The organism is Methylobacterium sp. B4, assembly GCF_003201865.1.
Taxonomy (GTDB): Bacteria; Pseudomonadota; Alphaproteobacteria; order Rhizobiales; family Beijerinckiaceae; genus Methylobacterium.
This window is the reverse complement of sequence record NZ_QJJJ01000011.1, coordinates 57,672-113,505: the sequence shown is the minus strand read 5'-3', so window position 1 is coordinate 113,505 and position 55,834 is coordinate 57,672. Positions and strand designations below refer to the sequence as shown.

Genomic DNA, 55,834 nt, shown 5'->3' with positions numbered 1-55,834 from the left:
GGCCGATCGGACGCGGTCGGGCCCTTGGATCCTGCTGCCGGGTCAGCCCTCCCCACCATGGATATCCGCCGCCCCGTTATTGTCTTTGTCTGAAGACAATTCGGACCGGCCTGCTCCCGACAGGCGATCGGTGCTTATCCATCGAGATGGACGCAGATGAGGGTGATGCTCCCTCGATTCCTTCGACTGGTTTCGGTTTGCCAGCGGGTGGCGAGGCGATAGGCTCGGATGTGGACGCGGTGCGATTCTCTTCACCCGGTCCATCCTCGGTGGGATCGAAGATCAGATGCAGCGGCTTCGATCGCGTCGGTTCATGGTCCATGCCTGCCTGATGCTCGGCGCCGTTTGGGGTGGTCAGGGAAGCGCGTTCGGCCAGAGCCTCACTCGCGCGCAGGTCGAGGCGAAGCTGCCGGCCCTCGAAGCGCTGGCGCAACAAGCCATCGACGCGGGCGAAGTCCCGGGCCTCGCGATTGCGGTGGTCTACGGCGACGAGACGCTCTTCCTGAAAGGCTTCGGCCTCAGGGAGGTCGGGAAGCCCGACCGGGTCGGGCCGGAGACGGTCTTTCAGATCGCGTCCCTGTCCAAGCCCGTGACCTCGACCGTCGTGGCGGCTCTCGTGAGCGAGGGTGTCGTCGACTGGAATTCCCGCATCGCCGATCTCGATCCCACCTTTCAGCTTCACGAACCCTACTCGACCTCGCAGGTCACCGTGCGGGACTTTCTCAATCATCGCAGCGGCTTGCCGGGCCGGGCCGGAGATGACCTGGAGGATATCGGCTACGATCGCGACGAGATCCTTCGCAGGCTGCGCCTCGTGCGACCGTCCTCCAGCTTCCGGGCTGGCTACGCCTACAGCAATTTCGGCTTCACGGAGGGCGCCGGCGCCGCCGCCCGGCCGACCGGCCGGTCCTGGGACGCCGTGGCGCGCGAAAAGCTCTTCGGCCCTCTGGGCATGACATCCACGAGCACGACGCAGGACGGTTTCCTGAGTCGCGTCGATCGTGCGGCGCTTCATGTCAGGCTCGACGGCGCGTGGACCGCCAGGGTCAGGCGGAATCCCGACGCGCAGGCCCCGGCCGGCGGCGTCAGCTCCACCATCCGCGATCTCGCCCGCTGGATGCGGCTCGAAATCGGCAACGGCCGTTTCGAGCGCAGGCAACTCGTTTCCGAGGCGGCGCTCGCTCAGACGCATGTGCCGCTCACGGCACGCGGCTCCAATCCCGTGACCGGGGGCGCTTCGTTCTACGGCCTGGGCTGGAATGTCGAGTACGGCCGCCACGGTCTCGTCTGGGGCCACGCCGGCGCCTTCAGCGTCGGCGCGCAGACCCTCGTCTCGATCCATCCGGAGGCGAAGCTCGGCATCGTCTTGCTGACGAACGCTTTCCCCTCGGGCGTTCCGGAAGGCCTTGCCGACAGCTTCGCGGACCTCGTCTTCGATGGCCGGATCCGCAAGGATTGGCTGAAGGAATGGGGCAAGGCCTACACGAGCATGTTCGCGCCGAGCGTGGCGGCGAACCGTGCCGTCTACGAGCGGATTCCTGCAAATGCCTCGGCCGCGCTGTCCCTGTCGGCCTATGCGGGCCGTTACGCCAACGCGTATGTCGGCGACGCCGAGGTGGCGGAGGTCGATGGTCGCCTGACCCTGACGCTCGGGCCCGGCGGCGCGCGGACCTATCCGTTGCGGCACTTCGATCGCGATGTCTTCCTCTGCTTCCCGGATGCGGAGGCCCCCGACAATCCGTCCGCGATCCGCTTCGCCGTCGGAAGCGGCGGGAAGGCTGCCGCCGTGACGGTGGATGCACTGAACGCGAACGGTCTCGGCACGCTCGATCGGCCGAGCGAGTGAGCGCTTCTGCGCGAGGCCGAGCCGGGATCCTTCCTCGGGGCGGTCCCTCGGGAGGGGCTGCCGCGCGTCAGGCTTGCGCCGCTAGATCACCGCCGTCTCGCGCTTCGCCCGCCGCCCCGCCGTCTCCTGCAGCACCCGCGCCAGCTCCGCCGCCGAGTAGGGCTTGCGTAGCAATTCGAAGCCGTGGGCGTCGTCCTGGGCCAGAACGTGGCTGTAGCCGGAGGTGAGCACCACCGGCAGGGTCGGGTAGCGCTCGCGCAGGAGGCGGGCCAGGGCGATGCCGCCCATGCCGGGCATCACCACGTCGGAGAAGACGGCGTCGAAGGCGTCCTCGGCGCGCTCCAGTTCCTCCAGGGCGGCCTCGGCGTTCTCGGCCCAGACCGGGCGGTGGCCGAGTTCCTCCAGGATCTGCGTGCAGAAGCGCCCGACTTCGAGGTTGTCCTCGACCACGAGGATCGCGAGGCGCGCCGTCTCGCCCGTCTCCGGCCTCGGTTCGGTGAGGGCAGGGGCCTGCGCGGGCGCGGCGACCTGGGGCAGGAAGAGGGTGAAGCGCGTGCCCTCGCCCGCGCGGCTCCTCACGTCCACGTCCCCGCCCGACTGCTTGGCAAAACCGATCACCTGGGAGAGGCCGAGGCCTGTGCCCTTGCCCACTTCCTTGGTGGTGAAGAACGGCTCGAAGATGCGCCCGAGATCCGCCGCGGCGATGCCGCTGCCGGTATCGGAGACGGAGACCGCGACGAAGGGGCCTCTCGCCCCCGCATGGCCGCGGATGGGCGGCATCGGCGCGCCGCCGTCGAGATGCAGGGTGAGCCGGCCCTCGCCGTCCATGGCGTCGCGGGCGTTGACGGCCATGTTGACGAGCGCGGTCTCGAACTGGCTCGCATCGGCCCGGACGTAGCAGGGCTCGCCGGGCAGGTCGGTCACCACGCGGATGCGCGCGCCGGTCACGGAGTCGAGCATCTCGCAGATGCTGCGCAGCCGCTCGCACACGTCGAAGGTCTCGGGTTTGAGCGCCTGGCGCCGGGCGAAGGCGAGGAGCTGGCCGGTGAGCTTGGCCGCCCGGTCCACGGTGTCGGAGACCGCGTCGAGGTAGCGGCCCTTACGCTCCGGGGCGAGATCCGGCCGGCGCAGGAACTCCACCGAGGAGCGGATGATGGTGAGCAGGTTGTTGAAGTCGTGGGCCACGCCCCCGGTGAGCTGACCCACCGCCTCCAGCTTCTGCGACTGGCGCAGGGCATCCTCGGCCAGCCGCTGCTCGGTGATGTCGCGGCCGAAGCCGTAGAGCAGGCCGTCGGCGGGCACGAAGGTCCAGAGCACCCGGCGGGCGCCGCCCTCCTTGGGCAGGCAGCTCAGTTCGAGATCGGCCGAAGCGCCCGCCACGAGCCGCTCCAACGTGTGGCCTGCCGTCTCGCGCTCCTCGGGAGCGAAGAATTCGGAGACGAGCCGTCCGACCGTCTCCTCCGGCGACCAGCCCAGAGCCCGGCTCCACGAGGGGTTCACCGCCTCGATCCGTCCGTCGGGCAGGGCCACGACCTTGAGGACCGGCGAGAGCGTCCAGACCCGGTCGCGGTCGCGCCTCTGCGCCACCACCTCCGCCTCCAGGTCGGCGGTCTTGGAATGGAGCAGGTGTTCGACGCGGCGCCGGGCGGTGATGTCCTGGAACAGGACCGCCACCTGCCGCCGCTCGGGCGGCTCGATGCGGAAGGCGGCGAGTTCGAGGTAGCGGCCCGTGGCGACGAGCTCGCGCTGGAAGCGGATCGGCCGGCCGGTGCGCAGCACGCCGCCGTAGAGCTCGACCCAGCCGTCGGCCTCGTCGCCGACCATCGCGCGCAGGCGCTGCCCGACCACGTTCTCGATGCCGGCATGCTGCGCGTAGGCGCGGTTGGCCTCCACGTGGACGTAGTCGCTCAACGGCCCATGGGGACCATCGAGGAACTCGATGACGCAGTAACCCTCGTCCATCTGCTCGAACAGCGTGCGGTAGTGCTGCTCGCTCTCGGCCAGGGCCGTGCGCTGTGCGCGCTGCTCGGTCACGTCCCGCACCACGCCCGAGATCCGCACCGGCCGGCCGTCGGCGTCGCGCTCCACCTCGACGGTGCGGGCGAGCCAGCGGAACGCGCCGGTGGCGCGGTTGCGCACGCGGTAGATCACCTCCCGCGCCGCCGGCTCCTCGGGCGAGGGCAGGGCCGCGGCATCCTCCGACGCGATCCGTTGCGCGAAGACCGAGAAGGGATGGCTCTCGCACGCGTCCAGGCCGTGAAGGCGGCAGAAAGCGGGGCTCGGATGCAGCACGCCCGCGCGCAGATCGAGGGTGAACATGCCGATCCCGGCAGCGTCCTGCGCCCGGGCGAGATGGTCCTGCGCCGCGCGGAAAGCGTCACGAGCCGGGTCGGCAGAGGTTTCGCCCGCTCGCAGGCGCACCAACTCGGCTTCCAGCTCCTCGATGCGGCGATACGGGCTCTCGGTCATGCTCACAGTCGGGAGTGTAACACGCCACGGGACGGCGCAAGCGCGACCGTTTAACCGAACCGTCGCATTTCCGCTGCACCCGCCACCTTACGATGACGCACGATCGAGCTCCGGATAGTGCCGGAAGATGCCCTGCTCATCGAAGGGCAGGCGTCGGTCGCTGGCGCGGTAGGCCGCGATCCGCGGCAGCGCCCCGACACGGGCCGCGTGGGCGGCGACCCGCGGCGTCTGCTCCAGGGCGCGGCCGGCCGCGTTCGGAAAGGCGTAGCGCAGGCCCTCGACGAGGTGGAACAGGGAGGTATCGGCATAGCTCAGCGCGGCGCCGGCCAGATGCTCCGGACCCGCCGGGTTGCGGGCGAGCACCCGCTCGAACCAGCCCAGGAACTTCGGCATGCGGCCCTCGCAGAAATCGTCCGCGCGCCGCCGCGCCTCCGCCTGCTGCTCCTCGTAGGTGAGGCTCGCGGCGATCGGATGGTGGGTGTCGTCGGCTTCCGCCACCATGTCGGCGATCGTCAGCTGGATCTGGTGCGTCCAGATCCGGTCGGCCTCGCTCGCGCCGACGAGGCCGAGGCGGGGGCCGAGATAGAGCAGGATCGCCGCGGTCTGTCCGATAACGAGATCGCCGTCCCTGAGCAAGGGCGGCGCGAAGGGCGGGCGCAGCGGCTCGTCCTCCAAGCGGTCCATCATGGCCTCGATGCCGCCGCCCTCCGCCTCGGGCAGGCGGGCGACATCGACGTAATCCGCGCCGGCCTGTTCGAGGGCAAGCCGCACGAACTCGCCGCGCCCGGGGATCATCGGCCAATAGTGGAGTTCGTAAGCCATGGTGCCGTCCTGCCGCGACCGGCTCTACCAGCCGTCGCGTTCCGCGCGGTCCGGCGCGCGCCCCTGGGGTGTCAGGGCGTCGATCACGCCGGGCAGGGCCTGGGCGAGCTGGGCCAGCAGATCCTCGCGCTTCAAGCCGGTCTCGCGGCTGAGATCATCGACCGTGCCGGGGCCGAGGGCGTCGGCAAGGCGGTTCGGGGGGATCTCCCGGTTGGGACCTTGAGCGATCCAGGAGCCGATCACGTCGCCGAGCCCGCTCCGCTCGAAGCTCTGGATCAGGCCGTCGAGCCCGCCCGCGACGGGGCCGCCCCCGTCCTCCGGCTCCCGGTCGAGGCCGGCATAGGGGCCGTCCCCCGGCGAGCGGCTGCCGGACGCACCGCCGGGGCCGTCGAGCATGCCGGCGAGGTCGCCGAAATCACCCCCGGACAGGTCGTCCCGCGCCAACGGCTCGCCGCGCCGGCCCTGGCCGAACCCGCCAAGATCGCCGTCATCCGCTCCCGGGCCGGAGTGAGGATTCCCCTCGGGCTCGCCACGTCCGCGCCCGAGAATGTCGCCGAGCCCGCCGCTTGCACCCTTCGCCAGCAGCAGCATGAGCAGCGCCTTGACCACGGGCGAGGCCAGCGCCCCGCCGCGCCCGCCCCCCAGAACCTGTCCCACGACGCCGCCGATGACTTGATCCAGCAGACCCATGCCCGTTCTCCCGCAGCTCTCGCTCGATCGCCCGGCGGCGCGGGCCCGAGACGGCTTCCATGCGTTCCGTCTCCCGTGATCCGGGGATCACGGGATGCGCCGGGCGGTCGAGGCCCCGCGCGGTGATGCGGCCTAGTTCTCCAGGCTCGAGCGGAAGGACTTGGACAGGTGGTCGCTCGGATTGGTGAGGGTTGTCTTGCCGCTCATCCTCTTGCCGTCCGTCCTCTTGCCGTCCGCCACCACCGAGGTCGTGGACCGGATCGCGCTCGGCGGCGAGACGTTGGCGGTCGGACGCTCGGCGGCGCGGTCGTTGCCCCGCACGGTGTCCGTACCCGAGGGCAGGGTGCCGGCGGTGGGCTGATCGTTGGGATTGGCCACGCTCTGGGCGAGGGCGGGCGCCGCGCTCGCCGACAGGATCAGCCCGCCGAGAAGGGCGCCCGCGGCGGCGCGGCGGCGTGAGGACAGGACTCGCATGGCTTCGGCTCCGTCGGCTGCGCCGCCGCCGCGCGGGCGGAAGCGGGATCTGAGGAGCCAATCCCCGTCCAGCGGCCGAGGTTCCGCAATGGGCGGGTGGTCTTGCCCCCCGGTTCAGCCGCGCTTGCGCCCGCCACCGCCCTTGTAGCGGGGCTTCTGGCCGCCGAGCCCCTGCGTCGAGCGGGCCTTGGGCCGCTCCTGCCAGGGCACGGCGTCGGCCGGCAGCTCGCGATCGGTGCCCGGGCCCATGTTGTCGAGGGTGGGCTTCGAGATGCGGCTGCCCTTCTGCCCGTAACGCCCGGCCTCGCGCTCCACGTCGGCCTGACGGGCCATGGGGTCGTCGGAGACCATCAGCTCGGTCGCCTGGAGGCGCTTCAGCTCGTCGCGCAGCCGCGCGGCCTCCTCGAAGTCGAGATCGGCGGCCGCCGCACGCATCCGCTTCTCGAGGTCGGCCATGACGGCCTTGAGATTGTGCCCGACGGTGATCGCGTCCTTGGCCAGCCCCGTATCGACGCGGACGTGGTCGCGCTCGTAGACGCTCTCCAGAATGTCGGCGATGCCGCGCTTGACCGATTGCGGCGTGATGCCGTGCTCCTCGTTATAGGCGAGCTGCTTCTGGCGGCGCCGCTCGGTCTCGGCCATCGCCCGCTCCATCGAGCCGGTGATGTTGTCCGCGTAGAGGATGCAGCGGGCCTCCGCGTTGCGGGCCGCGCGGCCGATGGTCTGGATCAGCGAGGTCTCGGAGCGCAGGAAGCCTTCCTTGTCGGCATCCAGGATGGCGACGAGCGCGCATTCGGGGATGTCGAGGCCCTCCCGCAGCAGGTTGATGCCGATGAGGACATCGAATGCACCCAGCCTCAAGTCGCGAATGATCTCGATGCGCTCCAGGGTGTCGATGTCGGAGTGCATGTAGCGCACCCGCACCGAGTTCTCGTGCAGGTACTCGGTCAGGTCCTCGGCCATGCGCTTGGTCAGCGTGGTGACCAGCGTGCGGTAGCCGGCCTGGGCCACGGCGCGGACCTCGCCCAACAGGTCGTCCACCTGGGAGCGGGCCGGGCGGATCTCGATCACCGGATCGACGAGGCCGGTGGGGCGGATCACCTGCTCGGCGAAGACGCCGGCCGTGCGCTCCATCTCCCACTTGGCCGGGGTCGCCGAGACGTGGACCGATTGCGGGCGCATCGCGTCCCATTCCTCGAACCGCAGGGGGCGGTTGTCGAGACAGGAGGGCAGGCGGAAGCCGTACTCGGCCAGCGTCGCCTTGCGCCGGAAGTCGCCCTTGTACATGCCGCCGATCTGCGGAACCGTGACGTGGCTCTCGTCGGTGAAGACGAGGGCGTTGTCGGGCAGGTACTCGAACAGGGTCGGCGGCGGCTCGCCGGGCTTGCGGCCGGTGAGGTAGCGCGAATAGTTCTCGATGCCGTTGCAGGCACCCGTCGCCTCGATCATCTCGATGTCGAAGGTGCAGCGCTGCTCCAGCCGCTGCGCCTCGATCAGGCGGCCCATCCGGGTCAGCTCCTCGACGCGGAGCTTGAGCTCCGTCTTGATGCCCTTGATCGCCTGCTGGAGGGTCGGACGCGGCGTGACGTAGTGCGAGTTCGCGTAGACTTTGACGAACTTCAGCTCGTTGAGCTTCTTGCCGGTCAGGGGATCGAACTCGACGATGGATTCGATCTCGTCGCCGAACAGGCCGATGCGCCAGCCGCGATCCTCCAAGTGGGCCGGCCACAGCTCGATCACGTCGCCGCGTACCCGGAAGGTGCCGCGGGCGAAGTCCGACTGGATCCGCTTGTACTGGAGCGCCACGAGGTCGGCGATGAGCTGGCGCTGCTCGATCCGCTCGCCGAGCGACACGGTGAACGACATCGCCGTGTAGGTCTCGACCGAGCCGATACCGTAGATGCACGAGACCGAGGCGACGATGATGACGTCGTCCCGTTCCAAGAGGGCGCGGGTGGCCGAGTGGCGCATCCGGTCGATCTGCTCGTTGATCGAGGATTCCTTCTCGATGAAGGTGTCCGAGCGCGGGACGTAGGCCTCGGGCTGGTAATAATCGTAGTACGAGACGAAGTACTCGACCGCGTTGTCGGGAAAGAAGCTCTTGAACTCGCCGTAGAGCTGCGCGGCCAGCGTCTTGTTCGGCGCCAGGATCAGGGCGGGGCGCTGCGTCTCCTCGATGACCTTGGCCATCGTGAAGGTTTTTCCGGAGCCCGTAACGCCGAGCAGCACCTGATCGCGCTCTGCCGTCCTCACGCCCTCGACCAGGGCGGCGATGGCGGTGGGCTGGTCGCCGGCGGGCGTGAACTCGGATTTCAGCGTGAACTTCACGCCGCCCTCGGACTTGGCCGGCCGCTCCGGACGGTGCGGCACCCAGGCCTCGCCGTTCTTGAACAGCGGGTTGCCCTCGGTCAGGAGCCGTTCCAGCGCCTCGACGGTGGCGGAAACACCCTCGGTGGCGAGCGAGGGCGCGTCGTCCTGCGGCGCGGCTTCGGGTGCCGGTCCGTCGTCGGGCGGGATCAGGCCGAGCGCCTGGGCCAGCCGCGGATCGACATCGGCGGCGTCCCCGATGGCGAAGCCCGCCTGCGGCGCCTCGGCGAAGCCGTCCTGCGCGATTTTCTTGTAGGCCTTGGCCTCACCCTTCTGTCCGCGTCCCTTCCGGGGCGGCTCCGGCACGGGCTCGACCGCCTTCGGGCGGTTGCGGTTGAGGGCCGGGTTGAGCAGCGCGGCGAGATGTTCGTCGAGCGGCATCAGCTCGGGCCGGTCGGCCTTCGCCGCCGTCTTCGAAGTCGTTTTCGAAATCGTCTTCGGGGTCGCCTCGGCCGATGCTTTGGCCGGGCTCACGCGCGGTGTCTTGGGTGCGGGCATGGCGGCAATATGGGCTCGTCGGGCGGTCTCAGGAAGAGTTCGGAGAGCCCAAGATCGACGATGCTTGCGGCTGATTTAGGCCCAGGCCAGCGTCCGACCGTTCTCATAGCAGGGAGACCGTCATGAAAACGGTCAGCCTCCGCGAGGCCGAGGCGGATCTGTCGCGGCTGATCGAGGCGGCGTCGGGCGGTGAACCGTTCGTGATCGCCGAGAACGGACGGCCCGTGGTCCGGGTCGTGCCCGCAGACGTCGAGCCGCCGCGGAGGCCACGCCTCGATTTCCTCGCCGGGCAGGTCTCGGCGCCGAACGACAAGGCATCACGCTCCTGACCTCCGGCGCACTCGTCGGCCGCTATCCTGGCCCAATCCGGCGTGTCTGATCGCTCTTACCAGCGCAAAGCCGCCGGCAGATCCCGCTCCCAGGCGGGTTCGCCCGCGAACCGATGCGCCAGAAACTCCACGAAGGCGCGCGTCTTGGCCGGGCGCCGGCCCGGCGGCATCAGGGCGTGGATCGGCAGGACCGGGGAGGGGACGCCGAAATCGAGGAGGACGAGCGTTCCCGCCCGCAGGGCCTGCGCCACCAGAAAGGTCGGCTGGTAGATCAGCCCGAGGCCGGCCACGGCCGCGGCCGTCAGGGCGGCGCCGTTCGGCGCCCGCAGGTTCCCCGAGACCGGGTAGGCCTGCTCGCCGAAGCGCCAGCCACTGGAATCCGACAGGGTGTAGCCCAGGCAATTGTGGTTCTTCAGTTCCTCGGGCCGGCGCGGCATGCCGTGCCGCTCGAAATAAGCGGGCGCGCCGCAGACCACGAGGCGGCTGGATGTAAGACGCCGGGCGATCAGCCCTGAATCGGCGAGGGTCCCGATCCGCACGGCGAGATCCCACCCCTCCTCGATCAGGTCGACCCGCCGGTCGTTGAGCCCGAGTTCGATCGTCAGGGCCGGATGCGCGGCGGAGAACGCCGCGAGTGCCGGGGCGATCTCCCGCACGCCGAAGGAGAGCGGCACGTTGAGCCGCAGGGTGCCGTGGGCCTCGACCCCTTCGGCACCGACCGCCGCCTCCGCCTCGTCGATCTCGGCGAGGATGCGCTCGCAGGCCTCCAGATAGGTTCGGCCGGTTTCGGTGAGCGTCAGGCGGCGGGTCGTCCGATGCAGCAGCCGCGTACCGAGCCGCGCCTCCAGGGCCGCGACGTGCTTGGTCACCCCGGTCTGCGACAGGCCGAGCGCCCGCCCGGCGGCCGAGAAGCTGCCGAGTGCGGCGACGCGGCGGAAGACCTCCATTCCCGTCACGCGGTCGAGCACGACAACCTCACACTCTCAGAGTGAGGTGAATGGCAGCGAACGCGGATTATCGCAATCGCGCGAGAAGGGCATGGTCCGGTCACCGCAAAGGCCGCGACCGCGGCGCATCTTCGAGACGAGCATGACCGACACCCGCACTGCCCCCTACGCCGCCCTGCTGCTGCGGCTCACCCTCGGCGGCCTGTTTCTGGCCCATGCCGGGCTGAAGCTGTTCGTGTTCACGCCCGCGGGCACCGCCGCCTTCTTCGGCTCGCTCGGCCTGCCGCCCGCCTTCGGCTACGCGGTGATCGCTGCCGAAGCCGCCGGCGGCCTCGCCCTGATCCTCGGCCTCTATGCCCGCTTCGTCGCCCTGGCTCTGGTCCCGATCCTGATCGGCGCCATCGTCACCGTGCACGGCGCCAACGGCTTCTTCGCGCAGAATCCGGGCGGCGGCTGGGAGTTCGCCGGCTTCTGGGCGATCATGCTGCTGGTCCAGGCCGGGCTCGGCGACGGCGCCTACGCCCTGCGGCGGGCGTGAAACGGAACCCATCGGGAGAGGGACCATGAGCGAACCGATCCATCCCGGTACCCGCATCGGCCACGTTCACCTCAAGGTGGCCGATCTCGAACGGGCCCTGGACTTCTATTGCGGCGTGCTCGGCTTCGCTCTGATGCAGCGCTTCGGTGCCCAGGCCGCCTTCGTCTCGGCCGGCGGCTATCACCACCATATCGGCCTCAACACCTGGGAGAGCGCGGGCGGCACCCCGCCGCCGCCCGGCACGACCGGTCTCTACCACCTCGCGATCCTCTACCCGACCCGGGCGGCGCTGGCCGACGCGCTGCGCCGGGTCGAGGCGGCCGGCCTCCCCCTCGACGGGGCCAGCGACCACGGCGTGTCCGAGGCGCTGTACCTGCGCGATCCGGACGGAAACGGGGTCGAACTGTACCGCGACCGACCGGAGGCCGAGTGGCCGCGGGACGGGCGGGGCGATCTCGCCATGGTCACCCGCCGGCTCGACCTCGTGGGCCTGCGGGCGGACGCCTGACGCTTCCCAGCTTGACGGCTCTGCGGCCGCGTGTACTTTGCAATGCAAAGTTCGTCCGGCGCGGGAAGACCAGCTCCATGCGTGACACTCACGGCGACCTCGACCGGGCGCTCGCCGACATCGTGGCGATCCGGATGCAGATCGCCCGGGACACGGCCTTCCGCGGCCTCGGCGCGGCGACGTTGGCCGCGACCGGCATCCTCGCCCTCGTCGTCGCGGGGGGGCAGGCCCTGCTCTTCGACGACCCGACGGCCCGGCCGGTCGCCTTCTTCGGACTGTGGATCGCCGCCGCCGTCACCGCCTGCATCCTGATCGGCTTCGAGGCGGTGCGCCGCTCGCGCCAAGTCCATTCGGGCCTTGCCGACGCCATGGTGTTCAACGCCATCGAGAGCTTTCTGCCCGCGGGCGGGGCGGGACTGTGCCTCGGGCTCGTCTTCGCCCGCTTCGCGCCGGACCAGCTCTGGATGCTGCCCGGCCTCTGGCAGGTGCTGGTCGGGCTCGGCCTGTTCGCCTCCGCCCGCATCCTGCCCCGCACCGTTCCGCTGGCCGCCGCGTGGTACCTGCTCGCCGGGCTGGCGGTGCTAGCGCTCGCCAGCGAGACGCGCCACCTCTCGCCGTGGCTGATGGGCCTGCCCTTCGCGGTCGGCCAGGGGCTGCTCGCAATCCTCATCCACCGCCAGTCCGGTCACGGCGAGGGCTTGGCCGACGGGTGCACCGACGGAGACGCCGATGCCGACCTCTGAGCGGCCCGAGGCCCGCTTCTCCTACGAGGGGCTCGACCGGATCATCCACGAGCGGGCGCGGCTCTCGGTGCTGACCTCCCTGGTCTCGCATCCCCGCGGCCTCGCCTTCCCCGACCTCAAGCGCCTGTGCGGGCTCACCGACGGCAATCTCAGCCGCCACCTCGCGGTGCTACAGGAAGCCGACCTCGTCAGCCTGGAGAAGGGCTACGACCAGAACCGCCCGCAGACCCTCTGCCGCCTGACGCCCTCCGGGCGCACCCGCTTCCTCGATTATCTCGGGGTGCTGGAGCAGGTGGTGCGCGACGCCGCCAAGGCCGCAGGCCGACCGGAAAAGAGCGCGGGCTCGCAGACCCCGGCCGGCCGAAGCCAGCCGGCCGAGGGCGAACGTCCCACCGGCCACAACCGATCCGGACTCGCCGAACCCGCCTGACTCGGCGGGAGACCTTCGAACCCCGACCCGCCGACCTCCTCCACCATCCTCATCCCACCATCCTCAACCCACTGCCTTCCGCCGTCCGGAGACTTTACGATGCAAAGCCCTCTCGATCGCAGATCCGGTCTCCACGCGGCGATCATCATGGACGGCAACGGCCGCTGGGCCGGCAGCCGCGGCCTGCCCCGAAGCGCGGGTCACCGGGCCGGGGTCAAGACGATCCAGCGGGTGGCCGAGGCCGCACCGGATCTCGGCATCGGGACGCTCACCCTCTACGCCTTCTCCAGCGACAACTGGCGCCGCCCGGCCGAGGAAGTCGGCGGTCTGATGCGGCTGCTGCGGGCTTATCTGCGTAGCGAGACCGAGCGGCTCGCCCGCACCGGCACGCGACTCTCGGTGATCGGCCGCCGCGATCGGCTGCCCGCGGGCATCCCGGAGGCGATGGTCCGCGCCGAGGCCGCCACCGCCTCCGGCGACCGCCTGCACCTGCGCATCGCCGTCGACTACTCCTCGCGCGACGCCATCCTCGCGGCCGCCGCCCGTCTCGGCCCCGAGGGCCTCAGCCGCGAGGGCCTGACCTGTGCGCTGGGCGCGGATGGCGACGTCGACCTGCTGATCCGCACGGGCGGCGAGAAGCGCCTCTCCGACTTCCTGCTCTGGGAGGCGGCCTATGCGGAGCTGCACTTCACCGACCGGATGTGGCCGGATTTCAGCGCCGCCGACCTTGCCGCGGCGGTCGGCGACTTTGCCGCCCGCGACCGGCGCTTCGGGGGTTTGAATCGGCCCGGCCTGCCCGAAGCCGCCTGAGGCCAGCGCTGGACGAAGCCGCGGACGGCGCCACATGCTCGGGTTCGACCCCGCCACGAAGCCTCGAAGAGCACCATGCAGGCCGATCCGAACGCCGCACCGCCGGCTCTCGACGACGAGACCCTCGCCTTCGCCGCCCGCGTCTTCCAGTATGCCCGGATGGGCCATGCCGACGAGCTGGCCGAGCTGTTCGGCCAGGGCCTGCCGGCGAACCTGCGCAACGACAAGGGCGACAGCCTCTTGATGCTCGCCGCCTATAACGGCCAGGAGGCGGCCACCCGCGTCATCCTGGAGGCCGGGGGCGATCCCGAACTCGCCAACGACCGGGGCCAGACGCCGCTCGCCGGGGCGGCCTTCAAGGGCGACGCGTCCATCGTCCGGCTGCTGCTGGAGCGCGGCGCGCAGGTCGACGGGGCGGGCGACGGCAGCCGCACGGCGCTGATGGTGGCGGCGATGTTCGACCGCACCGAGATCGTCGAGCTGCTGCTCGCCCACGGCGCCGACCCGGGCAAGCGCGACGCCTCCGGGATGAGCGCGGCCGACATGGCCCGGCAGATGGGGGCGAACGACACCCCGAGCCAGTTGGAACGGGCGCAAGGGGGCTGACCGGTTCCGGCGGAGACCGCCTCGTGTAGGATCGAAGCGCGCGCCGGGCGCGGGTCCCGGGCGTGAAAAAGCCGGGAGGAACGCGATGCCGGAGGCGGTCGGGGCGATCGACCAGGGCACGACGAGCACGCGCTTCATCGTGTTCGACCGGCGCGGGACGATCCTCGCGCAGGCCCAGCGCGAGCACGAGCAGATCTTCCCCCGTCCCGGCTGGGTCGAGCACGATGCGCGGGAGATCTGGCGCAACACCCACGCGGTGATGCGCGAGGGGCTGGCCCTGGCCGGGCTCGCCCCGGCGGATCTGGCCGCCATCGGCATCACCAACCAGCGTGAGACCGCCGTGCTGTGGGACCGGCACACCGGCGAGCCGCTGCACAACGCCATCGTCTGGCAGGACACCCGCACCGACCGGCACGTGGCCGCGCTCGCCCGCGACGGCGGCCGCGACCGCTTCCGCGCCGTCACCGGCCTGCCGCTGGCGAGCTACTTTTCGGCCTCCAAGCTCGCGTGGCTGCTCGACCGTGTTCCGGGCGCGCGGGCCAGGGCCGAGGAGGGCAACGCCCTGTTCGGTACGATCGATTCCTGGCTGGCCTGGAACCTCACCGGCGGCCCGCAGGGCGGCCTGCACGTCACCGACGTGACGAATGCCAGCCGTACGCAGCTGATGTCGCTGGAAAGCCTCGACTGGGACGAGGCCATGCTCGGCGTGTTCCGCATTCCCCGGGCGGTGCTGCCGCGGATCGTCTCCTCCAGCGGCGTTCTGGGCGAGGCCCGCGAACCATTTCCCGGCGTGCCCGTCGCCGGCATCCTCGGCGACCAGCAGGCGGCCCTGTTCGGGCAGACCTGCTTTGCCGCGGGCGAGGCCAAGAACACCTACGGCACCGGCTGCTTCGCCCTGATGAACACCGGCCCAGAGCCCGTCGCCTCGACGGCCGGGCTCGTCACCACGGTCGCCTACCGGCTCGCGGACCAAGCGCCCGCCTACGCGCTGGAAGGCTCCATCGCCATCACCGGGGCCCTGGTGCAGTGGCTGCGCGACAATCTCGGGCTGATCGGCGCCTCGAACGAGATCGAGGGGCTGGCCCGCAGCGTCGAGGACAATGGCGGCGTCTACGTGGTGCCGGCCTTCTCCGGCCTCTACGCCCCGCACTGGCGCGACGACGCCCGCGGCCTGATCATCGGGCTCACCCGCTACGCCAACAAGGGCCACATCGCCCGCGCCTGCCTGGAAGCGACCGCCTACCAGACCCGCGAGGTGCTGGAGGCGATGGAGCGCGATTCCGGGATTCCCGTCGCGGAGCTGCGCTGCGACGGCGGCATGACGGTCAACGACCTGCTGATGCAGTTCCAGGCCGACATCCTCGACCGGCCGACCCTGCGCCCCAAGGTTTCGGAGACGACGGCTTTGGGCGCGGCCTATGCGGCCGGCCTGGCGACAGGTTTCTGGCGCACTCTCGAAGATCTCAGGGACAACTGGGCGGTCGACCGGCGTTGGCATCCGCATCTCGATGCGTCCGAGCGCGGCGCGTTGTATGCCGGTTGGAGCCGGGCGGTGGAACGTTCGTTCGGATGGTTCGAGGAGGACGCTTGATGGGTGCTCGGATACGCTCGCTACGGACGGTTCTCCTGGCGGCCGCGATGGCCCTGCCGCCGCTGGCCGCCGGCCTCGCCCCGTCCGCCGCGATCGCCGCGCCGGCCGCCGCCTATCCCGGCCAGCGGGAGGGCGACCATGTCGTCGAGAACTTCAAATTCGCCAGCGGCGAGAGCCTGGATAAGCTCAAGCTGCACTACACCACCCTCGGCACGCCCCATCGCGGCCCGGACGGCGAGATCGACAACGCCGTGCTCGTCCTGCACGGCACCACCGGCACCGGAAAGAGCTTCCTCATTCCGACGCTCGGTCCCGAACTGTTCGGCGAGGGTGCGCCGCTCGACGCGCGCCGCTGGTACGTGATCCTGCCCGACGGGATCGGCCGCGGCGGCTCCTCGAAGCCCTCCGACGGGCTCAAGGCGCGCTTCCCCCGCTACGGCTACGGCGACGTAGTGGAGGGCCAGTACCGGGTCGTCACCGAGGCGCTCGGGGTCAAGCACCTGCGCCTCGTGCTCGGCACCTCCATGGGCGGGATGCAGGCCTGGATGTGGGGCGAGCGCTATCCCGGCGCGATGGACCTGATGATGGCGGTGGCGAGCCAGCCGATCCCGGTGAGCGGGCGCAACGCCCTGTGGCGGCGCCTGCTGATCGAGGGCATCCGCACCGATCCCGCCTGGAAGGGCGGCGAGTACACCGAGCAGCCGCGCAACTTCGAGCGCATCCTGCCGATCTTCAACATCATGACCGAGAGCGTGCTCGGCCTGCAGAAGCAGGCACCCAGCCGCGCGGCCGCCGACAAGACCTACGACAAGATGGTCGCCGGCTACGAGAACAAGGCCGACGCCAACGACTGGCTCTACTGGTTCGATTCCTCCTACGACTACGATCCTTCGCCGGATCTGGAAAAGATCACCGCCAAGGTGCTCGCGGTGAACTTCGCCGACGACGAGCTGAACCCGCCCCAGCTCGACGTGATGAACGCGGCGATGGCCCGGGTGAAGGACGGCCGCTTCGTGCTGGTGCCGACCTCGACCGAGACGCATGGCCACCAGTCCCTGCGCTTCGCCAAACTGTGGAAGAGCCATCTCGCCGAGTTCCTGGGGCATCCCAAGACGGCGACGCAGGGCAAAGACTCCCCGGAGGGCCCCGGCCCGCAATAGGGCTGCGGCCGAACGGAGGGCCATCCGCGACCGTTGTCGCGAGCGGCCTGTCGCGATCGGTCGGTCGTTTGGCAGGAAACGCCGCGGCCGCGGGCTGGAACACGGCCGGCGCGCCGGGTTATGTTTGTATCGGCAAAACGAAAGGGAGCGCTCGAATGCCTGACCGGTCCGCGATCGAGGCGACGAAGGGGCGGCGTCACGCCCGCAGATCGCCGCTTCGCTCCTGGCAGAGCGAGCCTTCGCAGGAGATGGTCCGGCGCGCCGCGTTCAACCGGTTTTCCTACAGCGGCGGCTATGATGGCTACGAAGGGCGCATGATGCTGACGCCTGAGGCGAAGGCCGAGGCGAGGGCCCGTCCCGCCGCCCCGGAGCCGATGCGGCGCGCCGAGGGCGGACGCGCGGGCGAGGCCGAGCGCTAAGTCTCAGGGGGCGGATCCGGCGCCCCGGCGGCGAGGGGATGTCCAGCCCGACGGGCCGAGCGGAAAGCCCGATCACGGCTTACGAAGGCGGTGGACCTGCCATGTCAGCATCATGCTCGACGCCATCAGGGCGGCGTAGAGCAGCTGAAGGAGCAGCGGGTTCTCGTGCATCGGCTCGGTCCTGCGGAGGCGCCCGAAAAGCCGAGTTGCCCGCAAATACCGGGCCAACATCCTTAGACCTGTGTCGAACGATCCCTCTCCGAGGGCCGGCCCATCGGCCATGCGGCCGGCTTGCGCCTTGCTGGAGGCAGCGCGACCGGGTAGGCCCTACGACACCGTCGCGGCGGACGGCGCGAAGGCCTTGGCCGAGAGCAGGCGCGTCAGGGTCGCGAGCAGGTCGGTCTGGGTGATGATCCCCAGGATGCGCCGGTCCTCGGCGACGACCACGACCGCGTGGGTGCGGCCGTCGGTCAGGGCATCGGCCAAGCCGATGACCGGCTCGTCCGGTCGCGCCGTGCGGGCCTCCGACATCAGCTCCGTGATACCGGCTTTGCCGTGGAGCGTCAGTTCCCGCAAGCCGACCGTGCCGAGGAGGCGCCCGGCCTCGTCGACCACCGGCAGCGTCCGGATGTTGTGGGCCATCAGGAGCTTGCGTACCTGCTCGACGCTGTCGCCGGGCCGGATGGTGACGACGTCGCGCGACATGATCTCGTCGCAGGTGAGATCGCCCTGCGTGCGGACAAGCGCCTGATGCTCGACCTGCCGAAGCAGGCGGTCGAGATCGGCGCGGTCGATGTCCAGCGTCTCGTGGAAGGCGACCAGGGCCGCGTCGACATCCTCCGGCCGGAAGCCGACGCGGAGCGGGGCGGGGAGATCCGCGGTCCCGTGCGTGTTGACCGGCGCCGGGGCCGGGACGTGCGGGTAGTTGCGGCGGGAGATCTTGTGGAAGGCGATGCCGAGCACGACGAGGATGATCGAGTTCAGGCAGACTGGGAAAAGGGGGAACGTGAACCCGGCATTGGTGACGGCCGGGCCGCCGATCAGCGCCGTCAGGGCGGCGGCGCCGCCGGGCGGGTGGAGGGACCGGGTCAGCGACATCGCCGCGATGGCGAGCGAGACGCCGACGCCGATCGCGATCACCGGATCCGGAATCAGGTGGGCGGCGAGCACCCCCATGAAGGCGGAAATCGTGTTGCCGCCGATGACCGACCAGGGCTGGGCGAGCGGGCTCGCGGGCACGGCGAAGATCAGCACCGCGGACGCGCCCATCGGCGCGACGATCAGCGGGATGTGCGGACCTTCCCCGAAGAACCAGCCGCAGATCAGGCCGGTCAGCGTGATCCCCGCGAGCGCGCCCAGGCAAGCGATCAGACGCTCGCGGAGGGTCGCGCCCGCCAGGATCGGCCTGAACAGCTGGAACCTGGGCGGTTTTCCAGCGCGCTGTTCCGGGCTCACGGTGTCGGGCATTCCCGGCCTGTCCTTCGCTCGATCGAGCCGCTCCCGACGGCGCACGCTCCCCTGAGTGGAGGCTCCGCCCGGCGGCCCGAGGCTCTGGTATACAAAATACAGATTGACGGAATCGGGCCGGAATTGCAACGCGCTTAGGCACTCTGCCCGCCCGCGAGGCAAGCTCGGGCGCTACGCCGTCCGGGCTGCGTCATGCTCCGCCCAGGCCGGCCGCTGGGTCGCGCGGGCCAGCAAGGTCGAGCCCACCATGGCGGCAAAGAGGCTCTGCAGGCGCGCCTCCGCTTCGGCCGTGCCGTCACCCTCCGCGCCTTCGGCGAAGGTCTCGAACAGCGTGCGGACGCCCTCGCGAAAACTGCGCTGCACGGGATCGCCGGAGTTCCGGCGCGCGGCGTCGGGCGCAAAGGCGATCATCGGGCAGGTCCGGTTCGGGGGCCGGACGGCAGCATAGTGCTCGGCGATCGCGGCCGCGGCGCTCCGGCCTTCCCGTGCCGCCTCACGCGCCACGCTCCGCCAGCTGTCGACCGCGTTCGCGAAGGCGAGGGCGCAGGCCTCCGCGGCCAGCGCATCCTTGCTCGGAAAATGCCGGTAGAACCCGCCCTGAGTCAGCCCGGCGGCCTTCATCACATCGGCGATACCGACCGCCTCGACGCCCCGCGCACGGAACAGGTCGCTCGCGACCTGCACGATGCGGGCGCGGTTCTCGTCGGCCTGAGCCCGGCTCGATCGCCCCATGACGCTTGTCCAAAAATAGAGGTTGATAGACCGCTAAAACCATCTTAGAGGTCGATCGACCGCTATTCAAGGGCGCCGGCCGCCTCGGTCGCTCCAGGGGAGCCTTCAGCATGAGCACCATCCCGAAGGCGCCCGCGCAGAGTGGCGTGTATTACGGCTGGGTCGTCGCGGCGGTGACCTTCCTGACCATGCTGGTGACCGCTGGCGCCGTCGGCGCACCCGGGGTGCTGATCGCACCCTTCGAGCGGGAGTTCGGCTGGTCGAACGCGGAGATCTCGTCGGCTCTGGCCGTCCGCCTCGTGCTCTTCGGCCTGCTCGGGCCCTTCGCGGCGGCGTTCATGAACCGCTTCGGCGTGCGGCGGGTCGCCAGCGTCGCGCTGGTGCTGATCGCGCTCGGGATCGCAGGCTCCTTCGCCATGAGCCGGGTCTGGCATCTGCTGCTGTTCTGGGGGCTCGTCGTCGGCGTCGGCACGGGGCTGACGGCGATGGTGCTCGGGGCGACGGTGCGACCCGCTGGTTCGTGGCCCGGCGCGGCCTCGTGCTCGGCCTGCTCTCGGCCAGCACGGCCACGGGCCAGCTCGTCTTCCTTCCGCTGCTCGCCTCGCTGACCGAGCGCCACGGCTGGCGCGCGGCGCTCTCCCTGATCCTCGCCATGCTCCTGGTCGCGACGGTCACCGTGCTGGTCCTGATGCGGGACCGGCCCTCGGATCTCGGCCTGCGCCCCTACGGCGCGACCGGCGACGCGCCGCCTCCGCCGCCGCAGAGCTTTGCCGCCATGCTCACCTCGCCCCTGGTCGCGCTGCGGGACGCCTCGGGCTCGGTGACCTTCTGGGTTCTGTTCGGGACGTTCTTTGTCTGCGGCGCCAGCACCAACGGGCTCGTTCAGACGCATTTCGTGTCGCTGTGCGGCGACTACGGGATCGGCACGGTCACGGCGGCGGGCCTGCTCGCCGTCATCGGGCTGTTCGATCTGGCCGGCACCATCGGCTCGGGCTGGCTCTCGGACCGCTACGACTGCCGCTGGCTGCTGTTCTGGTATTACGGACTGCGCGGCCTCTCGCTCCTCTACCTGCCCTTCTCCGATTTCAGCTTCTACGGCCTCTCCCTCTTCGCCGTGTTCTACGGGCTCGACTGGGTCGCGACGGTGCCGCCGACGGTGAAGCTCACCGCCGACCGCTTCGGGGAGCGCGCCAACCTCGTCTTCGGCTGGATCTTCGCCGGCCACCAGCTCGGCGCGGCCACCGCCGCCTACGGCGCGGGCTTCAGCCGGACCGTCTACGAGACCTACCTGCCCGCCTTCTTCGCGGCCGGGGCGCTGTGCCTGTTCGCCTCGGCGGCGCTGATGCTGATCCGCGACCGCCGCCCCGTCGTCGCCGCGGCGGCCACCGCGTGAGGCCTCAGGGCCGGAAGCCCTCGAACACCATCTGGTCCGCGTGCTCGCGGGCCAGGGCCCGCTGCGCCTCGGTGCGCACGGTCCAGGTCATCACCGGCATGTTTCCGAGCCGGCGGCAGAGATAGGGCACCGGCCCCGGCAGGTCGCCCACGCGCCAGGATAGGAAGTGCGGCCGGCTCACGTGGAGATGGAGCAGGCCCGACAATTCGGCTCGCAGAGACGGCGCGAGCCGGGCGTAGTGCGGGTCGTCCTGGCTCGCTTCGGCGACGATGCCGCGGGGCAGGTCGGGTGTGATCTCGGCCAGGGTCGCGACGATGCCCGGATCGAAGGATTTCAGCGCGACCGGCGCGTCGAGCCCCGCGACGATCTCGGCGGTGCGGCGGGTGAGACGCCGGTCGCCGTCGAAGCGCGACTTGATCTCGACGATCACCGGCACGCGGCCGGCGATCCGTGCCAGGAAGTCCGGCAGCGTCGGGATGCGCTCCCCCGTCTCGGCGATCGTGAGCCGGCCGAGTTCGGCGGCCGTGCGGGCCTCGACCGGGTCGGTCTCCCCGGTGAGGCGCCCGAGCGCCTCGTCGTGGAACACCATCGCCTCGCCGTCGGCGCTGAGCTGCACGTCGCACTCGATGGCGTAGCCGCCCGCCACCGCAGCTTCGGCCGCCGCCAGCGTGTTCTCGGGGATGCCGGCGGCGCGGTGGTGCAGGCCGCGATGGGCGATCGGACGGGCGGTGAGCCAGTCCGGCGCCCGAGGGGGCGCGCTCACGCGACCTCGAACATCGCTTCGACCTCGACCGCCGCGTCGAGGGGCAGTTCGGCGACGCCGACGGTCGAGCGGGCGTGCCGGCCGCGGTTGCCCAGCACCTCGACCATCAGGTCGGAGGCGCCGTTCATGATGGGCGCCAGGCCGGCGAAGCTCGGCACGGCGTTGATGAAGCCGCCGAGCCGCACGCATTGCACCACGCCGTGGTCGAGGTCGCCCACCGCCGCCTGGACCTGCGCCAGCACGTTGAGCGCGCAGAGCCGGGCCGCCGCCACGCCCTGCTCGGGCGAGACCTCGGCGCCGAGCTTGCCCTTGTGAGCGGGATCGAGCGTGCCGTCCGGGCCGAAGCAGATCTGGCCGGAGATGACGACGAGGTTGCCGGTGCGGACGTAGGGCACGTAGTTCGCCACCGGGGCCGCCGCCTTCGGCAGCTTCAGCCCGAGCGCCTCCAGACGTTCCTTGACCGTGTTCATCGCCTGATCTCCCCAAGCCTGTTCGCTGCGGGGGTCTGAGCACGGGGGCGGGGCGACTCGCAAGGGGAGGGACCGGCGCCGGCGTTCAGCCGACGATCTCCTTCAGTTGCGCCGCCGCCCTCGCCTCGGAGAAATCGTAGCGCAGATCGGCATGGGCGACCGTTGCGGGCCGGTGGGCGACGATGACCCGGGTCATCTTCAGGTCGCGGAGCGCGGCGGCGATCACCACCTCGGTCGGCTCGTCCAGCGCACTCGTGGCCTCGTCCAGAAAGAGGATCTCCGGGCGCCGGTAGAGGGCGCGGGCGAGGATCACCCGCTGGCGCTGGCCACCCGAGAGGGTCGAGCCCATGTCGCCCACCAGCGTCTCGAAGCCCATCGGCGTGCGGGCGATGTCGTCGAGGATCGCCGCGCGCCCCGCGCATTCGCGGATCCAGCCGGGATCGGGCCGCTCGTCGAAGCAGGCGATGTTCTCGGCGATCGAGCCGGCGAAGAGGCCGTCGTCCTGAATCACCCCGGCGATGCGGGCCCGGTAGGCGGCGAGCCCCCCGGCGCGGATGTCGCGTCCGTCGACCAGCACCGCGCCCTCGGTGGCCGGCAGCAGACCCATCAGGATCTTCATGACGGAGCTCTTGCCGCAGCCCGACGGCCCGGTGAGGGCGAGGCTCGCGCCCGGCGCCACCTCCAGGCCGAGGTTGCGGAACACCCAGGGCTCATCGTCGCCGTAGCGCAGGGACAGGCCGACCGCGCGCAGGCCCGCCGCGCGCGCCGGCAGACGCTCCCCTGCGGGAAGAAGGGCGGGCGCCGCGACCGGCGTCGCCCCGGCGGGGGAGGCGGCGGCCTCCTCGGGCTCGGTCATGACGATGTCCGAGAGGCGGTCGGTCTGCACGTTGAGCATCCTGAGCTGGAAGCCCGACTGGATCAGGTTGCCGATGCGGGTCGAGAACTGGTCGCGATAGGCCAGGAAGGCCACCAGCATGCCGAGCGTCATCGACTGGTCGATCACGGCCCGCGCGCCCACCACAAGCAGGATCAGCCGGTCGGCCCCGAACAGGAACTCGTTGCCGCGCCCGAACACGAGGTCGAGCCGCTGCAGCCGCAGGCGCGCGTTCAGCGCCTGGACGAACTGGTTCATCCAGGTGCCGCGGCGGCGCTCGCGCAGGTTCAGGAGCTTGACGCTCGCCATGCCGCGCACGGTCTCGATGAAGTGGCTCTGCTGGCGCGCCTCCGCGACGATCGCCTCCTCGGTGCCCTCCCGGTAGGCCTTGTAGGCGATGATCCGTAGGCCGGCGTTGAGCGCGGTGGCCGCGAGCGCCACCAGCGCCAGCCAGCCGCCGTAGAGGAACAGCATGATCAGCATGCCGACCGACATCAGCCCGTCGAGCAGGGCCTGGACGAGATCGGTGGTGATGCCCTTCTGGATCGTGGACAGCGTGCCGAAGCGGGAGATCACGTCGCCGACATGCCGCTTCTGGAAATAGTCGAGCGGCAGCCGGGAGAGATGGTCGAACAGCGAGCCCGACCATTGATAGTTCAGCTTCGTGCCCGTGAGCATGATCGCCCAGGTGCGGGCGATGCCGAGCCCCAGTTGCAGCACGAGCAGGAGGGCGAGCCCGAGCGCGACGACCAGCAACAGGTCGAGGTCGCCGTTCACGATCACCTCGTCGATGACGATCTGCGAGGCGATCGGCATCAGGATGGCGATGAGTTCGATGCCGAGCGACAGCATCAGGATCTGCGCCATGGCCGAGCGGATGCCGGCCATGCCCCGGAACAGGTCGGACAGGGCGAGGCCCTTCTCCGCCTTCTCCCGGACGAAGCTCTGGTTGGGCGCCACCTCCAGCGCCACCCCGGTGAATTCGCGCGAGGCCTCGGCGAGACTCAAACTCCGCCGTCCGCGAGCGGGATCGTGGATCACGATCTCCCGGCGGCGCACGGCGGCCAGCACCACGAAGTGGTTGAGGCCCCAGTGCAGGATGCAGGGCAGGCGCAGGCGGCCGAGATCGGCCATCTCGATCCGCAGGGCCCGGGTGGTGAGGCCCATGCTCCCCGACAGGTCCATGAGGCTTCGCAGCGTCATACCCTTGAGCGAGAGGGCGTGGCGCGCGCGCATCCCACCGAGATCGACGTGGCGGCCGTGATAGCCGAGCACCATGGCTAGGCAGGCGATGCCGCATTCCGCGGCCTCCGCCTGGAGCAGGACGGGCAGGCGGCGCCGGAACCCGAATTGCAGATCCGACAGCAGGCTCATCGGGACACCTCCGGGCCGCCCCCGTCCGTGACGAGATCGACGCTGCGCTTGACGTGGTAGAGGGGGTCGAGGAGCCAGCGGTAGAGCGGGCGCTTCTCCAGGGCGATGTCGGCCTCGACCCGCATTCCGGCCTCCAGCCGCCGCTGCTCGCCGTAGGCCGTCACGCTGTCCGCGTCCGGCCGCACGATGATGCGGTAGACGCCCCCGTTCCCCGCATTCTTGGCGGCATTCCGGGCCGCCTCGGGCTGGCCGCCGCCTTCGTTCTCCAAGGGCGCGCGGGTCACCTCCGCGACGCGGCCGCCGTGCAGGCCGAAGCGCTGGAAGGGGAAGGCGGCGTAGCGCAGCATCACGGTCGCCCCCGGCTCGATGAAGCCGATCGCGGAGGAATCGACGAAGAGGTTGGCCTGGAGCCGGCCCTCGCTCGGCAACAGGGTGAGAAGGCTGGCGCCCGCCGCCACGGTCTGCCCGGCCTGGGCACGGATCGAGGTGAGGATGCCGCGTTCCGGGGCGCGCACCTCGATGGCACGGCGCGCCTCGCTCTCGGCCCGCTGCTGTTCGAGCTGCGCGGCGGTGCGGTCGAGTTCGGCCAGATCGCGGGCCAGGGTCTCGTCGAAGGTGGCGAGCTTGGCCCGCAGATCGCCGAGCTTGCCCTCGACCTGCAACCCGCCCTGGCGGAACTGCGCGAGCTGCGAGGTCGCCTGGAGGTAGAGGTAGTTCTGGCTCTGGAAATCCGCCGCTCGGGCAAAGCCCCGGGTCACGAGGTCGGCGAGTTCGTCGGCCCGGGCCTTGAGCGGGGGCACGAGCTTTTCCTGAAGCGCGAGCTGCTCCTCGATCTTGGCGCGCTGCGCCTCCAGGTTGGCGACCTGCTCGCGCAGGCCCTCCTTCTCGGCCCTGGCCATAGCCGCACGGGCGGCGCGCTGGCGCTCCACGCTCTCGCGCTGGCGGCCGAGCTGGGCGATCACCCGCTCCTGCGTCGGGCCGCTCGCCGAGACCGCATCGAGGTCGATCGTGAACAGGAGCTGGCCGCGCTCGACCCGCTCGCCCTCCCGGACGCCCGAGGCGCTGACCCGGCCGGCCAGCGGGCTCGCCACGGTGATCAGGCCGATATCGGGCGCGAGCAGGCCCTCGGCATGGATGCGGCGCGTGTAGCTGCCGAGCCAAGCGTAGAGGCCGACCAGGGCTACGAAGGTGAGGCAGAGCCCGCCCACCACGCGGATCGGCAGGGGCTGCACCACCTGGGCCTCGCCGAGCCACGCGCTCTTGCGGGCCTCGGCGACCTCGCGACGGAACAGGGGGGCGTTCACGGAAAAGCCTCCTCGGATGCTGCGATGGGCAGCGCGGTTCGGGCTGCGGCGACCTGCCCACCTGCGTTGTTCTGACGCAGCAGCGTCATAATCCGCAACGGAATCAGTTTTTTAGCTCGGCCGTCTCGTCGGCAGGCTCCGTCGCGCCGACCTGCGTCAATTTTTGCCCCCCGGTTCGATGCAACCGGCCCCGACCATTCCGGACCGAGGCCGCGCCGGCTTGGCTCTGGCTCCCGAGCCACGCGAAAAGACGCAGGGACCGTGGACGGAAGCGGTTCGGTTCCGGCTCGGCGGCGCGGATGCCACCATCGGTCGTGATTGGGGAGAGCAAGATATGTCCATCCATCGGTTTCCGTCTCGGGTCGTGCGAAGCGTATATCGCGGCCCGGGTTGCCTGCCGAGATAATATCCGTACCTTATCCAACAGAGCAGCGCATCGCCGCGGCTCTTATTCCATAGGAAGACAGAAATACAGAACGTTCTTCCAGTATCGCTCGGACTAAGGAGAAAACCATGCAGCAGAACATCGACACCGTGCGCGAGCTCAACGCGGCGGAGCTGGATCAGGTCGGCGGCGGGTTGTCTCTCGGCCTCGGTCTCGAACTGGACCTGAGCAGCGAGCTGGGCGCCGTCTCCGGCACGGTCGATCAGGTGGGCGGTCTCGTGGGCGGCACGCTCGACAGCGTGCTCGGCGCCGTCGGCGGCCTGCTGGGCGGCGTGCTCGGCAAGTAACGCGGCAAATCAGCGGATTTCCTGGCCCGGCCGGCCTGGAGCCGGCCGGGCCGTCCTGCGGAAGCGGTCGACCCCGCCGCTTCCGCGGGACCCTTGCGTTGGCACCTGGCCGCCGCGCTCAAGACGCGGGCGGCCTCTGAACGGACAGGCTTGCAACCGGCGGCCTTGGAACGGGCTGCCTTGGAACGGCCTTCTGAGGCGGGCCGTTCATCCGCGTCGGGGCGCAAGCTCCGCCCGCCGTCCCCACGGGGATGGAAAGAAGAAGACGTCGCCCGCCCGAAGCGCGGCAAAAACCCGGGAGAACGAAGCGGCCGATGAGCGTTCCGTTCGTCAACGCATCCGTGCAGGGCGACCTCAGCGCCCCGCCCGACCAGATCTTCGGCCAGATCCCCGCGAGCGGCCTCGACGGCATCGCCTTTCTCGACTTCGCCTACGAGTCGGAGGGCTGCAGCACGCACCGCGTCGACGGCCTCCTCGTCGGAACGTGGCAGGGAACCTTGCGAGGAACCTTGCGCGGCGGCAAGCGCACCCGCCTCAGCTTCAGCGGCAGTGCGACGGATGAGCGGTCCGGCGAGCGGGCGGGCGAGGCGTTCGTGCTGCGCGGCCCCGGCTATACCGGCACCACCTGCTGGAGCGGAGCCTGCCGAGGGCGCTACCTCGCCTTCATGCCGGCGGCGGTCGAGCGGATGACGCAGGCGCCGCTCTCGCAGACCCGGATCGATTCGGTCACCTGCGATCTCGCCGAGCGGATGACCGTGTTCCACCTGCTGGCCGCCCTGGGCCAGGAGGCGGGCGGCCACGACAGCGCCGCGGACGCGCTGCTGGTCGACAGCGTGGCGCTGGCGGTGCTGCGCGCCTCCGGTGCCCTGTCGGAGCCCGCACCGCGCAAGAGCGCGGCGCTCAGTCCCCGGCAGGCCCGGCAGGTGCGCGACCTCGTCGCCGCACGGCTCGGCACGCCGCTGTCGCTGCGGGAGATGGCCGAGGCCGCCGGGCTCAGCGAGAGCTACTTCGTGCGCGCCTTCAAGGGCTCCTTCGGGGTGACGCCCTATCAATACGTGCTGCGCGAGCGCGTGACCCTGGCCCAGTCGCTGATCCGTTCCGGTACCGTCTCGCTCAGCGAGGCGGCGGTGCGCGCCGGCTTCCCGGACGCGCGGCGCATGGGGCGGACCTTCCGAAAGATGGTCGGCCGCTCGCCGACGGGATCGACGCGGCTGCAGCGGGTCTGATCGCGAAAGGCGGGTGCCGGACGGCACCGCGGCGGGACGAATCGGGTCGATTGGGGCGCGATGCGCCGCCTCGGCACCGTGCCGAGATTGACAGAAGCGCCTCGTTTCTTAGTAATCGCGCCCGTGCCGCCCGTCCCCCGAGGCGGCACTTTCTTTTGGCGATACTGCCCCCTGGATCGTGCCCGAGGAGACGGACCCGCGTGACCTCCGCCCTGCTGCCGACCTATGCCCGCGCCCCGATCGCCTTCGAGCGAGGCGAGGGCGCGTGGCTGGTCGCCGAGGACGGCACCCGCTACCTCGATTTCGGCGCCGGCATCGCCGTCAACGCGCTCGGCCACGCGCATCCGCACTTGGTCGAGGCCCTGACCGCGCAGGCGCAAAAGCTCTGGCACACCTCGAACCTGTTCCAGATCCCGGAAGGGGAGCGGCTGGGGCGGCGGCTCGTGGACGCGACCTTCGCGGATGTGGCCTTCTTCGCCAATTCCGGCGCCGAGGCCAACGAGGCCGCCATCAAGATGGCGCGCAAGTACCACGCGGCCGGCGGCCACCCGGAGCGCTACCGCATCATCACCTTCGAGGGCGCCTTCCACGGCCGCACGCTCGCGACCATCGCGGCCGGCGGCCAGCAGAAGTACATCGAGGGCTTCGGCCCGAAGGTCGAGGGCTTCGATCAGGTGCCCGTCGGCGATTTCGCGGCGCTCGAGGCCGCGATCGGACCGGAAACCGCCGCCCTGATGATCGAGCCGATCCAGGGCGAGGGCGGCCTGCGGGTGATCGCGAGCGCGATGCTGCGGCGTCTGCGCGACCTGTGCGACGAGCACGGTCTGCTCCTCATCATGGACGAGGTTCAGACCGGCGTCGGACGGACCGGCAAGTTCTTCGCCCACGAATGGTCGGGCGTGACGCCGGACATCATGAGCGCGGCCAAGGGCATCGGCGGCGGCTTCCCGCTCGGCGTCTGCCTCGCCACGGCCGAGGCCGCCCGCGGCATGACGGCCGGCACCCACGGCACCACCTTCGGCGGCAACCCGCTCGCCATGGCGGTCGGCAACGCCGTGCTCGACGTGGTACTGGCCCCGGGCTTCCTGGCGCATGTCGAGCGCATGGGCCTGCTGCTGACGCAGAAGCTCGCAGGCCTGATCGACCGGCACCCGCACGTCTTCTCCGAGTTGCGGGGGCAGGGACTGATGCGGGGCTTGAAGCTCAACCTGCCGAACACCGAGTTCACGGCGGCCGCGCGCGCGCGGCACCTCTTGGTGATCCCGGCGGGCGACAACGTGGTCCGCCTCCTGCCGCCGCTGATCGTCGGCGAGACGGAGGTGGACGAGGCCGTGACCCGGCTCGAGGCCGCGGCGACCGATCTGGAGGCGCAGATGCGCGGGGCCGCCTGAGGGCGGTGCCGTGAGCGAAGATATCGAGATGACCACCACCCTGAACGGCAGCGGCCCGCATGTCCGCCACTTCCTCGACCTGAAAGATTTCTCGGCCGAGACCCTGCGCGGCGTCCTCGACGCCTCCGCGGCGATGAAGCGCGCGCGGGTCAAGGGCCAGCCCGCCGCGGAGCGACCGCTCACCGGCAAGATGCTGGCGATGGTGTTCGACCGGCCCTCGACCCGCACCCGCGTCTCCTTCGACGTGGCCATGCGCGAACTCGGCGGCGACACCCTGATGCTGACCGGCAAGGAGATGCAGCTCGGCCGCGGCGAGACGGTGGCCGACACCGCACGCGTGCTCTCGCGCTTCGTCGACGCGATCGTGATCCGCACACTGGACCACACGCTGATGGTGGAGCTGGCCGAGCATGCCGAGGTGCCGGTCATCAACGCGCTGACCAAGGTCTCGCATCCGTGCCAGATCATGGCCGACGTCATGACCTTCGAGGAGCATCGCGGGCCGATCAAGGGCCGCACGGTGGCGTGGTCGGGTGACGCCAACAACGTGCTGGCGAGCTGGATCCACGCCGCGGCCCGCTTCGACTTCACCCTCAACGTCGCCGCCCCGAACGAGCTGGCAATGCCGCCGGCCCTCATCGCCTGGGCCGAGCGCGAGGGCGCCCGCGTCAACGCCACCACCGACGCCTACGCGGCGGTCGAGGGGGCGGACGCGGTGGTGACCGATTGCTGGGTCTCCATGGGTGACGACGACGAGCACTTCCGCCACAACCTGCTCTCACCCTACCGCGTGGACGCGGCGCTGATGAAGGCCGCGGCCAAGGACGCGATCTTCATGCACTGCCTGCCCGCGCATCGCGGCGAGGAGGTCACGGCCGAGGTCATCGACGGCCCGCAATCGGTCGTGTTCGACGAGGCCGAGAACCGTCTGCACGCGCAGAAGGGCATTCTCGCGTGGTGTCTGGGCGAGGCCGCCTGAAGAACCTCGCCCGTCGTCGCGAGACGAAGCCGAAGCGATGACGGGAGAGGGCGGCCGCCCGGACTCAGGCCGTCGGCTTGGCCTGGTTCATCGCCCAGATCACGCCGAACGGGTCGCGCAGCTGCCCATAGAGGTCGCCCCAGAACATTTGCTGATAGGGCATCACTACCTCGGCGCCCGCCGCCACAGCCCGCTCCCACCACGCCGCGATGTCCTCGACCGGCAGGAGCAGACTGAAGGCCTGCGGCGCCTGGAGCGGGTGACCATATTCGGGGAAGGCGTCGGAGAGCATCACCGAGGTGCCGTTCACGCACACATGCACGTGCATGGTCCGGCCCTGCTCGTCCGGCGGGACGGAGGCCAGGATCTCGGCGCCGAAGGCCTTCTCGTAGAAGGCGGCCGCCCGCAGGGCGCCGTCGAGCGAGAGATAGGCGACCACGCCGCCCCGCGGGGACACGGCCGGGCCTGGCTGGGCCGTCTCGGTCTCGCTCATCGCCAAGGATCTCCGGGCGATTCGTCTCGCACGGAAGGTGCCGCTCACCGCGGACGGCGCCAAGCATTTTCGCCACGTTCGGCGCTGCGATTCCATCCGGCCCGCCCACCGGTCGGATCGCCGCAGCCCACGGCCCGGCTGGAACGATCCGGCACGCCTCCCGTTGGCCCGCGGCTCTAACAAACGTTCCCAGCGCCGGCCTTCGAGCGCGCGAACCGGACGCCGTTCACAGGAAGGGTCGTTACATGGATCTCGGCATCAGCGGCCGCGTCGCGGTGATCACGGGCGGCGATTCCGGCATGGGCTACGTCAGCGCGGAATACCTTCTGCGCGAGGGCGTGAAGATCGTCCTCTCCGACCTGAAGGAGCGGGAATTGCAGGAGGCGGCCGAGCGCCTGTCGGCGCTGGGACCGGTCAAGGCGTGCCAAGCCGACTTGTCCGACGATGCGGGCGCGCGCAAGCTGCGCGAATTCGCGGACACCGCCTTCGAGACCAAGCCCACCATCCTCATCAACGGCGCGGGCATCACCGGCGCCACGGGCGACTTCCTAGAGATCGACGACGCGGGCTGGATGGAAACGATCCAGGCCGACCTGATGTCGGCGGTGCGGGTCGCGCGCGCCTTCATCCCGGGGATGCGCGAAGCGGGTTGGGGGCGGATCGTGTTCTTCACCTCCGAGGACGCGGTCCAGCCCTATGTCGAGGAACTGCCGTACTGCGCCGCCAAGGCGGGCCTGATGAACCTGACCAAGGGTCTCTCCAAGGCCTACGGGCCGGACGGCGTGCTGGTGAATTCCGTGGCGCCGGCCTTCGTCGCCACGCCGATGACCGACGCGATGATGGAGAAGCGCGCCGGGGAACTCGGCGTCTCCTTCGACGAGGCGGTCGAGAGCTTCCTCACGGAGAAGCGTCCCGGCATCGTCTCCAAGCGCCGGGGCCGGCCCGAGGAGGTCGCCGCGGCGGTGGCCTTCCTGTGCTCCGAGCAGGCGAGCTACATCACCGGCGAGAACCTGCGCGTCGACGGCGGCGCCGTCCTGACCATGGCGTCCTGATGCGCGAACTCACCTGCGACGTCGCGGTGATCGGGGCCGGCACCGCCGGCATCGCCGCCCACCGGGCCGCCCTCGACGCGGGGGTGAAGTCGATCCTGATCGAGCAGGGTCCCGGCGGCACCACCTGCGCGCGGGTGGGCTGCATGCCCTCCAAGCTGCTGATCACCGCCGCGAACGCCGCCCACGGCGCACGCGAGGCGCACCGCCTCGGCATTCGCGTCGGCGAGGTCGCCGTGGACGGCCCCGCCGTGCTCGCCCGGATGCGGCACTGGCGCGACCGCTTCGTCGCCTCCGTGTTCGAGGGGCTCGACCGGCTGCCGGCAGAGACCCGCCTGTCGGGGCGGGCCGTGTTCGAGGGCCCGGACCGGCTGCGGATCGACGACCACACCCGCCTGCGCTTCAAGGCTGCCGTGCTGGCGACAGGCTCCAGCCCGAGCGTGCCCGATCCGCTGCAGGATCTCGGGCACCGTCTGCTGACCACCGACACCGTGTTCGACATGGAGGACCTGCCCGCCTCGCTCGCCGTGCTCGGCGCCGGCCCGGTCGGGCTCGAACTCGCGCAGGCCATGGCCCGGCTCGGCGTCGAGACGCAGGTCTTCGATCCCGGCGACAGCCTCGGCGGCCTGAGCGATCCGGACCTCAAGGCGGCGGCGCGGGAGATCTTCTCGCAGGCCTTCGCCCTGCATCTCGGCGCGAAAGTGGAGCGGGGCAGGGTGGATGGCGACGGTGCGCGCCTGGGCTGGGACGGGGGCGAGACCCGCGTCGAGCGGGTGCTGGCCGCCGCGGGTCGCCCGCCGAACGTGCGGGGGATCGGCCTCGAGCTGACCGGCGCCCGCCTCGACGAGCGGGGCAGCCCGGCCCACGATCCCCGCTCGCTGCTCTGCGAGGGCTCCGCCATCCTGATCGCCGGGGACGCCAACGCGGACCGCCCGGTGCTGCACGAGGCGAGCCGCCAGGGCCGCATCGCCGGACGCAACGCCGCGCGGATCGCGGCCGGGGAGGGCGCCGAGCGGCCCGAGCGCTGGGTGGCGCTCGCCATGGTGTTCAGCGAACCGCAGATCGCCGTGATCGGCGGCGGCTTCGACGAAGGCGCAGACCGTCTCGTCGGCCGCGCCGATTTCTGCGACCAGGGCCGGGCGCAGGTCATGGACGAGGCGCAGGGCGGCCTCCGGCTCTATGCCGAGCCCGGCGGGCGCCTCGCCGCCGCCGAGCTGATCGGTCCCGGGGCGGAGCATCTCGGCCACATCCTCGCCCACGCGGTGCAGGACGGGCTGGACGTGCGGCGCCTGCGCGAGCGTCCCTTCTACCATCCTACCCTGGAAGAAGGGCTCGACACGGCGCTCTCCGATCTCGCGGACCAGCTGCGCTGAGACCCGGTTCCGCGCCTGCTCCGAACAGGCGTCGATGCCGCTCGACCGGGGACGGTCCGGGAGAGCGCTGCGCCGTGTCGCGGCCATTGTATCGTTTTAGACAAAGTCGGGATCCGACAGATACTTGGCGCCGATGCGCCGCAGTTTGCATCGGGCTTGGCGACCCCGCGCGGCATTGCGCAACCGGCCCGCGGCAGGCATATCGACAGTCACAATGGTCGATCCGTCGCAGATGCACGCCGAAGGGCCTCACGACGGCCCGGTCGAGTCCCGGGTCGATGTCGAGAGCCTCACCCCCAAGCAGCGAGACGAGCTGGAGGCGGGCGTCCTGGCGCTCGATTCCGCTGGGATCGTGCTCGCCTGCAACCAGGCAGCGGAGACCCTGTGCGGGATGTCCCGCGAGGCGATGCTCGGCCGCAGCTTCTTCCGTGAGCTGGTGCCGAGCGCCCACGTGCCCGGCTTCTACGGGCGTTTCCTCGCGGGCGTGCGCCGGGGCCGGGGCGACCAGTCCTTCGAATTCGTGTTCGGCCGCATTCCGGCTCCCCTGAGGGCGCGCATCGGCCTGAAGGCCGGCTCGGACGGGCGGATCTGGCTGACCATCAGCCCCATGGAGCAGATCGCCGCCGGCCCTTCCCGCGAGGCCGTGCTCGCCGCGATCGCCCAGCGCAGCCGGGCCGAGCCGGTCGATCCGAGTCTGTGCGAGCGGGAGCCGATCCACATCCCCGGCTCGATCCAGCCGAACGCGGTGATGCTCGCCGCCGACGCGGCGAGCCTGGAGATCGTGGCCTTCAGCGCCAACGCCGCCGACGTGCTCGCGCCCGCGCTTTTCCCCCCGAACGGCCTCAGCCTGGAGACGGTGCTGCCGGCGGAGATCGTCTCGGCGATCCGCAACGGCATGGCCGCCCACACCCTGACCGACGGGCGGGTCCTGCGCCGCTCGCTGACCCTGCCCCCGCGCGAGGAACGCTTCCACCTCGTGGCGCATGTCCATCTGGGGCGCGTCATCGTCGAGCTGGAACTGGCGCCGGAGCGGCCGGAGGACTTCCTCACGGCGAGCCCGCTGGAGGCGGAGATCGCCATGGTGCGGCTGCGCGCCGCCGAAACCCTCGATGAGGCCGCGCAGATCGCCGCCCTCGAGATCCGCGCCATGACCGGTTTCGAATCGGTGCTGGTCTACCGCTTCGACGCCGACTGGAACGGCGAGGCCATCGCCGAGGACATGGTGCCGGATTGGCAACGTCCCCTGATCGGCCTGCGCTTCCCCGCCTCCGACATCCCGGCCCAGGCGCGCGCCCTCTACACCAAGGCCAAGAGCCGCTTCGTGATCGACCGGGACTGCGTGCCGGTGCCGCTGATGGCCGACCGGGCGGCGGGCAACGCGCCGATCGACCTCACCTTCGCGCAGCACCGCACCCTCTCGCCGATCCACCTCGAATATCAGCGCAACCTCGGCGTCGACGGCTCGATGTCGATCTCGATCATGGTGGAGAACCGGCTCTGGGGGCTGATGATCGGCCATCACCGCCGGCCGCACTACGTGGCCCCGGAGACCCGCGCCGCGGCCACCGTGCTCACCGACGCCTTCGCCATGCGCGTGCAGGAGATCGAGGGCAAGGCACTCTGGAGCGAGCGGCAGCGCCACCTCGACATGCAGGGCCGGCTGGTGCGCGGGCTGACCCGCTCGGACGATTTCGTGGTCTCGCTGACCCAAGGCGATCCAACCCTGCTCGACCTGTTCGAGGCGACGGGCGCCGGCATCGTCTCGGACGAGGCCGTCTGCCTCGTCGGCGCCACCCCGGCGGAACCGGCGGTGCGGGCGCTCGCCGACTGGCTGCGGGAGAGCCTCCCCCCCGGCGAGACCACGTTCGTCACCGACACACTGGTCCTGCACCACGCGCCGGCCGCCGACTACACCGAGATCGCCAGCGGCCTGCTCGCGGCCTTCGTCGGCGCCTCGCGCCAGCACCTCCTGCTGTGGTTCAAGCCGGAGGTGCCCAGCACCGTCACCTGGGGCGGCGACCCGAGGAAGCCCGTGCTGCCCGGCAGCGGGCCGGTCGCGGTGCTGCCGCGGCGCTCCTTCGAGCGCTGGGTCGAGGAGCGTCGCGGCCATTCCACCCCCTGGGCCGCCTGGAAGGTCGCGCTGGCCGCGCAGCTCGCCGACGCGGTCGAGGGCGTGGTGCTGCGCCAGCGCCGCAAGATCGACGAGCTGACGGGCCTGCTCGCCGACAAGGAGCGCCTGCTGGAGCAGAAGGACCTGCTCACCCGCGAGATCGACCACCGGGTGAAGAACTCGCTGCAGATCGTGACGGCCTTCCTGCACATGCAGCGCCGCCAGATCGCCGACCCCGCCGCCCGCCAGGCCTTCTCCGAGACCTCGGCGCGGGTGATGAGCGTGGCGAGGGTGCATGACAGCCTCTACCAGGGCGAGAGCCTGGAACAGGTCGATCTCGGCCAGACCATCCAGACCCTGTGCAGCGACCTCGCCGGGATGGCGGGCGACGAGCACCGCGTCGAGATGACCGCCGAGCCCGGCCTGATGGTGCCCTACCGGCACGCGGTGGCGCTCTCGCTCATCACCACCGAACTCGTCACCAACGCCTTCAAATATGCCGGCCGCCCCGAGAAGGGGGCGCGGGTCAGCGTCACCGTGGCGGGCGGGGAGGGCGCCGTGCGCCTCAAGATCTGCGACGACGGGGTGGGCATGCCGGCGGGCTGGGAGAATGCGCGGGCGCAGGGCACCGGCCTCGGCATGAAGCTGATCCGCGCCATGCTCGATCAGATCGGTGCCCGCATCGACGTCGAGAACGCCGACGGCGCCTGCTTCACCGTCCACGCCTGACATCCCTGCCGAGCCGATTGTGAGCGACAGCCTACACGCCCGCCTGCGGCACGCCACCGCCGAGGCGCATGCCGCGCTGGAGCGCGACCTCGACTGGGAGGCGCGGGTGGCGACGCTGTCCGGCTACCGCGACCTGCTCGCGCGCCTGCATGGCTTCCACGCCGTCTACGAGCCGGCCATCGGCGCGGCGTTGGCAGATGCGGCCTTCTTCGATCCCCGCCGCCGCCTCGCCTTCCTCGACGCGGATCTCGCGGGCCTCTCGGCGGCGGCGCCCGCCTCATCGCCCGCGCCGCCGCGCCTGGACGGGGCCGGCGGCGCGCTGGGCGCGCTCTACGTGCTGGAGGGTTCGACCCTCGGCGGTACCGTGATCGGCCGCCACGTCGCCCGCCTCCACGGGGAGGGCGTGCCGCTGGCCTATTACAGCGGCCGAGGTCGTGCGGCCGGTCCGCTCTGGCGGGCCTTCCGCGAGCGCCTGGACGGCCTGCCGGAAGCGCAGGCCGCATCGGCTTTCACGGCGGGCATCGCCACCTTCGAGGCGATGCGGCGCTGGCTCGTTTCGGGCGAGGGCTGAACTCCCGGCTTTCGTTTCCGCATCGAACTCTTCGGAAAGCCGGCGACCGGCTTTCGGGACGATGCGCTATCCCGGCGGAGCCAGCACCTGCGTGCGCCGCGCCTCGAGGGTCTGCCAGACCACCAGCGAGGGTAGGCCGAGCACCACGTCGGGCACGCGCTTGGCGAGCGACAGGGCGATGGCGGTGCCGGCATCGAGCCCGAACAGGGCGCCCACCACCACGAAGCTGCCTTCCTGCACGCCGAGTCCGCTCGGCACGGGAAAGGCCGCCGACTTGATTGCCTGGGAGAGGGATTCGAGCACGAGCACCTCGGTCAGGCTGACCTCGACCCCGATGCAGGCCAGCGCGATCCAGATCTCCGCCGCCCCGAGTCCCCAGGCCGCGAAGTGCAGGACCAGCGACTGGGCGATGCGCCCGCGCCGCCCCCGGGCCCAGACGGCGTCGAGGGCGTCCTGCACGGTGAGGCCGGGCTCGGACGGCGGCGCCGTCCCCGCCGCATCCGGCGCCGCCATCCGCAGGACCCGGCGGCCGAAGCCGGTCAGGCGCCGTTCCAGGGCGCGGGCGGGCCCGAGGGTCTGGAGCGCGAAGAAGGCCGCCACCACCGCCACCGCCACCGCGGCGGCCTGCGTCGTCCAGCGCGCGAGGGAGGCGGCGGCCTCGCCCGGCAGGCGCCAGAGCAGCCCGGTCCCGAGGAGGGTGAAGGCCACCTGCGTGGCGACCTGGATCAGCATGTCGGCGAGCAGCGAGGCCGCGGCGAGACTGCCCGCCACGCCCCAGAAGGTCAGCAGGCGCCCACCCACCACCTCGCCGCCCACCGAGGCGACGGGCAGCAGCACGTTCACGCCCTCGCGCACGAAGCGCAGGATCACGAAGGCGCCGGTCTCGACCGGAGGCTGCGCCGCGCCGCCCGCACGGCCCGAGGGCGGGATACCGGACAGGATCCGCGCCCAGGCGAGGCCGCAGAGCAGCACGATGACGGCCCGCACCAGAACGATGGCGGCGAGCCCCGCCAGGCCGATCCGCCCGAAGGCCGCACCGATCGCGCCGAGGTCGTTGGTGGCCACGAGCCAGACGCCGAGCGCCAAGCCGGCCAGGGTGCCGACGAGCGGAAGCCGGCGCAGCAGCCTGCCCAGGAACCGGCGCGGGCGCGGCCCGCCGCCGGCGGCCGTCCCGGAATCCTTCGCGGGGCGGGCCGGCGCTTCAGACATCGCCGTCCCCCGCGGGCGCCGCCGGAACGGGAAGCGGGGAGGGCTGCGCCGGAACGAGGCCCAGCGCCTCGGGACCGAGGGCGTCGAGCGAGGGATCGATCAGGAGGACGCGGCGGCGCGCCAGGGACTGCGCGGTGGCGAGCGTCAGCATCCGCTTGGGGCAGGGGCCGAGACAGCCCGTCTCGACGACCCGCACCTTGCCGGCGCCCCGCTCGCGGGCGGTTTCCCGGTAGGCGCGCTTGAGCGCCCGGCCGAGCCGCTTGCGGTCGACCTCCTGGCGCTTGGCGCATTTCCGGCAGACCAGCACCACGTCCGAGAAGCCCGCCTTGGCCGTGCGGGCCGCCCCGCCCGGTTCCTGCCGCCGTCCCACGACGCCTCCCGCCCGGCTCCCTGGTCCGAGCCGTCTGATGTGCCTCGGGGGCGGTATCGCAGCAGCAGCGCCCGCGGCGCAATCCCGACGGATCGCCGCGCCTTAAAAAGGGCCGAAAAGAACGTGACCTGAGCGACGGACGGGACGCCGCCCCGGGCGCCATCCTGGGCGCCCTGCCGACGAGCCTTGCCCACGCCTCGTGCGGGTGGCAGGACCCGGGCGCGGGCGCGATCCCGGCGGCGGTTCCGCGAGGGCTCCCTTTCGATGAATTCCGACGAGGTCAAGCAGGAGACCCGAGTCCGGACGGGTTCGAGCGTGCAGTCGCTCATGGACCTCGCCCGGCGCTCCGTGCCGGATCTGCGGCGCAACGCCGAGACGATCGAACCGATTTCGCCGCGGCGGGGTCGGGGCCTGCCGGTCGGTCCCCTGCTCGAGCGGGCGCGCCGCAGCCTCGAATGGACCCGGCTGCCCGGCCTGCGGTCCCGCGAGGCGCGCCCGCCGGAGGGCCTCGCCAAGCGCCTGTTCCGCAGCTACGGCCTGTTCGTGCTGGCGCCGACGGCCGTCATCGGGCTCTACGTCTTCGCCATCGCCACCCCGCAATACGTGGTCGAATCGCAGTTCGCGGTGCGCGGCAACGTCGAGCCGATGGCCAGCGCCGAGCTCGGCCTCTACGCGGACCTGATCCAGAAGCACAACAGCCAGGACAGCTTCATCCTGCGCGACTACATCGGCAGCCGGCCGATGGTGGAGGCCGTCAACGCCAAGCTCGGCGTCGAGCAGATGTTCTCGAAGGACGGGATCGACTTCTGGGCCCGCTACAGGGATGGCCAGCCGGTCGAGAAGCTGGTGCGCTACTGGGGCCGGCACGTGAATGCGCATATCGACGCCATCTCCGGCGTGATCCGCCTGAGCGTGCGCGCCTTCGAGCCCGAGGATGCGATCGCGATCTCCAAGGAGGTGATCGCCCGGTCCGAGGCCCTGATCAACGACATCTCCCGGCGCGCCCAGGCCGACATGATCGCCCAGTCGATGAAGGAGGTGGAGCAGACGAAGGAGCGGCTCAAGCAGGCGCGGGTGGCCCTGCAGGAGTTCCGCAACCGCTGGGGCATCATCGACCCCGTCAAGTCGGCCGAGGCCGCCGTGACCACGATCGAGCTGCTGCGCAAGGACAAGATCAAGGCCGAGAACGACCTGCGCGTGCTGCGCGACTCCAAGCTCGACGAGAAGACCCGCGGCATCCAGGTGCTGGTGGCGACCGTCGGCGCCCTCGACGGGCAGATCAAGGATCTGCAGAACCGCCTCACGACCGACGGCATCGTCTCCAGTTCCGAGCACAACCTCACGCAGGCCCTGCTGGAATACGAGAGCCTGATGGTCGAGCAGACGGTCGCCGAGAAGCTCAACGCCTCGATGCAGTTGATCCTCGACCGGGCCCGGGTCGCGGCGGCCAAGCAGCAGATCTACCTCGCGACCTTCGTGCCCCCGCTGCTCCCGACCTACTCGCTCTACCCGGCGCCGTTCTACACGCTCTTCGCGGCCCTGTTCTGCTTCACCGTGCTCTGGAGTTCGATCTCCCTGGTCACGGCGGCGGTCAACGACAACCGGCTCTGAGGCGGCCTTTCCGAGGCCGCACGGCCCGGAGGACACTTTCGGGTCCCGCGAGTGCCCTCTCGCGCAGGGCGGCCCCGATGCTCTAAGACGATCGCGCGGCTCCCGCCTCGAACCTCCCAGGGACGGAAGGGGCCGCACGACGCCTCCCAATCCTCCTCTTCGGCTTCCATGGCGGATTTCACAGACCTCATCGCCCGCGCCGTCACCCCGTCGATGGGCCGGGAAGAGCGCGAACAGGTCTACACGGTGGTGCGTCAGGCCGTGCAGCGGCTCCAGGACCGCGAGAACCTCGCCCCGGACGATCCGCGCATCCTGCTCCAGCGCCACCTGATCGAGGAGACGATCCGCGACGTCGAGTTCGACATCATCCGCTTCCTGACCCTGCGCAAGATCGAGCAGGCGCGGATGGCGCAGAACGCGGAATACGAGGCGCAGTTCACTCAAAGCAAGAAGCGTTGAGGCCCCTCGGGCGGCCTCAACCGTAGGCCGCCACCGCCCGCACGCCGCCGGGCTCGGCTACGCTCACGCCCGCCTCGACATACTCGTTGAGCTTGTTGCGCAGCGTCCGGATCGAGATGCCGAGGATGCGCGCGGCGTGGGTGCGGTTGCCGAGGCAGTGGTCGAGGGTGTCGAGGATCAGGTCGCGCTCGACATCCGCCACGGTCCGCCCGACGAGGCCGCGGGTGGCGGCTCCCGCCGCGCTCGCCGCCCGCTCGGCCGGACCCGCGGCAGCGGCGGGCGCGGTGAAGGCGTCGCCCTCCGGGCTCAGGATCGCCTCAGGGCCGATCTCCGCCCCCTGCGCCAGCAACACCGCCCGGTGGATCGTGTTCTCCAATTCGCGGACGTTGCCGGGCCAGGGATTGCGGGCGACGAGGGTCTGGGCCTCCCGGGCGAGGGGGCGCACCGGCACGCCGTTCAGCTCGGCGTATTTGCGGGCGAAGTGGGCGGCGAGTTCGAGGATGTCGGCGTGGCGCTCCCGCAGCGGCGGCACGCGCAGATGCACGACGTTCAGGCGGTAGAACAGGTCCTCGCGGAATGTGCCCTTCTTCACCTCCTCGACGAGGTTGCGGTTGGAGGTGGCGAGCACGCGGATATCGACCTTGACGGGCGCCGCACCCCCGACCCGGTCGATCACCCGCTCCTGAAGTGCGCGCAGGAGCTTGGATTGCAGTCGCACGTCCATCTCGGAGATTTCGTCGAGGAGCAGCGTGCCGCCGTTGGCTTCCTCGAACCGGCCGATGCGGCGGGCGACCGCGCCGGTGAAGGCGCCCTTCTCGTGGCCGAACAGCTCGGATTCGAGCAGCGCTTCGGGGATCGCCGCGCAATTGACCGAGACGAAGGGGCGGGCGCCCCGGTTCGACTTGGCGTGGACGTGGCGGGCCAGCACCTCCTTGCCGGTGCCGCTCTCGCCGGTGATGAGCACCGAGGCCTCCGAGCGGGCGACCTGCTCGGCGAGCTTGACGACGCGCTCCATGGAGGCGTCGCGCCAGACGAAGCTGCGGGCATCGGCGGCCACCGCCTCCAGCACCGCCGCGATCAGCTCGGGATCGGGGGGGAGGGGGATGTACTCCTTGGCGCCCGCCTGGATCGCCGCCACCGCCGCGCGGGCGTCCGAGGCGATGCCGCAGGCCACCACGGGCGTGCGGATGCGCTCGTCGGCCAGCGCCCGTACCATCCGCGCGATGTCGAGGCCGACATCGACCATGACGAGGTCGCCGCCCTTGGCGCGCAGGGCCGCGAGACCCTGATCGATCCCGTCGGCATGGGTGACCGAGGCGCCCCGGTTCATGGCGATCTTGGAGGCGGTGACGAGTTCGCCCGAGAGCCGTCCGACGATGAGCAGCCGCATGGCTTAGGTTTCTCCGACAATTCTTCGGCTTCAGGTGGCCCGCCCCGGCCTGCGGCGATGCCTCGTCGCAGGCCGCCCCCGCGATTGCGGGGCGGCGGCCGCCCCCCCGCGATTGCGGGGCGGCGGCCGCCCGCCGGACGTGCCGATCCCGACCGGAGGCCGGGATCGGCACAACAGAGGGTCAGTGGTCGTTCTTGATGATCTCGGTCATGGTGACGCCGAGGCGCTCCTCGACCAGCACGACCTCGCCGCGGGCGACGAGGCGGTTGTTGACGAAGATGTCGATGGCCTCGCCGACCTTGCGGTCGAGTTCGAGCACGGCGCCGGGGCCGAGCCGCAGCAGGTCGCCGATCGGCATGCGCGAGGAGCCCAGTACCGCCGAGACGACCACGGGCACGTCGAAGACCTGTTCGAGGTCCGCCGCGCTCTTGGGGCTCGTCGGCGCGTCGCGCACGGAAGCCGGGCCGCCCTCCTCGTAGGAGAGATCGCCCTCGCTGAGCTGGGGCAGGCTGAAATCGTCGCTCGACATCGGGCTTCAGGCCTCGGCGGGATCGGAACAGGGTGAAAGGGCGGCCTCGACGGCGGCGGCGATGCGGGCGCGCTCGCGCACGACGCCGCCATCAGCCCATTCGAGGCGGGCGTCGCCGGGCGCCATGTCGGGTTCGCCGAGCACCACGAGGCGGCCCTCGAAGCCGTGCTCGCGGGACAGGCGCCGCATCAGGGTCTCGGCCTCGTCGACGATGGTTTCGCTCACCCGCAGGACGAGGTGGGGCACGCCGCGAAGGTGCCGCAGCGCCGCGCGGGCCGCCGCCTCCACCCCGGCGAGGGGACGGGCGGCGAGGGCCTCGCCCGCGAGCCGCTGCGCCAGTGCTCCCGCGAAATCGAGGGCCTGCGCCTCGCGCTCCGCATCGCGGGCGTCGGACTGGTTGAGGAGCGCGGCCGCGGCGAGGCCGACCCGGGTGAGGGCGTCGGCGAGCCGGGCCTGCCCCTGGGCCGCCGCCTCCGCCCGGCCGGCCTGGAGTCCCCGGGCATGGGCCGCCGCCTCAAGGGCGGCGCGCTCGGCCTCGGTGCGCGCGGCGGCCTCCGCATCGGCGGGGGAGGGCCCGCGCGGACGGCCGAAATCGGTGTCGAACAGGAAGGGGCGGGAGCCGCGGGCACTCAATAGACCAACTCCTCCTCGCCGCCGTTCTTGGCGATCATGATCTCGCCCTTCTCGGCCAGGTCCTTGGCGAGCTCCGTCATCTTGGCCTGCGCCTCATCGACCTCCTTGAGGCGGATCGGCCCCATCGAGCCCATCTCGTCGGTGAGGTTCTTGGCCGCGCGGGTCGACATCTGGCCCATGAAGAAGGCCCGAACCCGCTCGTCCGCGCCCTTGAGCGCCCGGCACAGGGTGTCGTTGTCGACCTTGCGCATGAGGGTCTGGACCGAGCCCGGATCGAGCTTCAGCAGATCCTCGAAGGTGAACATGAGCTGGCGGATCTTCTTGGCCGAGCCGCGGTTGGCCTGGTCGATCGCCGCGAGGAAGCGGGTCTCGGTCTGCCGGTCGAAGGCGTTGAAGACCTCGGCCATGAGTTCGTGCGCGTCGCGCCGGGTGGTCTGGGCGATGGTCGAGACGAACTCGGTGCGCAGGGTCTCCTCGATGTGGCGCAGCGCCTCCTTCTGGACCGTCTCCATGCGCAGCATCCGGTTGAGCACGTCGATGGCGAACTCCTCCGGCAGGATCGTGAGCACCTTGGCGGCGTAGTCGGCCCGTACCTTCGAGAGCACCACCGCGACGGTCTGCGGGTACTCGTTGCGCAGGAAGTTCGCGAGGATCTCGGGATCGATCTGGGTCAGGCTCGCCCAGACGCGCTTGCCCGACGCGCCCTTGATCTCCGCCATGATCGAGGAGACCTGCTCGGGGGGAAAGATCTTAAGCAGGAGCGACTCGGTGCGCTCGAAGTTCGAGGTCATGCCCCCGCCCGACGAGAGGCGCGATACGAAATCGACGATCAGCCGCTCGACGGTGCCGGCTTCGAGCGAGCCGAGCTGCACCATCGCGTGGCTGACGAGCTTGACCTCGTCCTCGTCGAGGCGCTGCCAGATCGGCGCCCCCTCCTCCTCGCCGAGCAGCAGCAGCAGGGCGGCGGCGCGCTGGGGACCGGGCATCGTGGCGAAGGCGGACGACGAGTCCACGCTCTCCATGGCAGCGTTGAAGTTTATGCCCGCGACCACCGACCCACTCCCTTCTCGCGATTCCGCCTCATCTCAAGCCCTCAGGAATCGTGGATCCAGTTGCGCAAGACCTCGACCGTCTCGTTCGGGCTCGCCCGCACCATGTCGACCACGCGCTCCACCGTCTCGGCCTGGATCTGTCCGGTCAGCTTGGCCGATTCGAGGAAGCGGTTGGTGCTGTTGTCGCGGATCGCCATCTCGGCCGGCATCTCACCTCCGGCCCCGGCCAGAGCGAGCGCGCCGGCCGGGCCGGCGAGGGAAGCCACCGGCGTCTCGGCTTCCAGCACGCGCCGCAGGAGAGGGCGCACCACCGCCATCAGCACGATCAGGGTGAGCAGGCTGAGCACGGCGAGCTCCACCAGCCGCATCACCTCGTCCTTGGTCGGGCTCAGGAGCGACTGGACCAGGCCGGGCTCCACGAAGTCGGGGGCGGCCGGCGCCTCGGCGAAGCGCAGGTTGACCACCTCGACCTGATCGCCGCGGGCCTTGTCGTAGCCGACCGCCGTGCGCACCAGGGCGGCGATGCGCGCAATCTCGGCATCCGAGCGCGGCTGGTAGGCCGGCTTGCCGTCTGCGCCGGGCGCGTAGACCCCGTCCACAAGTACCGCGACCGAGAGGCGCTTAAGGCGCCCGCCCTCCAGGGTCTCGACCTTGGTGACGCGGGAGATCTCGTAATTCGTGGTCTCCTCGTTCTTCTGCGTCGAATCCTTCTGCGCGGGCGGGGCCGGGTTTTGATTTGCGCCGGGCAGTTCGTTGCCGACGCTGACCTGCCCCTCCGCGCCGCCGGTGAGGAAATTCTCGGTGCGGGTCTGGGTCGAGCGGGCCACGCGGCTCTCGGGATCGAAGCTCTCCGAACGGCTCTCGATCCGGTTGAGGTCGAGTTCGGCGGCGACCTGCACCCGGGCCCGGCCCTGGCCGACGATGCCGGCCACGATCTCCTCGATCTGCGAGCGCAGGCGCCGCTCGATGCCGGCCTGCCTCTCCTCCAGGGCGCCCGCCCCGTCGGCTTGCGCGCCGCGGGCGCCGTCGGCGAGCAGCCGCCCGCGCTCGTCGACGATCGAGACGCGCTCGGGCTTCAGGCCCTCGACCGCGGAGGCCGCCAGATGCCGGATCGCCCGTACCTGACTCGCATCGAGGTCGCCCATGAGCTTGACGACGATGGCGGCCGAGGGCGCCTCGCGATCGCGCTCGAACAGGCGGCGCTCGGGCATGACGAGGTGGACGCGAGCGGCCTGGACGCGGCCGATGGCGCGGATGGAGCGGGCGAGCTCGCCCTCCATCGCCCGCAGATGGTTCACGTTCTGGACGAAGCTCGTGGAGGAGAAGGCGTCGCCCTTGTCGAAGATTTCGTAGCCGACGCCGCCCTGGCTCGGCAGGCCCTTGCCGGCCAGATCCATGCGCAGCTTGGCGAGGTCGGACCGGGGCGCGAGCAGGGTCTGGCCCATCTCGCCCTTGGTCTCGTAGACGATGCCGCGCGCGTCCAGTTCGCGGATCACCGCGGAGGAATCCTGGAGCGAGAGGTCGGAGAACAGCACTCCCATGTCGGGGCGCGAGACCCGCAGGATCACGAAGGCGAAGAAGCCGACGAGCGTCAGCGTCACCGCCGCCATCGCGGCGAGGCGCGCGGGCCCGAGCTTCGTCACCAGTTCCAGGATGGGTTTCACGGCCGAGCACGCCCACGACGCGAGTGCGGCCGCGAGGGATCGCGGTCCGCCCGGCAAGAATTGCCCGGTGCGTGGTTAGCGAGGCGTTAACGCCGGCCCGATCCCGTTCACGAACGCCCGCCCCGCGTCCCGCGAAAGGGTGAGCCGGAAACGACGAGAGCCGCCCCGGCTTCCGGTGGCGGCTCCTCCTGCGCTGCGCGAGGCTCGGCGCGCAACGGTCTGTGGGAACTGAAGAATCAGTGCCGGTAGTGCTGGATGCGGGTGGTGCGAAGCCCCGCCAGCCCGTGCTGGTCGATGGAATACTGCCAGCTCAGGAACTCTTCCGTCGTCAGGGTATAGCGCTGGCAGGCCTCCTCCAGGCTGAGAAGGCCGCCGCGGACGGCGGCGACGACCTCGGCCTTGCGGCGGATGACCCAGCGGCGGGTAGTGACGGGAGGAAGATCGGCGATCGTCAGAGGACTGCCGTCGGGGCCGATCACATACTTCACGCGCGGCCGGGGTGTTTCGGTCATGATACGCTCTACACTCGACTGACCTGTCGACAGCCAAGCTACTTGCGCCCGCTTAAAAGTTCTTGAAGTCGGTCGCTCGAATGCGATTCGTCCGCTGTGCGCGGGTGTGGACAAATCAGTCGGCGGCAACCTCGACATGCGTCAAGAGCCTGATGTCGTGAGGCTTTTGACGCTGGAGGCCGGCACGCGCGCCGTGCCGATCGTCAGCACCGGTTCAGAGCCGCTGAGGTCGACGCCGTCCACGACGCCCGACACCTTGGTGTCGACGGCGACCTTCGCGCCGGTCGCGTCGAGGGCATCGACGGTGATCGTGTACTTTCCGGCCGCGGCCGACAGGCCGGAGGTCGAGGTGCCGTCCCAGTCGAAGGCCTGCGCGCCGGCCTTGAGCGTCGTCGTCTTGGTGGCGACGACCGTGCCGTCCGTCCCCTTGATGGTGACGATCGCCCGGGCCGCCGCCCGCTGAGGCGTCAGGGTCCAGTTCGCCTTGCCGTCGATGAGGTCCGTGGTGGCGCCGTCCGCGGTCACCGTCTTGCCGATCAGGCCGGAGGCGGTGGCGGTGGCCGAGGCCTTGGCGTTGGTGAGGATCGAGCCCAGGGAGTCGTTGGTCTTGAGCTGCTGCTCGACGCCGGCGAACTGCACGAGCTGCTGCGTGAACTGGTTGGTGTCCAGCGGGTCGAGGGGGTTCTGGTTCTTCAGCTGCGTGGTGAGCAGGGTGAGGAACTGCGTGAAATTGCCCGCGATCGACTTGGCGTCGGTGGCCGAGGCGGCGGTGGCGCCGGTGATGCTGGTGCTGCTCGCGATGCCGGAGGCCATGGCGTCATCCTGAGGCGGGAGCGGGCGCGAAAGCCGCCGGCTCGCTGGAAAAGTCTGAAGGCGTCGTGACGTGGAGCCTCGTCTTCATCCGGGGATGGAAGGACGAGGCCCTAGATGCGGATGTCGAGGGCGCCCAGCGCCCGCAGCGGTCGCAGGGGGACGAGGTCGAGGGCGGAAATCTCGTCCCGCCCGCCCGGCAGGCCCTCGGGGCGGCCGCGGGAGGAGGGCTCGTCCTGCCGGCCGCCGCCGCCCTCTCCGCGCAACGACAGGTCGATCCCGCTGCCGCCCGCGTCGGAGGCGAGGTCGAAGCCGGCCTGCGCCAGGGCCTGCTGCAGGGAGCCGGCGTCGCGCTGGAGCAGGGCCAGGGTCTCGGGACGATCCACGACGAGGTGCGCGCGGGCGCGTCCGCTCGCCTTGTCGAGGTCGAGCGACACGTCGATGCGGCCGAGTTCGACCGGATCGAGGCGGATCGCGAAACGGTTCACCCCCGCGAGCGAGCGGAGCCCGATCGTCATGGCCACGGCCCCCAGCGGAACCGGCGGCGTCGCGGGCGCGGCGGGCTGCGAGGCACTCGTCTGCGTGCCCTGCGTGGGCGCCGCCCCCTGCAGCCCCGCCGTCCCGGACGGGGCCGCCACGGGGCTCGTCGGCGTCGGGGCGGTTTCCGTGCCCCCCTGCATCCCGGCCAGCAGGGCGTCGAAGCCCGCCTTGCCCTCCGCCGGAGCGGTGGGCACCGCTTGCGCGTCCGCTCCGGCCACGGACTCCGTCCCCGCCTTCCGCGCCTCAGCCGGAAGCGATCCCGGCTCGACTTGGCTCGCAGCGGCAGAGGCCGCCGGCACATGCGCTCCGGCGGCTGGCGAAGCGACGGCAGCCGGCGATCCCGCGGAGGCGGACGCCGCCGCTCCCGTCGGGCCAGCCGAGGCCGCGACGGAAACGGACGGAGGCGGCGCGGAGAGGAGTGGGGCGGGGAGGAGGGCGGGATCGGCCGCCGCGGCCTCCTCGTCCGACGCGGAGGGCGTCTCCTCCGACCCGGACTCGGCTTCCGTATCGGAAATCATTGCGGCGGCGACCTCCTGCGAAGCGGCTTCCTGAGCCACCTTTCCCTGCAGCGCTTCGCCGTCTTCGGGGCGCGCCCGTTCGGAGGATCGAGCGGAGGGTGTCGCCGGGTCGGCCATCGCCCGAGCCGGCATGCGCTCCGACCCTGCCGCAGGGCGGTCGCGCCGCGTGCTCATCTGAGCGGAGGAGCCCGGTTCGGGGGTCGCCCGCGCCGCGCCCGCGGGCTTGGGCCGGTCGGACGACGGGCTCCGGACCTGCCGGCTCTCGGCCGCGTTCGCGGCAGCGTCCCGAGCCCGGTCCGCAGCAGGGGCAGGGGCAGGGGTCGTGCGGCGGAGGGAAGCGGCCGCGGGCTTGCGCGCCTCGGCCTCCAGCGCGAAGCGCGGGCTCTCGGCTCCGCGCACGGGAGCAGCCGGCGGCCGCGCGGCCTGCCTGAGAACACTCTCCATCCTGTCCGCGCGCCAGACCGCCATACCGTCCATTCCTTGTCAGGCCGAAGCCCGCCCCTGCCGGAGCAAGCCGCGCACCAGACGGTGCGAACAGCTAAGCCTCAGAAAAAACAGTGGAAAGGTGAACCGCCCGCAAGCCGTTACCGCGCGGCTGCGGCCGGATCTGCCGGCCACCCGGCAGGATCTGCCGAGCCCGGGCGCGGCCCGATCCGCTCTCCGCCACCGGAAATCGGCTCATCGCGCGCCCATGCCTGGAAAGTCGGGGCCGGGATCGCTATAGACGCGGGGTGCGCCCGCGCTCCGCCGAGCCCGGCGTGCGCCCGAAGGCTCCGCCACCGGCCGGCAGACGGCCCCGATCACCGGCCATGAACTCGCTGGATCTTCCGAAGCCCCCGCACGAGACGCGCGTCGTCGTCGCCATGTCGGGCGGCGTCGATTCCTCTGTCGTGGCCGGGCTGCTGAAGCGCGAGGGCTACGACGTCGTCGGCGTCACGCTCCAGCTCTACGACCACGGCGCGGCGACCCACCGCAAGGGCGCCTGCTGCGCCGGCCGCGACATCCACGACGCACGCAACGTGGCCGAGACGCTGGGCATCCCCCATTACGTCCTCGACTACGAGGACCGCTTCCGCGAATCGGTCATCGACCGCTTCGCCGAGAGCTACCTCTCGGGCGAAACGCCGATTCCGTGCGTCGAGTGCAACCGCTCGGTCAAGTTCCGCGACCTGCTCGGGCTCGCCCGCGAGCTCGGCGCCGAGGCGCTGGCGACCGGCCACTACGTGGCGAGCCGACTGCTCGCGGACGGGGGCCGTGCCCTCTACCGCGCCCTCGATCCGGCCCGGGACCAGAGCTACTTCCTCTACGCCACGACGCCCGAGCAGCTCGCCTACCTGCGCTTTCCCCTCGGCGAGCGGCCCAAGGACGAGACCCGCGCACTCGCCCGGGAATTGGGCCTCACGGTCGCCGACAAGGCCGACAGCCAGGACATCTGCTTCGTGCCCCAGGGCGGCTATGCCGACGTGATCGCCAAGCTGCGGCCCGAGGCGACCCGGCCCGGTGAGATCGTCGATCTCGACGGCCGCCGGCTCGGCCAGCACGAGGGCATCATCCACTACACGGTGGGCCAGCGCCGCGGCCTCAAGCTCTCCGTCGGCGAGCCGCTCTACGTGGTGCGGCTCGAGCCCGAGACCGCCCGCGTCGTCGTCGGCCCCCGCGCGGCGCTCGCCACCCGCCGCATCCGCCTGACCGACCTCAACTGGCTCGGGGAGGGCGCGCCGGAAGCGATCGGCGATCGGCCCGTGGCCGTGCGGGTGCGTTCGACCCGCGAGCCGCGGCCCGCGCGCCTGTCCTGGAACGCGGCCGAGGCCTGCGCCGAGATCGAACTGGTCGCGCCCGAGGACGGCGTCTCGCCGGGTCAGGCCTGCGTGATCTACGCCGACGACGGGCCCCGAGCGCGGGTGCTCGGCGGCGGCACCATCCGGCGCATCGGCGCGTTGCAGGCAGGCGCCGCCGAGGCCGCCTGATGGGGTCGCTTCACGCCGTGCGGATTCAGGTTTTCCCAAGGTTCACTGACGTTCACGCGCTCCGGGCCGCGTACGGGCCCGTGCCCGAGCCGGCAAGCGTCGTGAGCCGCGATCGGAGAGGGTGACGGTTATATGCTGAGCGAGCGGGCGCCCGAGGCCGGGCCGACCACCGAGCTGATGCGCAAGGCCTATGCCCGCTGGGCGCCGGTCTACGACGTCGTCTACGACAAGCTGACCGAGCCCGCCGCCCGCGCCGCCGTCGAGGCGGCCGTCGCCCACGGGCCGCGGGTGCTGGAGGCCGGCGTCGGCACCGGCCTGTCGCTCGGCTACTACCCCCGCGACAGCTTCGTCTGCGGCGTCGATCTCTCCGAGGACATGCTCAAGCGCGCCCGGGGCAAGGTCCGCCGCAAGGGCCTGAGCCACGTGAAGGGCCTCCAAGTCATGGATGTCTGCCGCCTCGGCTACGCCGATGCGAGCTTCGACGCGGTGGTGGCGCAGTTCCTGATCACCCTGGTACCGAACCCGGAAGCCGCCCTGTCGGAGTTCCTGCGGGTGGTGCGGCCGGGCGGCGGCATCGTCCTCGCCAACCATTTCGGCCAATCCGCCGGACCGGTCGCCCGGGTCGAGGAGATCGTCGCGCCGCTCTGCACCAAGATCGGCTGGTCCTCGGACTTCAAGTCCACCCGCATCGAGGCCTGGGCCGCGCGCAACGGCGTCGAGGTCGTCGGCCTCAAGCCGACCTTCCCCGGAGGCTTCTTCAAGATCCTGCGGATGCGCAAGAAGACTTGAAGGCGACCTGAGGCGAGAGCGCCCGGGAATGGGCCGGCGGCGGGGGAAGGCCGGATGACGACAGGGAGCCCGCCGCGCGACGGGGCAGGGGACGGGAACGGCCCGGAGGGCGTGCCCGAACCCTCGGGCCCGCGCCGCCCCTGGCTGCGCTGGCTGCCGCTCGCGGCGCTCGCGGCGCTGTCGGTGGGCATCCTCGCCTCCGGCGGCACCCACTTCCTCGACCTCGACCGCCTGTCCGAGGCGCGGGTGGGGCTCCAGGCACTGATCGCCGAGGACCGGATGCGGGCGATCGCGCTCGCCTGCCTCACCTATATCGGCTCGGTGGTGGTCTCGCTGCCCGCGACCCTCGTGCTGACCGTGCTGGCGGGCCTCCTGTTCGGCCCGATCACGGGTGCGCTCATCGCCATCGGCTCCTCGACGACGGGCGCGGCGATCGTCTTCTCGGTCGGGCGCTTCGCCGCGGGCGACCTGATCCGGCGCAAGGCCGGCCCGCGGATCTGGCGCTTCGCGGAAGGGTTCCGCCGCGACGGGTTCGGCTACATCCTGATCCTGCGGCTGCTGCCGATCTTCCCCTACTGGATCACCAACCTCGCTCCGGCCGCCTTCGGCGTCCGGCTTCGTACCTTCGCGCTCGCCACCCTGCTCGGCCTGACGCCGGGGGCGTTCATCTATGCCGGCCTCGGCGCCGGCCTCGAAGACCTTCTCTCCGCCCGGGACGCGGCCAAGGCCACCTGCCTCGCCGCCGGGGGAACCAACTGCGCCGAGAGCATCGACCTGCGCGCACTCGTCACACCGGGCATGGTGGCCGCTCTCGGAGCGCTGGCGGGATTCGCGCTTCTGTCGGTTTATCTGCGCCGACGGCTTGAGCGGCGGACGCTCCGCGCATAAGACTTGCGCACAAGCGAATGGTGCGTGGCACCGGCTGCCCGCGCAACCTGTGCGATCGATGGCGGCGCCGGAAGCCGAGCGTACCCTTCGACCGCGATGGAACGACACAACGACGGGTGACGCGTGAGACGGCCCCGCCTACCGACTTCCGGCCGGCCGACCGAACCGGGAGGAGCGGCGCAGAACAGGCCGGCGGCTCTCGCCGCCCTACCCTGGCATATCGAGGCATCGGCCGGATCCGCGCAGACGCCGCGTCCGCGCCTGCGGCTCGGCCTGTCGGGGCGGCTGTTCCTGCTCACGGTCGCCTTCGTCGTGCTGGCGGAGATCCTGATTTACCTGCCGGTCGTGGCGAGCTATCGGCTGTCGCGGATCTCGGACCGGGTCGCGGCCGCACGCGTCGCCGCCCTGGTGCTGCACGCGGCCCCCGAGGGGAACGTCTCGGAGGACACCACCCGGCGCCTGCTCACCGACATCCGCGCCCGCGCCATCGTCGTGCGCGAGGGCGCGACCGCGCGCGTCCTCTCGCTCGGGCCGATGCCGGAGGCGGTCGCCGAGACCGTCGACCTGCGCGACCGGAACTGGGCGGCCGCGATCGGCGGCGCCTACCGAACCCTGTTCCGCCCGACCGAGGCGCCGCTCCGCGCCGTCGGGGCGGGGCTGGGGAGCTTCGACGTGGTCGAGGTGCTGCTCGACGAGGCCCCCTTGCGCACGGCGCTGGCGGAATTCTCGCTGCGGCTGCTGCTCATCTGTCTCATCATCGCCGTGCTCGCGGCGGGGCTCGTGTTCTTCGTGCTCCAGCGGGCGATCGTGCGGCCCGTGGTCCGGCTCGCGCGCGACATCGCCGCCTTCGCCGACGACCCGGAATGCACCGACCGGGTGGCGCGGCTCTCGGCGCGCACCGACGAGATCGGCCAGGCCGAGACCGCGCTGGCGCGGATGCAGGTCGCGCTCGGCGGCGAGTTGCGCCAGCGGCGGCGGCTGGCCGAACTCGGCCTGTCGGTCAGCAAGATCAATCACGAGCTGCGCAACCTTCTCACCACCGCCCAGCTGCTGGGCGACCGGCTGGAGGGCGCCTCCGATCCCCTGGTGCAGCGCATCGCGCCGCGCCTCGTGGCGACCCTCGACCGGGCGATCCGCTTCTGCGAGGCGACGCTCGCCTATGGCCGCGCCACGGAGCCGAACCCGCAGCGGCGCATGGTGGCGCTCGGCCCCCTCCTCGACGAGCTGACCGACCTCGCCGACCTGATGCCCGCCGCCCGCATCCGGGTGGAGGTGCGCGCGCCCCAGAATTTGGAGATCGACGTCGATCCCGAGCAGCTCCTGCGGGCGCTCACCAATCTCGTGCGCAACGCGGTGCAGGCCCATGCCGCCACCCGGACCGAGGATGGCGTGGTGCTGATCGAAGGCTACCGCAGCGGCCCGGCGGGCGCGGGCAGCGTCACCGTCCTGGTGGTCGACAACGGACCCGGCGTGCCCCAGCGGGCCAGGGCCAACCTGTTCGCCGCCTTCCAGGGCTCCACCCGGGCCGGCGGCACCGGGCTCGGCCTCGCCATCGCCTCGGAGCTGGTCCGCCTCAACGGCGGCAGCCTCAGCCTCGACGAGACGACGAGCGGGGCAAGCTTCCGCATCGTCATCCCGGACCGGGCCGCGGGTGCCAAGGCGGCGTGAGGGAAGACGACGCGGCGGCAAGGGCCGACCGCCTCGATTGCCTTAATGCCCCGCGCCGGCCGGCGCCGCCCCGCGCGGGCGGCGGATCAGCGGCGTGCCGCAGGCCATGGCGAGAAACAACACGGTGAGGACGAGAAAGACGTCCTCGAAGCTCATCACCAAGCCTTGAATCCGCACGGTATTGTTGAGTGCCTTCAGCGCCATGCCGTTGGCGTCCCCCCCGAACACCTCGAACTGGCGCCGCATCGCGTCCAGGCGCTGCAGCGCCGCGCTGTTGGCCCAGGTGAAGCGCTCGTGCAGGCGCGCGAGGTGGAGGTCCCAGCGGGCGTTGAGCACGGTGTTGATCAGCGCCAGCCCGACCGCGCCGCCGAGGTTGCGCGTGAGGTTGAACAGGCCCGAAGCGTTCTTCATCCGCTCCGGCGGCAGGGTGCCGAGCGCGATGTTGTTGATCGGGATCATGCACAGCATCAGGGAGCAGCCGCGCAGCACTTGGGGCCAGAGCAGCTCGTGGAAGTCCCAGTCCTTGGTCAGGCCGGTGACGATCCAGGTGCCGACGGCAAAGCCCGAGAATCCCATCGCCATCATGATCCGCGGATCGAGCTTGGCCGAGAGCTTGCCGGCGATCGGGGCGGTGGCGAACATGCACAGGCCCGAGACGAACATCGTCTCGCCGATCTGCAGCGCCGAGTAGCCGCGCACCCGGGCGAGGTAGACCGGGTAGAGGTAGGTCAGGCCGTAGAGCCCGATGCCCATCACGAAGCTGAAGACGCAACCCGCGGCAAAGTTGCGGTCCGAGAAGGCGCGCAGGTCCACGATCGGCTGGCGCGCGGTGAACACGCGGGCGAAGAACAGGACCGCGGACACGGCGCAGACGAGGGCGCAGACGAACACCGCCTCGTCCTGCAGCCAGTCGTGGTTCGGCCCCTCCTCCAGCACATATTCGAGGCAGCCGAGAAAGCCCGCCATGAAGGCGAGCCCAGCCCAGTCGAAGGATTTCAGCAGGTCGAAGTTCGGCCGGTCGAAATCGACCAGCACCCAGGTCGAGACCGTGACGAAGATGCCCGGCACGATGTTGATGAGGAACAGCCAGTGCCAGGAGAACAGGTCGGTGAGGTAGCCGCCGATCGTCGGCCCGATGGTCGGCGCCAGCGTCGCCACGAGGCCGATCATCGGCGAGACGATCGAGCGCTTGGAGGGCGGAAAGATCGTGAAGGCCGCGGCGAACACGGTGGGGATCATGCCGCCGCCGATGAAGCCCTGGAGCGCGCGCCAGACGATCATCTCACCGATCGACGAGGAGGTGGCGCACATCAGGCTCATCAGCGTGAAGCCGGCGGCCGAGATCGAGAACATCCAGCGCGTCGAGAGCACCCGCGACAGGGTGCCCGAGAGCGGGATCGAGATCACCTCGGCGATGAGGTAGCTCGTCTGCACCCAGGGAATCTCGTCGCCCGAGGCCGAGAGACCGGCCTGGATCTCGTTGAGCGAGGCCGAGACGATCTGGATGTCCAGGATCGCCATGAACATCCCGAAGACCATGCACAGGAACGCCACCATGCGGCGGCGGTCGATCGGCGGGTCGGCGGCTGGGCTTGCGGCGAGGGTCGCGCTGGCGGCCATGGGGCGCCTCGGACAATCTTGAGTGGATGATCCCTTCCTCACCCTCGTCCTGCGGTGCCTCCGCGGAGTGGAGGTCTCGAAGGAGGTTCCAGGGATCGTGCGGGAACGGGAGGATCCGTCGAAGCCCGCTGGCGCGGACACGTCGGGATGAGGGGTTTGACAGGAGCGATGGCCTCGTTCGGCCGGACGGGTCTCAGCGTCGGGCGGCGAGCCGCTGAACCGGGGCGTCGGCCCCGTCGCGGGTATCGACCCGCACCACCACCGAGAGGCCGGGACGCAGCAGACCCTCGCGGGCGACGTCCTCCGGCACGTGGACGCGCACGGGCAGGCGCTGCACGATCTTGGTGAAGTTGCCGGTGGCGTTGTCGGGCGGCAGCAGGCTGAAGACCGAGCCGGAAGCCGGCGAGAGCGATTCCACCGTGCCGACGATGTCGCGGTCCGGATAGGCGTCCACGTGGATATGGACCTCCTGGCCCGGCCGGACGCGGCCGAGCTGGGTCTCCTTGAAGTTCGCGTCGATCCGCACGCTCTTCAGCGGCACCAGGGCGGCGACCCGCGAGCCGGGGGAGACGTAGGCGCCGGCCTCGACCGCCTTGTTGCCGACGACGCCGTCGAAGGGCGCGCGGATCACCGCGAAGTCGAGGTCGCGCCGCGCCCGGTCGACCGCCGTGCGCAGCTCCGCCGCGAGGCTCTCGGCCTCCCGCTTCTGCGCCTGCAGCACGTCGACATTGGCGCGCGCCGCCGCGAGCGCAGCTTCGGCCGACTTCACCGCGGCCTCGGTGCGGTCGCGGTCGGCCTTGGCCTGATCGAGGCGGGATTTCGCGACGTAATCGGCCTGCATCTGCGTGGCGCGGCCATAATCCGCGCTGGCCCGCACGGCGTCGGCCCGCGCCGCGTCGATCTGGGCCGCGCTCTGGAGCACCTGGGCCTGCGCCGCCTCGGATTGCCGGCCGATCCGGGCGATGGTGCTCTCCTGCGTGGCGACCTTGTCCTGCGCCGCCTTCAGAGCGAGGCGGTAATCGCCGTCGTCGAGGCGGGCGATCACCTCGCCGCGCCGGACCGCCTGTCCGTTCACCACGGGGACGGCCTCCAGGTAGCCGGAGACCTTGGCGGCAAGCACCGAGATGTCGGCCTGCACGTAGGCGTCATCGGTGCTCACGAAGAAGCGCCCGACCGTCCACCAGTCCCAGCCGGCATAGGCACCGCCGCCGAGTGCCGCGCAGAGCACGAGGCTCAGCACCGCCCGCCGCAGCGGACGCCGGGGCTTGGCGGCGGGTGCCGGCGGCTCGACGACGGGGGTCGGGCGCAGGGCCGGGGCACGACCGCCC

50 protein-coding genes and 1 pseudogene (1 of these 51 running past the window's edge) are annotated in these 55,834 nt (G+C 71.1%); 26 read left to right on the top strand and 25 right to left on the bottom strand.

The window, feature by feature from the left end; translation table 11 throughout:
- Positions 1–286 precede the first annotated feature (286 nt).
- Entirely contained in the window at positions 287–1,846 is a 1,560-nt protein-coding gene (locus BY998_RS15150) for a serine hydrolase (RefSeq protein ID WP_110352444.1), read from the top strand.
- Between the two features lie 81 nt (positions 1,847–1,927).
- Here BY998_RS15150 and BY998_RS15145 read toward each other — a convergent pair whose 3' ends face one another.
- The 5 genes from BY998_RS15145 to uvrB form a co-directional block, all read right to left on the bottom strand.
- The gene (locus BY998_RS15145; protein WP_110352443.1) at positions 1,928–4,315 is read right to left on the bottom strand and encodes a PAS domain-containing protein; all 2,388 of its coding nucleotides are present in this window, start codon (positions 4,313–4,315) and stop codon (positions 1,928–1,930) included.
- 87 nt (positions 4,316–4,402) lie between these two features.
- A complete protein-coding gene (locus tag BY998_RS15140) occupies positions 4,403–5,137 on the bottom strand; it encodes a glutathione S-transferase (RefSeq protein WP_110352442.1) in 735 nt (244 codons plus the stop codon).
- A 24-nt stretch (positions 5,138–5,161) separates the two neighbouring features.
- The gene (locus BY998_RS15135) at positions 5,162–5,827 is read right to left on the bottom strand and encodes a YidB family protein (RefSeq protein ID WP_110352441.1); all 666 of its coding nucleotides are present in this window, start codon (positions 5,825–5,827) and stop codon (positions 5,162–5,164) included.
- Between the two features lie 132 nt (positions 5,828–5,959).
- Positions 5,960–6,301 (bottom strand): hypothetical protein, encoded by a 342-nt coding sequence (locus BY998_RS15130; RefSeq protein WP_110352440.1) that lies wholly within the window; start codon positions 6,299–6,301, stop codon positions 5,960–5,962.
- Positions 6,302–6,415: 114 nt separating this feature from the next.
- Positions 6,416–9,166 carry an excinuclease ABC subunit UvrB gene (gene uvrB / locus BY998_RS15125; protein ID WP_110352439.1) on the bottom strand — a complete coding sequence of 917 codons (2,751 nt, stop codon included), beginning with the start codon at positions 9,164–9,166 and terminating at the stop codon, positions 6,416–6,418.
- A 122-nt stretch (positions 9,167–9,288) separates the two neighbouring features.
- Here uvrB and BY998_RS15120 point away from each other — a divergent pair, with 122 nt between their 5' ends.
- Entirely contained in the window at positions 9,289–9,495 is a 207-nt protein-coding gene (locus BY998_RS15120) for a type II toxin-antitoxin system Phd/YefM family antitoxin (RefSeq protein WP_110352438.1), read from the top strand.
- Positions 9,496–9,551: 56 nt separating this feature from the next.
- On the opposite strand, the gene BY998_RS15115 is transcribed toward BY998_RS15120, so the two are convergent.
- Positions 9,552–10,463 (bottom strand): LysR family transcriptional regulator, encoded by a 912-nt coding sequence (locus BY998_RS15115; protein WP_110352437.1) that lies wholly within the window; start codon positions 10,461–10,463, stop codon positions 9,552–9,554.
- A gap of 121 nt (positions 10,464–10,584) precedes the next feature.
- On the opposite strand from BY998_RS15115, the gene BY998_RS15110 reads away from it, so the two are divergent.
- The 9 genes from BY998_RS15110 to BY998_RS15070 all read left to right on the top strand — a co-directional run bounded on the left by BY998_RS15110 (position 10,585) and on the right by BY998_RS15070 (position 17,247).
- Positions 10,585–10,980 (top strand): DoxX family protein, encoded by a 396-nt coding sequence (locus BY998_RS15110; protein WP_110352436.1) that lies wholly within the window; start codon positions 10,585–10,587, stop codon positions 10,978–10,980.
- A 25-nt stretch (positions 10,981–11,005) separates the two neighbouring features.
- Positions 11,006–11,488 (top strand): VOC family protein, encoded by a 483-nt coding sequence (locus BY998_RS15105; RefSeq protein ID WP_110352435.1) that lies wholly within the window; start codon positions 11,006–11,008, stop codon positions 11,486–11,488.
- 77 nt (positions 11,489–11,565) lie between these two features.
- The gene (locus tag BY998_RS15100) at positions 11,566–12,231 is read left to right on the top strand and encodes a hypothetical protein (RefSeq protein WP_110352434.1); all 666 of its coding nucleotides are present in this window, start codon (positions 11,566–11,568) and stop codon (positions 12,229–12,231) included.
- A complete protein-coding gene (locus tag BY998_RS15095) occupies positions 12,218–12,661 on the top strand; it encodes a transcriptional regulator (protein ID WP_110352433.1) in 444 nt (147 codons plus the stop codon). The genes BY998_RS15100 and BY998_RS15095 overlap by 14 nt, the downstream gene beginning before the upstream one ends.
- A gap of 99 nt (positions 12,662–12,760) precedes the next feature.
- A complete protein-coding gene (locus BY998_RS15090; protein WP_110352432.1) occupies positions 12,761–13,471 on the top strand; it encodes a di-trans,poly-cis-decaprenylcistransferase in 711 nt (236 codons plus the stop codon).
- Between the two features lie 75 nt (positions 13,472–13,546).
- Complete coding sequence (locus tag BY998_RS15085) at positions 13,547–14,077, top strand: ankyrin repeat domain-containing protein (RefSeq protein ID WP_110352431.1); 531 nt, start codon at positions 13,547–13,549, stop codon at positions 14,075–14,077.
- An 85-nt stretch (positions 14,078–14,162) separates the two neighbouring features.
- A complete protein-coding gene (gene glpK, locus BY998_RS15080; RefSeq protein ID WP_110352430.1) occupies positions 14,163–15,668 on the top strand; it encodes a glycerol kinase GlpK in 1,506 nt (501 codons plus the stop codon).
- Entirely contained in the window at positions 15,668–16,828 is a 1,161-nt protein-coding gene (locus tag BY998_RS15075) for an alpha/beta fold hydrolase (RefSeq protein WP_110352429.1), read from the top strand. The genes glpK and BY998_RS15075 overlap by 1 nt, the downstream gene beginning before the upstream one ends.
- 155 nt (positions 16,829–16,983) lie before the next feature.
- Entirely contained in the window at positions 16,984–17,247 is a 264-nt protein-coding gene (locus BY998_RS15070) for a hypothetical protein (RefSeq protein WP_110352428.1), read from the top strand.
- A gap of 327 nt (positions 17,248–17,574) precedes the next feature.
- Here BY998_RS15070 and BY998_RS15065 read toward each other — a convergent pair whose 3' ends face one another.
- Positions 17,575–18,714, bottom strand: coding sequence for an HPP family protein (locus tag BY998_RS15065; RefSeq protein WP_181425534.1), 1,140 nt, complete (start codon positions 18,712–18,714; stop codon positions 17,575–17,577).
- A gap of 171 nt (positions 18,715–18,885) precedes the next feature.
- Entirely contained in the window at positions 18,886–19,446 is a 561-nt protein-coding gene (locus BY998_RS15060; RefSeq protein WP_110352427.1) for a TetR family transcriptional regulator, read from the bottom strand.
- A gap of 110 nt (positions 19,447–19,556) precedes the next feature.
- On the opposite strand from BY998_RS15060, the pseudogene BY998_RS15055 reads away from it, so the two are divergent.
- Positions 19,557–20,839 (top strand): annotated as a pseudogene (locus tag BY998_RS15055) (MFS transporter).
- 4 nt (positions 20,840–20,843) lie between these two features.
- On the opposite strand, the gene BY998_RS15050 reads toward BY998_RS15055, so the two are convergent.
- The 4 genes from BY998_RS15050 to BY998_RS15035 all read right to left on the bottom strand — a co-directional run bounded on the left by BY998_RS15050 (position 20,844) and on the right by BY998_RS15035 (position 25,624).
- Positions 20,844–21,602 (bottom strand): glycerophosphodiester phosphodiesterase family protein, encoded by a 759-nt coding sequence (locus BY998_RS15050; RefSeq protein WP_110352426.1) that lies wholly within the window; start codon positions 21,600–21,602, stop codon positions 20,844–20,846.
- Positions 21,599–22,072 (bottom strand): RidA family protein, encoded by a 474-nt coding sequence (locus tag BY998_RS15045; protein ID WP_110352425.1) that lies wholly within the window; start codon positions 22,070–22,072, stop codon positions 21,599–21,601. The genes BY998_RS15050 and BY998_RS15045 overlap by 4 nt, the downstream gene beginning before the upstream one ends.
- An 85-nt stretch (positions 22,073–22,157) precedes the next feature.
- Positions 22,158–24,320: a peptidase domain-containing ABC transporter gene (locus BY998_RS15040; RefSeq protein WP_110352424.1), complete on the bottom strand. Its 2,163-nt coding sequence runs from the start codon at positions 24,318–24,320 to the stop codon at positions 22,158–22,160.
- On the bottom strand, positions 24,317–25,624 hold the full coding sequence (locus tag BY998_RS15035) for an HlyD family efflux transporter periplasmic adaptor subunit (protein ID WP_110352423.1): 1,308 nt from the start codon (positions 25,622–25,624) through the stop codon (positions 24,317–24,319). The genes BY998_RS15040 and BY998_RS15035 overlap by 4 nt, the downstream gene beginning before the upstream one ends.
- Before the next feature lie 513 nt (positions 25,625–26,137).
- Between BY998_RS15035 and BY998_RS15030 the strand changes: the two genes are divergently transcribed.
- The 4 genes from BY998_RS15030 (at position 26,138) to argF (ending at position 29,952) form a co-directional block, all read left to right on the top strand.
- The gene (locus BY998_RS15030; protein ID WP_110352422.1) at positions 26,138–26,356 is read left to right on the top strand and encodes a hypothetical protein; all 219 of its coding nucleotides are present in this window, start codon (positions 26,138–26,140) and stop codon (positions 26,354–26,356) included.
- A gap of 314 nt (positions 26,357–26,670) precedes the next feature.
- The gene (locus BY998_RS15025) at positions 26,671–27,582 is read left to right on the top strand and encodes an AraC family transcriptional regulator (RefSeq protein WP_110352421.1); all 912 of its coding nucleotides are present in this window, start codon (positions 26,671–26,673) and stop codon (positions 27,580–27,582) included.
- 200 nt (positions 27,583–27,782) lie between these two features.
- Positions 27,783–28,973: an aspartate aminotransferase family protein gene (locus tag BY998_RS15020; RefSeq protein ID WP_110352420.1), complete on the top strand. Its 1,191-nt coding sequence runs from the start codon at positions 27,783–27,785 to the stop codon at positions 28,971–28,973.
- 28 nt (positions 28,974–29,001) lie between these two features.
- Positions 29,002–29,952 carry an ornithine carbamoyltransferase gene (gene argF, locus BY998_RS15015; RefSeq protein ID WP_110352419.1) on the top strand — a complete coding sequence of 317 codons (951 nt, stop codon included), beginning with the start codon at positions 29,002–29,004 and terminating at the stop codon, positions 29,950–29,952.
- 64 nt (positions 29,953–30,016) lie between these two features.
- Here argF and BY998_RS15010 read toward each other — a convergent pair whose 3' ends face one another.
- The gene (locus BY998_RS15010; protein ID WP_110352418.1) at positions 30,017–30,445 is read right to left on the bottom strand and encodes a glyoxalase/bleomycin resistance/extradiol dioxygenase family protein; all 429 of its coding nucleotides are present in this window, start codon (positions 30,443–30,445) and stop codon (positions 30,017–30,019) included.
- Between the two features lie 245 nt (positions 30,446–30,690).
- Between BY998_RS15010 and BY998_RS15005 the strand changes: the two genes are divergently transcribed.
- From BY998_RS15005 to BY998_RS14990, 4 genes are all read left to right on the top strand, one after another.
- Positions 30,691–31,497, top strand: a complete 807-nt coding sequence (locus BY998_RS15005) for an SDR family oxidoreductase (protein WP_110352417.1) — start codon at positions 30,691–30,693, stop codon at positions 31,495–31,497.
- Positions 31,497–32,867, top strand: coding sequence for a dihydrolipoyl dehydrogenase (locus tag BY998_RS15000; RefSeq protein WP_110352416.1), 1,371 nt, complete (start codon positions 31,497–31,499; stop codon positions 32,865–32,867). Before BY998_RS15005 ends, BY998_RS15000 begins: the two co-directional genes overlap by 1 nt.
- 214 nt (positions 32,868–33,081) lie before the next feature.
- Entirely contained in the window at positions 33,082–35,706 is a 2,625-nt protein-coding gene (locus BY998_RS14995) for a histidine kinase dimerization/phosphoacceptor domain -containing protein (RefSeq protein ID WP_110352415.1), read from the top strand.
- A 19-nt stretch (positions 35,707–35,725) separates the two neighbouring features.
- Positions 35,726–36,277, top strand: coding sequence for a biliverdin-producing heme oxygenase (locus tag BY998_RS14990; protein WP_110352414.1), 552 nt, complete (start codon positions 35,726–35,728; stop codon positions 36,275–36,277).
- A 66-nt stretch (positions 36,278–36,343) separates the two neighbouring features.
- On the opposite strand, the gene BY998_RS14985 is transcribed toward BY998_RS14990, so the two are convergent.
- Positions 36,344–37,486 carry a lysylphosphatidylglycerol synthase domain-containing protein gene (locus tag BY998_RS14985; RefSeq protein ID WP_110352413.1) on the bottom strand — a complete coding sequence of 381 codons (1,143 nt, stop codon included), beginning with the start codon at positions 37,484–37,486 and terminating at the stop codon, positions 36,344–36,346.
- Positions 37,479–37,856 (bottom strand): (2Fe-2S) ferredoxin domain-containing protein, encoded by a 378-nt coding sequence (locus tag BY998_RS14980; RefSeq protein WP_110352412.1) that lies wholly within the window; start codon positions 37,854–37,856, stop codon positions 37,479–37,481. Before BY998_RS14980 ends, BY998_RS14985 begins: the two co-directional genes overlap by 8 nt.
- A 264-nt stretch (positions 37,857–38,120) precedes the next feature.
- Between BY998_RS14980 and BY998_RS14975 the strand changes: the two genes are divergently transcribed.
- Positions 38,121–39,467 (top strand): capsule biosynthesis protein, encoded by a 1,347-nt coding sequence (locus BY998_RS14975; RefSeq protein ID WP_110352411.1) that lies wholly within the window; start codon positions 38,121–38,123, stop codon positions 39,465–39,467.
- Between the two features lie 168 nt (positions 39,468–39,635).
- On the top strand, positions 39,636–39,926 hold the full coding sequence (locus BY998_RS14970) for a hypothetical protein (RefSeq protein ID WP_110352410.1): 291 nt from the start codon (positions 39,636–39,638) through the stop codon (positions 39,924–39,926).
- A 16-nt stretch (positions 39,927–39,942) separates the two neighbouring features.
- Here BY998_RS14970 and BY998_RS14965 read toward each other — a convergent pair whose 3' ends face one another.
- From BY998_RS14965 to BY998_RS24760, 8 genes are all read right to left on the bottom strand, one after another.
- A complete protein-coding gene (locus tag BY998_RS14965; protein ID WP_110352409.1) occupies positions 39,943–41,316 on the bottom strand; it encodes a sigma-54 dependent transcriptional regulator in 1,374 nt (457 codons plus the stop codon).
- A gap of 181 nt (positions 41,317–41,497) precedes the next feature.
- Positions 41,498–41,845: a flagellar motor switch protein FliN gene (gene fliN, locus BY998_RS14960; protein WP_110352408.1), complete on the bottom strand. Its 348-nt coding sequence runs from the start codon at positions 41,843–41,845 to the stop codon at positions 41,498–41,500.
- A gap of 6 nt (positions 41,846–41,851) precedes the next feature.
- Positions 41,852–42,478, bottom strand: coding sequence for a flagellar assembly protein FliH (locus tag BY998_RS14955; protein ID WP_110352407.1), 627 nt, complete (start codon positions 42,476–42,478; stop codon positions 41,852–41,854).
- The gene (fliG, locus tag BY998_RS14950) at positions 42,475–43,530 is read right to left on the bottom strand and encodes a flagellar motor switch protein FliG (RefSeq protein WP_110352406.1); all 1,056 of its coding nucleotides are present in this window, start codon (positions 43,528–43,530) and stop codon (positions 42,475–42,477) included. Before fliG ends, BY998_RS14955 begins: the two co-directional genes overlap by 4 nt.
- A 41-nt stretch (positions 43,531–43,571) precedes the next feature.
- Complete coding sequence (fliF, locus tag BY998_RS14945; protein ID WP_110352405.1) at positions 43,572–45,194, bottom strand: flagellar basal-body MS-ring/collar protein FliF; 1,623 nt, start codon at positions 45,192–45,194, stop codon at positions 43,572–43,574.
- A gap of 236 nt (positions 45,195–45,430) precedes the next feature.
- Positions 45,431–45,706 carry a DUF1153 domain-containing protein gene (locus BY998_RS14940; RefSeq protein ID WP_009865968.1) on the bottom strand — a complete coding sequence of 92 codons (276 nt, stop codon included), beginning with the start codon at positions 45,704–45,706 and terminating at the stop codon, positions 45,431–45,433.
- Between the two features lie 141 nt (positions 45,707–45,847).
- Positions 45,848–46,519, bottom strand: coding sequence for a flagellar hook capping FlgD N-terminal domain-containing protein (locus BY998_RS14935; protein ID WP_110352404.1), 672 nt, complete (start codon positions 46,517–46,519; stop codon positions 45,848–45,850).
- 110 nt (positions 46,520–46,629) lie between these two features.
- Entirely contained in the window at positions 46,630–47,274 is a 645-nt protein-coding gene (locus tag BY998_RS24760) for a flagellar hook-length control protein FliK (RefSeq protein WP_245421603.1), read from the bottom strand.
- A gap of 1,109 nt (positions 47,275–48,383) precedes the next feature.
- On the opposite strand from BY998_RS24760, the gene mnmA reads away from it, so the two are divergent.
- The 4 genes from mnmA to BY998_RS14910 all read left to right on the top strand — a co-directional run bounded on the left by mnmA (position 48,384) and on the right by BY998_RS14910 (position 52,886).
- Positions 48,384–49,541 (top strand): tRNA 2-thiouridine(34) synthase MnmA, encoded by a 1,158-nt coding sequence (gene mnmA / locus BY998_RS14925; protein ID WP_110352402.1) that lies wholly within the window; start codon positions 48,384–48,386, stop codon positions 49,539–49,541.
- A gap of 132 nt (positions 49,542–49,673) precedes the next feature.
- Positions 49,674–50,330 carry a class I SAM-dependent methyltransferase gene (locus BY998_RS14920; protein WP_110352401.1) on the top strand — a complete coding sequence of 219 codons (657 nt, stop codon included), beginning with the start codon at positions 49,674–49,676 and terminating at the stop codon, positions 50,328–50,330.
- A gap of 54 nt (positions 50,331–50,384) precedes the next feature.
- Positions 50,385–51,218: a TVP38/TMEM64 family protein gene (locus tag BY998_RS14915; protein ID WP_110352400.1), complete on the top strand. Its 834-nt coding sequence runs from the start codon at positions 50,385–50,387 to the stop codon at positions 51,216–51,218.
- Between the two features lie 123 nt (positions 51,219–51,341).
- A complete protein-coding gene (locus tag BY998_RS14910) occupies positions 51,342–52,886 on the top strand; it encodes a HAMP domain-containing sensor histidine kinase (RefSeq protein WP_110352399.1) in 1,545 nt (514 codons plus the stop codon).
- A gap of 42 nt (positions 52,887–52,928) precedes the next feature.
- Here BY998_RS14910 and BY998_RS14905 read toward each other — a convergent pair whose 3' ends face one another.
- Positions 52,929–54,506: a DHA2 family efflux MFS transporter permease subunit gene (locus tag BY998_RS14905; protein ID WP_110352398.1), complete on the bottom strand. Its 1,578-nt coding sequence runs from the start codon at positions 54,504–54,506 to the stop codon at positions 52,929–52,931.
- Positions 54,507–54,699: 193 nt separating this feature from the next.
- On the bottom strand, positions 54,700–55,834 hold the 3' portion of the coding sequence (locus tag BY998_RS14900) for an HlyD family secretion protein (RefSeq protein WP_110352397.1). 68 nt of this gene lie beyond the right edge of the window; only the last 1,135 of its 1,203 coding nucleotides appear in the window; its start codon lies off the right edge, out of view — the gene reads right to left on this strand; it ends in the stop codon at positions 54,700–54,702.

What these genes read in the sequence shown, in the direction of transcription:
- BY998_RS15140 (WP_110352442.1), bottom strand. Translation starts at nt 5,137, where the DNA reads ATGGCTTACGAACTCCACTATTGGCCGATGATCCCCGGGCGCGGCGAG.
- mnmA (WP_110352402.1), top strand. Translation starts at nt 48,384, where the DNA reads ATGAACTCGCTGGATCTTCCGAAGCCCCCGCACGAGACGCGCGTCGTC.
- BY998_RS15060 (WP_110352427.1), bottom strand. Translation starts at nt 19,446, where the DNA reads ATGGGGCGATCGAGCCGGGCTCAGGCCGACGAGAACCGCGCCCGCATC.
- BY998_RS14920 (WP_110352401.1), top strand. Translation starts at nt 49,674, where the DNA reads ATGCTGAGCGAGCGGGCGCCCGAGGCCGGGCCGACCACCGAGCTGATG.
- BY998_RS15100 (WP_110352434.1), top strand. Translation starts at nt 11,566, where the DNA reads ATGCGTGACACTCACGGCGACCTCGACCGGGCGCTCGCCGACATCGTG.
- BY998_RS15150 (WP_110352444.1), top strand. Translation starts at nt 287, where the DNA reads ATGCAGCGGCTTCGATCGCGTCGGTTCATGGTCCATGCCTGCCTGATG.
- BY998_RS15110 (WP_110352436.1), top strand. Translation starts at nt 10,585, where the DNA reads ATGACCGACACCCGCACTGCCCCCTACGCCGCCCTGCTGCTGCGGCTC.
- uvrB (WP_110352439.1), bottom strand. Translation starts at nt 9,166, where the DNA reads ATGCCCGCACCCAAGACACCGCGCGTGAGCCCGGCCAAAGCATCGGCC.
- BY998_RS15065 (WP_181425534.1), bottom strand. Translation starts at nt 18,714, where the DNA reads ATGCCCGACACCGTGAGCCCGGAACAGCGCGCTGGAAAACCGCCCAGG.
- BY998_RS15145 (WP_110352443.1), bottom strand. Translation starts at nt 4,315, where the DNA reads ATGACCGAGAGCCCGTATCGCCGCATCGAGGAGCTGGAAGCCGAGTTG.
- BY998_RS14940 (WP_009865968.1), bottom strand. Translation starts at nt 45,706, where the DNA reads ATGACCGAAACACCCCGGCCGCGCGTGAAGTATGTGATCGGCCCCGAC.
- BY998_RS15030 (WP_110352422.1), top strand. Translation starts at nt 26,138, where the DNA reads ATGCAGCAGAACATCGACACCGTGCGCGAGCTCAACGCGGCGGAGCTG.
- BY998_RS15010 (WP_110352418.1), bottom strand. Translation starts at nt 30,445, where the DNA reads ATGAGCGAGACCGAGACGGCCCAGCCAGGCCCGGCCGTGTCCCCGCGG.
- BY998_RS15045 (WP_110352425.1), bottom strand. Translation starts at nt 22,072, where the DNA reads ATGAACACGGTCAAGGAACGTCTGGAGGCGCTCGGGCTGAAGCTGCCG.
- BY998_RS15130 (WP_110352440.1), bottom strand. Translation starts at nt 6,301, where the DNA reads ATGCGAGTCCTGTCCTCACGCCGCCGCGCCGCCGCGGGCGCCCTTCTC.
- BY998_RS14975 (WP_110352411.1), top strand. Translation starts at nt 38,121, where the DNA reads ATGAATTCCGACGAGGTCAAGCAGGAGACCCGAGTCCGGACGGGTTCG.
- BY998_RS15090 (WP_110352432.1), top strand. Translation starts at nt 12,761, where the DNA reads ATGCAAAGCCCTCTCGATCGCAGATCCGGTCTCCACGCGGCGATCATC.
- BY998_RS15120 (WP_110352438.1), top strand. Translation starts at nt 9,289, where the DNA reads ATGAAAACGGTCAGCCTCCGCGAGGCCGAGGCGGATCTGTCGCGGCTG.
- glpK (WP_110352430.1), top strand. Translation starts at nt 14,163, where the DNA reads ATGCCGGAGGCGGTCGGGGCGATCGACCAGGGCACGACGAGCACGCGC.
- BY998_RS15025 (WP_110352421.1), top strand. Translation starts at nt 26,671, where the DNA reads ATGAGCGTTCCGTTCGTCAACGCATCCGTGCAGGGCGACCTCAGCGCC.
- BY998_RS14915 (WP_110352400.1), top strand. Translation starts at nt 50,385, where the DNA reads ATGACGACAGGGAGCCCGCCGCGCGACGGGGCAGGGGACGGGAACGGC.
- BY998_RS14995 (WP_110352415.1), top strand. Translation starts at nt 33,082, where the DNA reads ATGGTCGATCCGTCGCAGATGCACGCCGAAGGGCCTCACGACGGCCCG.
- BY998_RS14965 (WP_110352409.1), bottom strand. Translation starts at nt 41,316, where the DNA reads ATGCGGCTGCTCATCGTCGGACGGCTCTCGGGCGAACTCGTCACCGCC.
- BY998_RS15095 (WP_110352433.1), top strand. Translation starts at nt 12,218, where the DNA reads ATGCCGACCTCTGAGCGGCCCGAGGCCCGCTTCTCCTACGAGGGGCTC.
- BY998_RS15105 (WP_110352435.1), top strand. Translation starts at nt 11,006, where the DNA reads ATGAGCGAACCGATCCATCCCGGTACCCGCATCGGCCACGTTCACCTC.
- BY998_RS15135 (WP_110352441.1), bottom strand. Translation starts at nt 5,827, where the DNA reads ATGGGTCTGCTGGATCAAGTCATCGGCGGCGTCGTGGGACAGGTTCTG.
- BY998_RS15005 (WP_110352417.1), top strand. Translation starts at nt 30,691, where the DNA reads ATGGATCTCGGCATCAGCGGCCGCGTCGCGGTGATCACGGGCGGCGAT.
- BY998_RS14970 (WP_110352410.1), top strand. Translation starts at nt 39,636, where the DNA reads ATGGCGGATTTCACAGACCTCATCGCCCGCGCCGTCACCCCGTCGATG.
- BY998_RS14905 (WP_110352398.1), bottom strand. Translation starts at nt 54,506, where the DNA reads ATGGCCGCCAGCGCGACCCTCGCCGCAAGCCCAGCCGCCGACCCGCCG.
- BY998_RS15075 (WP_110352429.1), top strand. Translation starts at nt 15,668, where the DNA reads ATGGGTGCTCGGATACGCTCGCTACGGACGGTTCTCCTGGCGGCCGCG.
- BY998_RS15070 (WP_110352428.1), top strand. Translation starts at nt 16,984, where the DNA reads ATGCCTGACCGGTCCGCGATCGAGGCGACGAAGGGGCGGCGTCACGCC.
- BY998_RS14985 (WP_110352413.1), bottom strand. Translation starts at nt 37,486, where the DNA reads ATGTCTGAAGCGCCGGCCCGCCCCGCGAAGGATTCCGGGACGGCCGCC.
- BY998_RS15000 (WP_110352416.1), top strand. Translation starts at nt 31,497, where the DNA reads ATGCGCGAACTCACCTGCGACGTCGCGGTGATCGGGGCCGGCACCGCC.
- BY998_RS14935 (WP_110352404.1), bottom strand. Translation starts at nt 46,519, where the DNA reads ATGGCCTCCGGCATCGCGAGCAGCACCAGCATCACCGGCGCCACCGCC.
- BY998_RS15040 (WP_110352424.1), bottom strand. Translation starts at nt 24,320, where the DNA reads ATGAGCCTGCTGTCGGATCTGCAATTCGGGTTCCGGCGCCGCCTGCCC.
- argF (WP_110352419.1), top strand. Translation starts at nt 29,002, where the DNA reads ATGACCACCACCCTGAACGGCAGCGGCCCGCATGTCCGCCACTTCCTC.
- fliN (WP_110352408.1), bottom strand. Translation starts at nt 41,845, where the DNA reads ATGTCGAGCGACGATTTCAGCCTGCCCCAGCTCAGCGAGGGCGATCTC.
- BY998_RS15085 (WP_110352431.1), top strand. Translation starts at nt 13,547, where the DNA reads ATGCAGGCCGATCCGAACGCCGCACCGCCGGCTCTCGACGACGAGACC.